Raw genomic sequence first — 57,379 nt, forward strand, 5'->3', positions numbered from 1 at the left:
GTTATTTAGGTGCTTCTTCAGATGTATCAAATGAGAATGCCACAATGCTGGTGTTTATCTTTCCTTCCTCGTCCAGGCGTATGAGGGCTTCAAGTAATTCAATAGAGAAGAATGTTTTCGTCATTCCTATCGGTTTGAATACGTGTCTTTTACTTTCGGGAAGTTTGTTGATTTTTTCAGCCGATAAGAAAAACCGGGTGGTAGTGTTGGTTATTTTGGTGCTGTTTTCGGTATCGACGGCATCCACCAAGTTGTCTACTGCCAGTATATAACGATCGGATAAAACCCCTGTGCCGGCGCAGGTTAACTTGGAGGGATAGACTTCGACCCCGTAAGGGTCAAAGCTCATTATTAATTCGGCTATCTCCTTGGTAACATTAAAAGCACCCCCTCTGATTAAGTCCAACGCTTCAATATCGAGGATGTCAGTGTCCTGCCATACAATCTCATTCAGACAACTTGTTGGGATAAAATCATTGTCATCATAAAGTGACGAGCGAATATCGACCGCACTAAATAATGATTCCCCTTCATTCATGTCTTCGTTTATATAGGCTACTTGCATTCTCAATTCTCTACATTTTTCTCTGGGGCAAAAAAGCCACCTCGTGAGGTGGCTTGGGGAGTATAAACCGGCGTTAGCCCATACGTTTAAGCTTTTCCTTCAACTCTGGGATGGCGCGGGTAAAACCGTCGATATGGTCGGTCAGGCGTGACAGCAGTTTACGCTTACGCTCTTGGTTACGCCGACCATAAAGTAGGGTCCAAACCAGCAGTACTGCACTGACCATGATAAACACCACCAGGGTCAGGTTGTGTCTAAAGAAGGAGGTACTGTAGATGGGATCCAGCAGCGGGAAGTAGAGCATATCGAACAGCGGATACCAGATATGATCCGGGCCCCAGAAGTTGAAGACCAAGGCGGCAATCGCCAACAAGATCCAGGTGCCTGCGCCGTTGAGCTTGCCGTATTGCTGGAAAGATGTGTTGTTATAACGTTTGCTCTTGGTCAGGTTATAGGCGTACTCACGGTTATAGTCATCAACGCCCAATTTGGCCCTTGAGCTGGCGTAAATCATCCAATCGCCCACATCCAGATCCCCCAACAGATCTTCGCCGAAGCGCATCTCCCGCACTTCACCATCGGCCAGTTGCAGCAAGACTTCGCCATCAACGTTGGAGCTGCGGCTGCGATGGCTGCTGGTTTCAGTGTCTGTGGTGCTGTGGGAGAATCTGTTACCCACATAATGGTCTGTGGTGGTGGTTTTAGTGGTGGTGACCGTGAAGTCATCGACACTGGCGCTGGCACTTCTGTCGAGCACTTTGCCCATGATACAGGAGACGCTGACTTCACCCTTTTCATCGCCAGCCAAGACATGCTTGTGCAGATAGGGCTCACGGTAACTCAGGCTGTATTGCCGCATCATGGCCTCTTCCTCATCGCGGACGCTGAGGCTGTTGGCGGCCGTTGCCGGTGCCTGCTGCTGCGAGCTGCCGCACTGAACACAGTAGCCGTGCTCGCCGTCGATGCGACTCTGGCATTTGAAGCAGAAAATATCCGAGTCTTTTCTCGGCCGCTGGGCGATATGGTAGCCCAGCACTTCTTGGGTGACAGACAACAGGCGTTTCATCGCCAGTTGCAGCGCCTCGTAGCGGCGCAGTTCCCTGGTGTGTTTCTTCTGGTTGCGCTGACGCTCCAGAATGAAACATACCACAGACAGAACCACGGCCACCCCGATAGCGATTTCTGTGGGTTGCTTGGCACCAAAGTACAGCAACAAGGCGCTGGCAATCCCCAGCAGCAGCCACCAGAAGGCGCTGGATTGGCTACCCGGCTCATAGTCGGGCACTATGGTGGAGCGTTGACCGTCGGCTTCATGACTGATAGCGGCCGGAGCCATATGGTTATGGCTGACCAGGCGTTTGGCGTCTTTACCTTCGATGCGGTAATTCAGGGTGTAGTCTGTCGGATAAAACAAGGTCAGCACATCGCCGCGGCGAAGCTGGTCGTAGAACTTGTTCTCAGCGTTGACACTGACCCGCTCTATGTTGCCGTCCTTGTCTTCCAGCTCAAGCCACCAGTAGCTGTAGGTGAGGTTATTGCCACTGTCTACCCGGCGCCGCTTGTAGAGGAAACTGGAGTTGACCCGGCCGGTGAAGGTCCTGGCGCCGGAATAGTGGGGTTTGAGATCTTTTAGGATCTCAGGGGCGACATCCTTAATATTCTTCAGTTTGGGCTGCTCAGGCAGGGACTCTCCGCAGTGACCGCAGAAGTTTTCCTTGGCATAAATGGGTTGATTGCAATGGTGCATTCAGTTTCCTTGTCAATTGGGTAAAAGACGGATTGTCAGTGTTTGTTCGCCGCCATTCAGGCTGTGCCATTTGCGGTAGGTCTGATAACCGGGGGCGCTTACCTGCACATCGTAGTTGCCCGGTTTAAGCCGGATCCCCGGGTGATACTTGGGGCCGATGTTCATGATCCTGATATTTGCGTTGTTCACATTGGTTTCGACCTTGAGGCGTGTCTCGGTCGGTGCCAGCTCGCTGGCCTTGAGTGGCGTTGGAGTGCTCTTGTGCAGCAAGTCTATCTTGGCCAGTGAATGCGCCAGTGGCGAGAAGGCCTGATAGATACCCGTGTGTTGCTCAAAGCTCAGCCCCAAAGGATGCAGCAGCGGCTGGGCGTGCAGTGTCCAGCGCAGGGCGTAGGCAAAGCCGATATTGCCGGACTGTTCCACCTTGGTGAGGAAGTAGTTCACCGGGCTGGTATCATCCTGGGTGTAGCGGTTTTGCACCAAAAGCACCGGCAAGGTCAGCAGCAACAGGGGTGGCAACAGCTTAGCGGTCAATGCCAGCCAGCGGCGTTTGCCGGACTTGGCACTTTCATTGGCATTCTCATCTATGCCGATACTGTCTTCGCTGGCATTTGCTTGACTCGTGCCGGGCCGGAACAGCTGCAGCGTCTTCAGCGGCAGTTTGATAAAGGTCATACAGATCAAAAACAGGCTGAGTGACATGGAGATGGGCGGAATAATCACAGATCGCAGCGCCTGCTTGCCTTGCTCGGCATAGCGTCCGCCATCGGCAAATTCACGTTCCGACTCGGCCAGCATCTGCAGGTAACTCTGGGTACGCTTCTGGATGTTGGGATCCAGCACATGGCGTTTGAAGTTGGCCTGGTTCCAGTCGGCGCGGACGTTCGGCACATAGAGATCGCCCATGCGAGCGGCTATCTTGCGTTGGATCTGCGGATGCAACTGGAAGGCGTTCCAACTTAAATTGATGGGCAAGTCCAAACCGCGTTTACGCATCTCGCTCTGCCAGCGGGCATCGGCTTCGGCCTTAACCGTCTTGGCCACGCTTTGACTAAACAGCGGACGATTGCTGATATGCCAGCTGTCCGGCAGTTTCAGCCCCTTGGCCTTGAGGGCCCGGCGCAGTTTCACCTGAGTCACAGGATGCACCCTGAAGTCGGCCAGTGACGCTATGTTGAACGGATAGCCGGTTTCCTTTTCAAACATCGCCTGGAACTTGGGATGGGCCAAGAACAGGCGCTGGTAATGATCCGGATCGTCTGTGTACTTGTAGCGCTTGTCCTTAAGACCGCCATCGCCACCTGTAGCCAGGCTCAGCGCCTGCATGGCGGTGCCGACACCGGCGGTCATCACTCCGAACAGGGCGCTGGACAACAGGTTTTCGCCTGCGCTGATGTCTTCGACTATCAACCAGTAGTTGGGATCTATGTAGCCGAGCCCTGCCTTGGAGATCATTGTCTTGTAGCGGGCGTTTTCCCGTTCTATACATTGATAGCGACGTTCTTTCTGGGACGACTTCTTGTAGCGTTCCTGGCAGCGGTTGGTATCTTCATGGTAGGCGAAGATCTTGGGGCCATATTCCTGGGCCCTGGCACCGGCCTTGGCCACATGGGCCTTTTGCGCCTGTCGATACTTGCCCCATCCCTGATTGACCTCCTGCTCTATGTTCTGCCAGTAACCCATCTCCCGCTCCGGGATCCCGGCCAGGGTCTGGTTGTAGCGGTTGGAGCCTTCGGCATAACTGCGATAGCTGGCCGACAGTTCATCATAGAGTTGACCAAAGTCGTGATAGTGCTGGTCAAAGTCGCGATAGGCCCGCTTTTGCACGAAGTTGTGAATGATCTTCTGCTTGTAATCATCCAGGTTGTCGGTGAGGTTGTGGTCGGCATAGGCCAGGCCGCCGAACAGGGCCAGAAAGGTCAGGTTTTCAGAGCTGTGCAGCTCTTTGGGGTCGTAGTTGAGACCTTCGACTTCGACCGCGTTAACCGCCAGGGCATCACGCAGCGCCGCGCTGTAGGCCGCGTATTGACGCTGCTCCGGGGTAGAGGGTTCAATCAGCCATTGTTCTATCAGGTATTTTTGACCGAAAAACACGCTGGGCCAGACGCACAAGGTGAGCAGCAACAGGGTCAGGCTGCCTCTCAGGCCGGTTTTGAACAGCCGCGCCGGCAAGAGATCGGCCAGCAGCAGGGTCACACCTATCCCGGAAATGGTGCGGCCGTAAATCTCCAGGTGTTCGAGTTGCTCGGGCTTGGGTGTGCCCAAGCCCACCAAAGAAACCAGTTGGGCGTTGAAGATGGCCTCTGGGATCAGATAGGCGGCGCTCAGCAGCAGGAAAAAGACCCGCCAGGACAGTTTTTTCATCCTTGGTTCCTCACTGCTGCTCGCTGCGGCGCAGCTCTATTTTCACTGCGTCATCTGCGGTGAGGTCTACTTGGGTCTGGTTTTCTCTGGGGCCGGCCTGGGTTTTCATGATCACAGGAACAAAGCCGTCGCCAGACTCGGACTGGGACGCCTTGCCTTTATTGGCCACAGCGCCTGTCTTGAAGGACTTCAGTTTGCCATCCACCGCCGGATACAGGCCGTTGGGCCAGTAGGTTTCCAGCAAAGAGAGCTTGGAGAGATCCAGGTCCTTGGGCAGCGTGGCCAGCTTGCGGGTCAGCTCAGTGCTGCCTTGATAAGGCAGCATGGGCGGCAGGGCGAAGCGGCTGCAAAAGCCATAGAGACTGTCGTCGATAATCACAGAGTCGGGCAGTTGACTGCGCTTGAGTCCCAGCAGGCTCTGTTCGTGGTAATCATGACCATTGATGGTATAGCTGGCCACAGGAATGCCGCGGTTATGGGCCACCGATTTGAACCCAGAGGCGTTTTGCCGATAGTGGCGTATGTCCAGGGCGATACCGAAGTTGGACTTGAGCGCCTTTTTCAGCTTATTGAGTCCGGCCGAGGAGTCATAACGCTTTTCCCGGTAGCGGCGGTTGGCGTAACCCTGAATATCCTCGAGCATGGATTGATTACGCAAAAAGATGGGGTCTTGACCTGCGCCGCGTTTCATATCGGCCGCCAGTTTGTTCATCGAGGCCTTGGCCGGGCTCTGGATAAAGGACAGGAATACAGCGTCGTTTATCTGCCTCATTTTTTTGAGGTTTTCCAGCTCCAGACTGCTGTAGAAGTAGCGACCCTGGCCTATGATACTGAAGGCCAGATAGTCGAGCATCTCCAGATCCCGGCTGCCGGCACGACTCTTGATCTCAATATTCAGCTTCTGTCCGCTATGGGCATAGCGACTGAACACCTGCGCCAGTTGGCGAAAGTTGGGCGGTACCGTATCTGTGAGTGCGCCGGTTTGCATGTCCCGCTGGCGCAGATAGCCCCACTCTTTCTCATAGCGAATCGACTCTATCTTGCGGCGCTTATTGTCTATGGTGCCGGTTTCACGTCCGGTACGGCCATCGTGATGAATGACCCAGACATCATCCCGGGTCAGGCGCACATCGATTTCAATCACATCGAACTGGTTATCCAGGGCATCTATGACGGCTTCCAGCGAGTTTTCCGGAAAACGTATCGAGCCTCTGTGGGCCTGAAGCTCCAGGTTGCTGCACTGCCTGGCCCCCAGATAATTGATGTTATCCAGTGGTGACAAAGTAAAGCCTCTGGCGTTGAAGGCTTGTTCCAATGCCAGTTTCTGCGGATCCACGGGTTGAGGTTCTGGGGCGGATGGAGTGCTTTTACAGCCGCCAAGCAGGCCGAAACAGCAAAATATCAGGACGAAAAAGAGACGCACAGGGGTTCCTTGGTGCTCTATAAGTATTTATAAATTAAGGGTATTAAAATTAATTATTTACTCTCGGTCAACCTGTAATGCCAATGTTTAACAAGTTTTACTTGTGCTGTCTCAAAACTGAACATTGGCTGACTTTTAATTGGTCAAATCATCCGCTTTTTTGCGGACGCAGAACCTGGGATGCGCGTTTTACTCACAACTTGCTTGAGGTATGCTTGAAGCACAATTGTGAATAACCAAGGAAACTAGGTGAACCGACTGATACTCTGCCTGCTTTGCAGTTTGGCTCTGAGCCCTGTCGCCCAGGCCAAGTCGCCCGACAAAGCAGTCAACAAGGGGGGCAACAAAAGCGTCAGTGCCAGGCCGGCTATGCGCATAGTGGCGCTTTCTCCCCATGCGGTGGAGATGCTGTTTGCCATAGGCGCGGGTGAACAGATAGTGGCCACCACAGACTATGCTGATTTCCCCGAGGCCGCCAAGGCCATTCCCCGTATAGGCGGTTACTACGGCATACAGATAGAAAGAGTGATAGAGCTGAATCCGGATCTGGTGGTGGTCTGGGACACGGGTAACCGCAGCGAAGATATAGAACAGCTGACCAAGCTTGGGTATCGCATTTACGGCAGTGACCCCAAGACCTTGGAAGGCATTGCCGAAGAGCTGGAACAGCTAGGGCGTCTCACCGGTCACAGACAGCAGGCCGGGGAAGTGGCTGCCGACTACCGGCAGCAATTGGCAAATTTGCGCCGGGACAATGCCACCAAGCCGGAGATCAAGGTGTTCTATCAACTCTGGTCCGAGCCTTTGATGACAGTGGCCCAGGACAGTTGGATCCAGCAGTTGTTGGAAGTCTGCCATGGCAACAACGTCTTCAAGGACAGCAGCTCTCCCTATCCCCAGGTAAGCATGGAAAATGTGCTTCTCAGTCAACCCGAGGTGATCATCAAGACAGATGAAAAGGGCGATGGCAAGCGGTTGGATTGGAGCCAATGGCAGGAGATCCCTGCGGTGAAAATGGAACAAATCTACACACTTAACGCCGATATTCTGCACCGGGCGACCCCAAGGGCGCTGGAAGGTGTTGAGGCTATCTGCAAGGTGCTCGACAAGGCCCGCGAAGGGCAGCGGCTATGACAATCATCATCCCGGCTTCGGCGCCAGTCTGGTAATCCTGCTGCAGGCGTTTTAAGCCCCCCTCTATTTATTCTTCTGTTACTAAGTGTCCGCCAGGCGGACACTTTTGCAAAAAGCGGACAGTATCTGCTTGTCCGCGGACACAAATAAAATCTTCACTGCTTTCCAACCAATTGATAACTATGACTATCTAAACTTGGCACAAGCTTTGTAAACCTAGTTGCAACAAGATGGTCACAAGCTCAATTGAGGAACAAACGGGATGATTAAGGATACCAGCGGACAAGACAAGCAAGTGGCGCCGAGTTTAGCGCGTCGCCTCAAGTGGCCGGCTACCCTGGGCGCAGCAGTATTGTTGCTGTCGGGCCTGGTGTGGGCCAGTGTCAGTGGCAGCGGTGTCAGTGAATCCATAGATCGCAGTGAGCTGCGCTTCGCCACTCTGGAGCGCGGCACTCTAACCCGGGATATCGCCACTACAGGCAAGATAGTCGCCGCCAACGCACCAATCCTCTACAGCCCGGAAGGCGGCACTGTGACTCTGATAGCCAATCCAGGGGACAGGGTCGAGCAGGGCCAGGTGGTCGCGACCATAGAAAGCCACAGCCTGACCAACAGCCTCAAGCAGCAGCAGGCCCTGCTCGACGGGATGAAGAGTGCCCTGGAACGGGCCAAGTTGGACGCCAGACGTAATCAACTCAAGGCGAATCAGACACTGGATATGGCCAAGGTGGATCTGGAGGCCGCAGACAGGGAGAGCCGCCGCGGCGATCAACTGATCGAAACCAGCCTGATCTCCAAGATAGATTACGAGAAGAGCAAGGATGAGTTGCACAAGGCCAAGCTGCAGTATGCCCATGCCCAGCAGGAAGCCGCACTGATGAAAGACACCTTGACCTTTGAGCTGCAAAACAAGGCGGCCGAGGTCAATCGTCAGGCACTGGTGGTAGCCGAGTTGGAACGTCAGGTGGCAGCACTGAACATCACAGCCCCTGTTGGCGGCATCATAGGTAACTGGCTGACGGAACAAAAAGCCCGTATCGCCCAGAGCCAGCCGATCCTGACCGTAGTGGACTTGAGTGCCTTCGAGGCTGAGTTGGCAGTGCCGGAAACCTACGCCGATGAACTGGGGCTGGGGATGGATGTGGAACTCAACTTCGGCGGCGTGATGGTGATGGGCAAGTTGGCCTCCATCTCCCCCGAAGTACGTAACCGCGAAGTCTCTACCCGGGTCCGGTTCCAGCAGGATACCGCTTTGCACCTGAGGCAGAATCAGCGCCTGTCGGCCAGGGTCTTGTTGGAAAACCGTGCCGATGTACTGATGGTCAAGCGCGGCGCCTTCGTGAACAGTGGCGGTGGCCGCCTGGTGTACCGTCTCCAGGGGGATATTGCCGAGCGCACCGAGATCAAACTCGGTGCCCGTAGCATGAGCCATATCGAGGTGCTGGAAGGCGGCGAGGTGGGAGATCAATGGGTGATTTCCAATATCGATCTGTTCAATGACGCCGAGCAAGTGCTGGTTCGCTGAGGAGAGAAGAATGAAAACCGAAAGCTTCAACACCGAACGTCTGGTGGCGGCCCTGGCTCTTATGCTGTTGCTGGTGGCGACTCTGGTCTATACCCGAGATACCTCGGACTGGTTCCTGCTGGGACTCAATCTTATCGAAGCCACCACAGTCAACTCTGTGTCGGCCGAGCCGGGGCAAGTTACCGATGTCAGCCATACCGCGATGGCGCCGGGCCAGTGGCTTGGGCAATGCCTGTCTGCCCTGACGAAACTAAAATAACTCACCGAATAACGCAAAAATAAGGAACTAAAACCATGTTAACCATGAAAAATATCAACAAGGTGTTCAAAACGGATTTAGTGGAAACCCATGCGTTACGGGATTTCAATCTGTCGGTGCAAGAGGGGGAATTTGTTGCCGTGACCGGACCGTCGGGCTCGGGTAAAACCACCTTTCTCAATATCGCCGGTCTGCTCGAAGGCTTTACCCATGGCGAGTATTTTCTCGATGATGTCAATATCTCCAACCTGAGTGACAACAAGGCTGCGGCCATTCGTAATGAGAAAATTGGCTTTATCTTTCAGGGTTTTAATCTTATCCCTGACTTGAATCTGGCGGAGAATGTTGAAGTACCACTGCGTTATCGCGGCTTTGGTGCCAAGGAGCGCCAGAAGCGGGTGAAGCAGGCGCTGGAGCAGGTGGGCCTGGGGGCGAGAATGAAGCATCTGCCCTCACAACTCTCGGGTGGTCAGCAGCAGCGGGTGGCCATCGCCCGCGCCTTGGCCGGGGAGCCGAGATTCCTGCTCGCCGACGAACCTACGGGTAACCTGGACAGCCTGATGGCCCGCCAGGTGATGGAACTGCTGGAAGAGATCAACAAGGCCGGCACGACCATCATCATGGTGACCCATGACCCGGAGCTGGCCCGCCGCGCCCAGCGCAATATCCAGATAGTGGATGGCCAGGTGTGTGACTTCAGCCGCTATCAAACCGAACAGGCGCCGCAGCTGGATGTGGCCGAACAAGTGGCCAGCTAAGGAGCGCGAGCATGTTTATTTACTATGTTGACCTGGCCTGGCGCAGCATCAAAAAGACGCCGATATTGTCGCTGTTGATGGTGTTGGCCATCTCAGTGGGGATAGGGATCACCATCACCACGCTGAACGTGTACAGCATGATGTCATTCAACCCGGCCGGGGATCGCGCCGAGCAACTCAACACAGTGCAGCTGTGGAGCCAGGGACCCGATTCCTGGGATGAGTTTCACTCGCTGATCACTTTTCAGGATGCCATGAATCTGCGTAAGGGGGATCTTCCCAAATCGCAGGCCGCCATGTTCCGCAGTGGTATGGCGGTGCAAACGGATGACCCTGAAGTTCTACCCATGTTGCAGGGCGTCAGGGTGACAGACCGCGGCTTCTTCCCGCTGTTCGAAGTGCCTTTTCTCTATGGCAACGTTTGGGACAAATCAGTGGACGAGCAAGCGGCCTATCAAGTGGTTATCGGCAGAAAGCTGAACCAGAAGCTGTTTGGCGGCGAGAACAGCGTTGGCAAGACGGTCTATCTCAACCGCAAACCCTTTCAGGTGGTGGGCGTGATAGCCGACTGGAATCCTCAGCCCAAGTATTACGATCCTACCAGCGGCGCCTTTGCCAGTGCCGAGCAGGTGTATATTCCGTTTTCGCTGGCCGCCCATGAAGAGTTTCCGATTTGGGGGAATGTCTCAGGTTGGAAGTATGAGCGTCTGGACAACTATCAGGACAGACTGGTTTCAGAGAAAGTTTGGCTCGAGTACTGGGTCGATCTGCCAAGCGCAGAAGACAGAGCCGCCTATAAGAACTTCCTCGCTCAGTATGTCGAGCAGCAAAAAGAACTGGGGCGCTTCACCGATGGCAAGTCTCCCTCTGAGTCGGCGCAGCTGTCCGATGTAGACGCCTGGCTGGAGAAAAATCATGTAGTGCCCGAGGACAATAAGATTCTGGTGGGGCTGAGCATACTGTTTCTCAGTGTTTGCCTGGTCAATATTCTGGGATTGATGCTGACCAAGTTCCTTAAGCGAGCTCCCGAGGTTGGCGTGCGCCGCGCCATTGGGGCCAGCCGCGGGCAGATCTTCTCTCAATACATGGTCGAGGTGGGCGTGATCGGGCTGCTGGGTGGTTTTCTCGGTCTCGCCTGGGCCTGGGGAGCACTCTATAGCTTGTCGGCGCGCTTCGGGGTTGCCGAAGGGCTGACGCACCTGTCTTTGAGTATGTGGTTTATCACCCCCGGGATAGCGGTAGGAACCGCCATGTTGGCGGGTCTTTATCCGGCTTGGGTTGTGTGCCGCACTAAACCAAGCGTTTACCTCAAGAGCCAGTAAGGGATTGACTATGCTAAATATTAAACCGGTTTTCAGCAGCCTGATGCGCAGCAAGAGCGGCCCGATACTACTGCTGATGCAGATCATCTTATCGGTGGCCATAGTCGCCAATGCCAGCTTTATTATCCATGAACGTTTGACCATGATGCAGCGTGATTCCGGGATTGCCGAGCAGGAGATCCTGGCCTTTACCGTCTACAACTTCGACCCCAATATAGATACCAGGCTGCAGAACAAGGTCGACCAGCAGATCCTCCGCCGCCTGCCCAATGTTGTCACGGCGACGTCCACCAATATGTTGCCGCTCAGTGGCAGTGGCTGGTCCACCACGCTGAATCTGGGGCCGGATCCGGAAACGTCCAAGACGACGCCTCAGCTTGCCATGTACCTGGGGACAGAGCACACCCTGGAAGCCTTGGGGGTCAAGTTGGTGGATGGGCGTAACTTCTACGCCAACGAGATCAATGATGATGTTAACGGCAGCAATAAGCTGGTGATCATCAGCAAGGCGCTGGCCGATGAGGTTTGGCCCAGCGAGTCCGCCGTGGGCAAGACCCTCTGGGCCGACAGGGACGAGAATGTCACAGTGATAGGTGTGGTCGACAAACTGCAGGGTGCCTGGGTGGACAGCAAAGATCTCGAGTACAGCCTGATCCAGAACGTCGATTACACCGGGCATTTCTACATGGTGCGGGCGCCGAGCGAGCATCACAAGGCGTTGAAAGAGCAGATCCTCGAGGCCTTGATGAAGGAAAACCCCAATCGGGTGATCGATGATTTCCAATCTATCCAGGAAGTAAAGCAAAGCTCCTATCGTGACCACGAGCTCATGGTCAGCGTGCTGTCCATGATGGTGATTTTGCTGCTGCTGATCACCAGTTTGGGCCTGACCGGTATGGTGATGTTCAACATTCAGCGCCGCACCAAACAGATTGGCACCCGGCGGGCCTTGGGGGCCACCAAGGCCGATATCCTGAGTCTGTTTCTGACGGAAAACTACCTTATCTGTATCGCCGGAGGGCTGTTGGGGGCTTGTCTTGCCGTGGTGTTGGGGCAACAACTGATGCAGCACTATGACCTGCCACAGCTCGACCTGATCTATCCGCTGCTAACAGTGGTGGGCATGTTGCTGGTGACGACAGTGGCTGTGGTCTTGCCTGCCCGCAGGGCGGCGAATATCTCACCGGCAATGGCGACCCGCAGCGTCTGATCTGCCTGCCGCCCATTCGAGTCGACGGCATGGCTCATGCAGTTTGGCTCGCGTTGGCGGCAGCTTTAGGGTAGTTTTACCCATAATTTTTACAACAGATATAACAGGATGTAACAAGCAGGCATGATGGATACTGTACTCGTTGTCGATGACAATCAGGCCGTATGTCAGGCGTTGTCGCTGATGTTGGAAATTGCCGGATACCGGCCGCTCAGTTGTCAGAGCCCTCAGGAGGCACTGTACTTTATCGAGCAAGAAGAGGTCAGCCTGGTGATCCAGGATATGAATTTCAGCCGCGACACCACCTCGGGGGAGGAAGGGCGGGAACTGTTTCACGCCTTGCGCAGTCGTCAGCCGCAACTGCCAATCATCTTGCTCACCGCCTGGACCGAGCTGGAAATGGCAGTGGAATTGATGAAGGCCGGGGCCGCCGATTATCTGGCCAAGCCCTGGGATGACAACAAGTTGCTCAACAGTGTCGCCAACCTGATTTCCCTCTACAAGCTGCAACAGGATAACCAGCAGTTGCAGCAGCGTGAGCAGCAACGTCAGGCGGCATTCGAAGGCGCCGATCTCTGTGGTTTGGTATTTGCCAGCGCTGCCATGGAGCGCTGTGTTGATCTGGCGTTGCAACTGGCACGCTCGGATGTCTCTGTGCTGATCACAGGTCCCAACGGCGCTGGCAAGGATAAGCTGGCGGACATACTGCACGCCAATTCGCCACTGAAACACAAGCCACTCATCAAGGTCAATGTCGGCGCCTTGCCGATGGAGCTGATGGAGGCCGAGTTGTTTGGCGCCGAGGCCGGTGCATTTACCGGCGCCACCAAGGCCCGTATCGGCCGTTTCGAAGCGGCAGATGGAGGTACCCTGTTTCTGGATGAGATAGGCAACCTGCCGCTGTCCGGGCAGATAAAACTGCTGCGGGTATTGCAGACCGGCGAGTTTGAACGCCTGGGCAGCCACCAGACCCGTAAGGTCAAGGTCAGGCTGCTGAGTGCCACCAACGCCGATCTACGCCAGGACATTATCGAAGGCCGTTTTCGCGAGGATCTTTTCTATCGCCTCAATGTGGTGGAACTGGCATTGCCGCCATTGGCGCAGCGCAAAGATGACATCTTGCCGCTGGTGGAGCACTTTTGTGCCGACGCGGCCGCGGCCTTGAACAAGAGCTCGGCGCTGAGCAAGAGCCTTACGTTGGACAAGAGTGCCAAAGAGGCACTGCTGGCCCACGACTGGCCCGGCAATGTACGCGAGCTGGAAAACGCCTGTAAACGCGCTGTTTTGCTGAGTCGCGGCGAGTCTTTGAGCTGCAGTGATTTCGGTTTGGCAGCGGGAACCGCCTCGAAAACTATCTTGGATTCAAGTGTCGGCCAAGCTCCAGAGAACCAAGGCCAACAAGCCGGGGCAGAGGAGCCGGGCAAGGCGGAAATAGAAGCGGCGCTGGCCGAGCACGGCGGCGTTATCGCCAGGGTTGCCAAGTCATTTGGCATCAGCCGTCAGGCGCTCTATCGGCGGATGGAGAAGTTTGGTATCGACGGCAAGAGGCAGGCATGACAGGAGGACTCAGTCTAAGACACAGGCTGCTGCTGGGCATGCTGCTGAGCACCTTGCTGGGTTTGCTGCTCGGGTGGGGTTGTCTGTTGTGGTTGGGGCCTGAATGGTTATGGCTGGCGGTGGTGGCAGGATTGCTGGCAGCTCTGGGCATAGGGCTTAGGTTGACCCGAACCCTGGGTGACAGCCTGGCGGGGCTGGAAATCGGCATGCTTAACCTGATTGATCGAGATTTTAGTGTCTCGTTGCCGGACAGCGGCATCAATGAGCTGGATAGACTGGCTCAACTGTTCAACGAGGCGTCGGCCCGGCTCAGGCAGGAGCGGCAGCATATTTACCAGCGGGAATTGCTGCTGGATAAGGTCATTCAAAACTCGCCCAATATCATGCTGCTGTGCGATAGCGTGGGTCATATCATTTATGCCAACGACGCCGCCAAACATCTGTTCAATGCCAGGAAAGGCCTGGAAGGAAGCAGCCTTTCTGAGCTCAAAGCCAAGGTGAGCGAAGAGATGCGCCAAATGCTGGAGAGTGAGCGCGATGGCCTGTTCAATCTCGGCTTGCCGGAAGGCGAAAACCAGAGCTGGCACCTGAGTCGCGGCCAGTTCAACCTCAATGGTCAGCAGCATCAGTTGTTGCTGCTCAAGCAGATGACCCGTGAGCTCAACCGCCAGGAGGTGGCGGTGTGGAAGAAGGTGATCCGGGTAATCAGTCATGAACTCAATAACTCGCTGGCGCCTATTGCCTCCATGGTCAACTCGGGTCGGCGCTTGACCACAGAGAACCGAGATCCCAAGCTAAGCCTGATCTTCGATACCATAGAAAATCGCACCAATCATCTGGGGCAATTTATCGAGGGTTATGCCCGTTTTGCCAAGCTGCCCAGCCCCAGGAAACACGTTATTCCATGGGCCCGCTTGCTGCCTGAGTTGGCTGAGCATTACGCCTTTGTCTGCCGGGAGACCCCTACGCTGACTTTGCTGGCCGATGAGGTGCAGCTGGAGCAGGTGTTGCTGAATCTGCTCAAAAACGCCCATGAGTCCGGCTCGGCGCCTGAGGAGATTGAGCTGCAGATAGCCAGCCGCTCCGGTTGGCGCAGTGATGCTGCCGACCCGGTTGCCGGCGTCAGTATCTGCGTGATGGATCGCGGCAGTGGCATGTCAGCGGAGGTGTTGTCGCAGGCGCTGTTACCCTTCTATTCCACCAAGCCTCAGGGCAGTGGCCTGGGACTGGCGTTGTGCCGAGAGATTGCCGAGGCTCACGACGGTCGCCTCAGCCTGCAAAACCGTCAGGATGGTGGCTTGTTGGTTCAGCTGTGGTTACCGCAACAGTGAGTCATACTTTCGGGTGATTTTTAACGGATCTCGACTCAGCCGAAATAGCTATTTTTCAGGTAAATATGTCGCTGGCGGGTGACTCGGTTCCGGCGCTGCTGTTAATGTAATGCTCTTGTTAAAGGAATGGCCTTTTCAGGCAACAAAGGGAATTTTCGGGGACAATGCCGCACTCTGTCTTGTTATCCATGCGCTGTATCTTGTGCTTACTGATGCTGACACTTCCGTCTGCTCCGGCGTTGGCCGCAGCCGAGGCGGATGACATAGAGATCAGTGGCCTGGTCATAGACAGAACCCTGACCCGCTTTGGCAAGGATTTTGGTTTTTACTACTCGGGGTATTGGCGGGATTTGCCCTTTACCCAGGGATTCAATGTCACCCTTTACGAAACGGTTTTCCCTCAGGCCGGCACCTTGCTGACACTGGAGGTTAACGGTACCCGTATTTACCAAACCCATTTTGGCCGCAGAGCCAGTCCCATCAAGGAACGGGCCGAACAGGCGATTCTCTTGACCATAGATTATATCGCCTCGGTCAGAGCCCAATCCATGACAGGGGAATTGGGATCCAATTGGGATGGAATTTAGGAAGCAAGCACAATGACACTCAGGATGTTAATCGCGGCCGGCGCCTTGCTGGCTTTTGCGGGGCAGGCCACCGAACTGGTCTATACCCCAATCAACCCCAGTTTTGGCGGTAACCCTCTCAACGGTTCGTTTCTGCTGAGCAAGGCCCAGGCTCAAAATGACAATCAGGCCGCCGGCAATGAAAAGGACTTTGTTACCCGCTTCAAGGAGTCGCTGGAGCGTAACATTATCAACTCAATCACCCGCGGTGTGGCCGACGGCGAGATAACCGACGGTGTGTATGACACTGGGGACTACCGGGTCGAAGTCGCCTCCACAGGTAACGGCGTGATGTTGACCATTACCAACCTGCTTTCCGGAGAAGTCACTGTGATAGAGATGCCTATCTATGGAGGTAATCCATGAGGTGGCTGGCACTGGTTCCACTGTTACTGCTGGGGGGCTGCAGCCTGGTTCCCAAGCCTGATTTGAATATCAATGAGGCCCAGGTAAATCCCTTGAGTGAAACCATGAAGGCGCTGCAGTCGCGTCCCGGGCCGCGTTTTCCTATCCCGGTTGCGGTTTACTCTTTCCGGGATCAGACCGGGCAATATAAGCCCCAGGCCAATGTCAGTTCCTTCTCGACCGCAGTGACCCAAGGGGCCACTTCCATGCTGGTGCAGACTCTGCTGGATTCCAGGTGGTTTACCCCTGTGGAGCGGGAAGGGTTGCAGAACCTGCTGACCGAGCGCAAGATCTCAGGTAAGCAGCAGGGACGCAATAATGAAGTGCCGACCCTGACCAATGCCAGGCTGCTTCTGGAAGGCGGGATCATCAGCTATGAAACCAACGTGGAAACCGGCGGCAGCGGCGTGGAATACTACGGCATAGGCGCCTCCGAGCTGTACCGGGAAGATCAGGTGACCATTTATCTCAGGGCAGTGGATGTACACACAGGTAAGGTGCTGATGTCGGTCAATACCACCAAGCGGGTGTTCTCTCAGGAGATGCGTGCCGGTCTGTTTCGATACACCAGTTTGAACCGCCTGGCCGAGGCCGAAGTGGGCTTTACCACCAATGAGCCGGTACAGTTTTGTGTGTTGCAGGCGATAGAACTGGCGGTCTCCGAGCTTATCGATAAGGGGAGCCGCATGGGTTACTGGAGCGCCGAGGCCTCGGGCGACGACAACAGCCTGAGTCAGGGATAAACAGCTTGAGCGAGAGAGCAACAGCTTGAGCGATAGGTAAACCGTAGTTTGTTGATTTTCAAAAAGAAGGGCCCGCAATTGCGGGCCCTTTGTTTGACTAACTCCAGGGCGTTCATTTCAGCTGGTTCATTTCAGAAGGCCGATTTCAAGCGGCAGGTTTCCGGCTGCCATTAGGTTTTGACTCCAAATGGCTAGGCTGCCACACCGCGCCAGAACAGGCGAAAGCTGGCGTCTCTGGCCTCCCGGGTGGCCTTCTGAGGCTGGTTGCAGAAGAAGCGCGCCGCCGCCAGGAACTGGCTGTGGCAAGTCTCCAGCAACAGCTCTCTGGGTAGGTCAGCCAATACCCCTTGGTTGATGCCCTGCTCCAACAGTTCAGCGATAAAGCCGAGAATGCCATGCATTGCCTGCTGCCTGACCGCTTCACTGACACTGGGTGACATGGCGTATTGCACGAAGAAGCTCAGCTTCAGAGGCTGTGCCAGCGCCCAATCTAGCCCGGCCTGCCACAGCATTTCTGCCTGCCGCGGCAATTCAGTGGTGGTAGCCGGCGCCTTTGGCAAGCTTGCTGAAATGGCGTCGGCAAACTCTGTCTTTATGGCCAGAAACAGCTGGTCCATCAGGATTTCTTTACTGCTAAAGTGATGGAACAAGGTGCCTGTGGCCACGCCGGCGTGGCGGGCTATGCTGGCGGTCGAGGTGGCATAGAAACCTTGCTCGACAAACAGTTGCAATGCGCTGCCCAAGATCTGCTGCTTCTTGTCCTGTTTGCCGCTCAATGCCCGGGTTGCTTCGTTGCTGCGCTTCATCTGAAAAACACCTTCAGCAGCAGCTTCTGGATCCCCTTGCCGTAGGGCGGATGCACCAGTTTGCCGGTATTGAGTCGCCCCCGGGACAGCACAGTGCGGGCGTGGCTGAAGGTGCGAAACCCTTCCTGGCCGTGGTAGTGCCCCATGCCGGACGGACCTATGCCACCGAAGGGGGCATCGTCGGCGGCCACATGAAACACGGTTTCATTGATACAGACACCGCCAGAGTGGGTTTGGGACAATACCTTTTGCTGCACCTCTTTATCGAAACTCATCAGATACAGGGCCAAAGGTCTGGGGCGCGCCTTGATATAGTCGAGCGCCTGCCCCAGCTCTTGATAACTGACCAAGGGCAGCAAAGGGCCGAAGATCTCTTCCTGCATTAGTTTCATATCGTCGCTGACCTTGGTCAGCAGCAAGGTGGGCCATTTGCGCTGTTCGGCGCTGGGCAGTTTGCTGAGTGGTTGCTCGCGGTCGGCGGCAAATACCTGTGCCCCTTTGGCGGTGGCATCTTCCAGGAGGGCGACCAGCCTGGCAGCCTGACGCTCATTGAGTATCTGGCCATAGTCCGGGGTGTTGGCAAAGTCGGGGTAGAACTGCTGGAAGCGGCGCCGATAGGCGCTAATAAACTCGGCCTCTTTACCACTGGGGCAGAGAATATAGTCGGGGGCGACACAAATTTGCCCGGCGTTGAGGCACTTGCCGTAGATGAGGCGTTCTACCGCTGTCTCCATGGGCATGTCCCGGGCGATTAACACAGGGGACTTGCCTCCCAGCTCCAGGGTGACAGGGGTGAGATTATCGGCCGCCGCGCGCATTACATGGCGTCCTACCTGAGTCGAGCCGGTAAACAGCAGATGATCGAAGGGCAGGGCGGAGAAACTGGCGGCAATCTCGGCTTCCCCTTCAATCACACAGACCTCGGAGCCATCGAAGACTTCGGCCAGCAGGGTACGCAGGGCGGCATTGGTGTGGGGAGTAAATTCAGACAGCTTCAACATGGCGCGGTTACCGGCGGCAATGACTGTGGCCAGCGGACTCAAGGACAACATGATAGGGAAGTTCCACGGCACTATGATGCCCACCACGCCTTTGGGCTGATACTCCACCCTGACGCTGGCCGGGGCCAGCAATAATCCGGCATGGCGGCGACTGGGTTTCATCCAGCGTTTGAGATGCCTGAGGCTGTAGTTGATCTGGGTAACGACCGGCAGTATGTCGGAGATCAGGCTATCGTCGGTAGACCTGTGGCCATAGTCGCGACTGAGTGCATCCGTGAGGGCCTGTTGGTGTTTCAGCAAGGCTTGTTTCAACGCCTTGAGCTTGGCCTTGCGCTCGCCAAGACTTGGCATGGGGGCGGCACTGAAAGCCTGGCGCTGCACGGTGAATTTTTGCAGCAGCTGCTGATTCTCCACTGTGAGCGGCTCTGGGTTAACAAGCGACATTTTGCCTCCTTCGGCAGTCATTAAGCTGCTTTTAAAGTAACCGACTGATTAGTCGGTCTGATGTTAGTTCAGTCTGCGCCGGTTGGCAATAGCAGAGCTATATTTGATATGGATCACAGAATGCATCACGGCCGCCAACTAGACTGAAATCGAATAGATGGGGCCTTGTTTTTGAAATCGTTGACATAAGGAATTGATGATGAGCTTGAACATGCATGGTATTTCAATCGGAATTGAGCGTTATGGTGATGACGATTTCTTTGTCACCATGAAAGCCGTGGGAAAACTGACCCACGAAGACTATGAATACATGGTGCCTATGCTGGAGTCGGCGATAGCCGGTGTGAAGGATCCGGATATTTACGCTCTGCTGGATGTCACCGAAATGGATGGTTGGGAAGCCAGAGCCATGTGGGACGATCTCAAGTTGGGGATCAAGCATGGGCGCCATTTCGAGAAGATTGCCATCATAGGCAATACCAGTTTGCAGGAATGGATGACCAAGATGGCCGACTGGTTTACGCCAGGGGACATGAAGTTCTTTGTTGATCGCCTCGATGCCATCGACTGGCTGAAAGACTAAATCGCCTTGCCATGAAACGCCCGCGACCTGTGAGGAGGTGCGGGCGTTTTTTTATTGCCATTCCAACAGGGTTTTGAGCTGCTCGCTACGCTCCTGAGTCAAGAGTGCCTGCCACTCCTGCTCAGTGGTGGACTCCTGGAGCGCGGCAAATAGGCGTGCATTGCTGTCGCGGTATTTAAGCCACAACCTCTGCACCGCGCGAAGGTCTTCTTTGGTGACTTCAAACATATAAAGCTCGGGGTCATCCGCAGGGCGCAGTTTCTTCATCAAGGCGCGGTACAGCTGGTTGAGCTCTTTGTCGGCGCCGGCAAAGTCAGGGAAAGTGCTCACCACTTGCTCTCCCTTACTGAGCATTTCCAAACGTGCCAGATAGTCTTGCCGCTGCTCGCTCTGGGAGCCGATAATAAAGGCGCTGCGCCCACTGCCGCCATGGCCTTCCTCCCTTGAGGTTTTCGCTTGCAGCCATAGCTCGAATGCGCTGTTGGCCGGCTCGAGTAATTTAAGCGGCGCTTGCCCCAGGCGTTGCTTGATGCTTTGGTTGATCCCTTCTTGTTTGGCGAGGCGCTGTTGCTCCAGTCGCTTTTCTTCCCGGGAGGCGCAAAAGCCCATTCCCATACCACTGGTAATAGCGTTGCAGAGATCAAATTCAGTGGTCTGTTTGGCACCAGGGTCGAGTTTGAGCCTGTCTTTGACGGCGATATCCAGCTCGGCCGGTACCTCGGCGCCATAACAGATGAGCTGCAGCACCTGGCGATCATAATTGTTGCCATCTTGCAGTTTGGAGAGATTCTCGGCCTGTTGCCACAAACGATAGCTGTAGCCTTCCTCTAAGGGCGCGCTCAGAGCATTGAGCCGGTTGAAATCGGGCTTGCCGGCATAGATGCAGGCATCCAGCGTGGTTTGATAGTCGAAGCTAAAGTCCGGATGGTGACTTTGATACTGTTTTAACACCTCGCCCAGCCTGAGCGGGTCGGCACTATTTGCTGAGCCGCCGCGAGTCAACAGGCGATCTGTCAGGTAATAGAATGCCTTGGGGTGACCTGCCCTTGCAGCCTGGCTTAAATGCGCTATGTCTTCAGCCAAAGGTAAGGAATAACTGTAGCTCAGCATGAAGTGGGCTTCGCTGCTGCCAAGGGCCGCAGCCTGCTCATAGAGCGGCTTGGCCTGCTGGCTCTGTCCGGCTTGTTGCAGCGCCTTGGCACGCTCTACCAGGCTGGCGGCATCCTCGGCGTAAACCGGGGTAAAAATAATCACCAATAGGCTTACTGCTGCGGGTAAATGGAGTAAAGTATTCATAGGGTGCTTCAAAATATTGCAATATAACTTGTTGATATTATTCGACAGGTATCTCATCAGTCGATGCCTGTCGTGTCAAGGAGGTCACTATGCGTAACAAAGATATTCTCTGGCCCACAGATTTCAGTGATACAGCTGCCAATGCATTGAGATATGCTATTGAAATGGCCAACCTTTATCATGTTGGGCTGCGTATTTTGCACGTAGTGGATCAGCCCATAGGTGATGAAAACTATCAGTTGTTGATCATCACTCCGGAAGAGTTGGCGCAAACCATGGAAAAGGCCGCCGCCGAGAAGATGCATGAGTTGCTGGCCAAGCTGAACAGTCCACTGAAAATTGAAACTGTCATTCGCCGCGGTGACGCAGTTGAGGAGATCCTGGCCGAAGCCGAGTCTGCCGATGTCGGTATGATAGTGATTGCCAGCCACGGTCGCAGTGGCCTGGCCCATTTTCTCAGTACCAATGTGGCCGAGGCCGTGGCCAACAAGGCTCGCTGCCCCGTGTTGGTGGTGAAGTAACAAGTCGATGCGGCTTGAATGAGTACTAGAACGAGGAGCCGGGCTGCTCGAGAAAGGCCAGCTCCTCGGCGGTCGACTGCCGTCCCAATATGGCATTGCGATGGGGATAACGGCCAAACTTGTCAATAATCGCCTTGTGCCTCAACTCAAAGTCATAGTTGTCCCTGGTTTGTTCCGAGGCGAACAGTTTCTCTGCCTGCTGATGAATAACCGCCGACTCGCTGTGCATAAAGGGCATATAAAGAAATGCCAGCATAGGGGCTTGCAGCTGTTTGTCGGCGCCTATGCTGATAGCCTCCTGCGCCAGAGCCAATGCCATGGGATCGGCACTGAAGGCATCGGGAGTATCACGGTGAATGTTGCGCGAGAACTGATCCAGCAGCAAAATTTCCGCCAGGCGCCCTTGTGGCGTTTGTCGCCAATGCCATAACTCGCCCTGACGGGCCGCATGTAGCAAGGCCCCGAAACGACGCTCAATTGTGTTGTCAAACTCAGGATCCTTGACCCACCAAGCCTTGGGGCTTATCTCTTCAAACCAAAAATGGATTATCTGTTGTGGCCTGTACTCGGAAGCGATTTGAACTGACATGGCAATTCCTTCTATTTGAATGGGATTAAATCCAGTTGCTGTGATCATGGGCGATAAGCCCAAGGGTTTGCGCCGCGATATCCTGCGCCTTGGCCAGCGGGATGGCTGGCAGTGTCAGTTCGCCGCTGGCCAGCCCCAGCTTGAGACTCGCGAGGCCTCGGCGTTTTTGCCCCCGGCTTTGGATTAGCTGCAGATGTTGCACCTTACTCAGCGACACCAACTGCCAACTGTGGCCTACGAGCCCCTTGTGGATCCAGAGATCGTTTTCAACCCGCCAAAAACCCCATTGACGATAGCGCAGATAAAGCGCCAGGACAGCCAACACTCCGGCCAGCAACAGCAACCAGGTCTCTGCTGCAGGGCCGGTAAATGCCCATGTCAGCGGCGCCGGCGTTAAGCACCACAGCGCCCTATGGTAAAACCAGCTCGGGTGAATGGGGTGCCAACGATTTGGAATACGGTCGGCCTTGCTGTTTCTTTGGTTGAGCCTTTTTAGCAGGCGGTGCACTTCGCCTCTACCGAGCGATGGCACCAACATGTGATTGTTGCTGCCGCCTTCCACCTCATTGCCTTTTACCTGCTTGAAGCTCAGAGTCCAGCGTTTCAGCCAGCGGGCCAGTAGCGGCTGCTGCAAACTGATGAGTTGAATTCTGTGCTGCTTGAGTATGTCTTGCTGGTGGGACAGCAGGCCGCCGCTACGCTGTAATGTTTCCAGTTCCTGGGTCAGGCGGTAGGGGGCATATTTCAGCAGCGCCGCGACTATTGAGATCAAGGAAAACAGCAGATAGCCAAGGAGCAGAAGGCCGACAAGGAACCCCAGCTCCAGCAGCAGGTTGCCACTGAGCTGCTGCTGATGCCAGTCGAAGACTTGTGTCAGCCCCAGCTCCATCAGTTGACTGCCTTCGAGCTGGCTGAGTACCGGACCTGCAATGACGGCAAACCAAACAAAATTATTCTGATACAGGCCAAAGAGTGCCAGCTCTGCCAGGGACTTCTTCACCAGTAAGCGGGAGTTTGGCGGTGCTGAGGTGGGGGCGCTTTCGTCTGTGTCGGCCCGTTTCATCAATTGCTGCCTCAGTGACTCGGCCTGAGCTTGGGTGACTGCACTTAAGCAGGCTTCATCCTTGGCCGAACCCGCAGTTTCCACTATCAAGTTACCCAGTCGCAACGGCTTGAAGTAAAAAGGCTGTTCCAGACGCACATTCTGAATTCTGTCTATCGGCAGCTCGACTTTGCGCTTGAACAGGGCACCGCTGTGGACCTCGAGTTGTCCTCGAGTCAAGCGATAACGGAATTTGCGCCAGCTCAACAGCCCATGGGCAAAAATCACTATCAGGGTCAATGCCAGTGCCAGTGGCAGCCAGACGGAGTCAAATCCCTGCTGCCAGCCGGTATAGAGGATAGGCACCAGGGCATAGCCGTTGCTGAGGAAGTGTTTCAGGCTGGTGAGGCTGAAACTGATGATTGCCCAGGGTGAGAGCGAGTGCCAGTTGGCTTGCTGCACCTGGCTCAATTCGGCGTCTCCGTCGAGGTTTCACCACCATCCTTCCCCGCCAGAGACAACAGATGTTGGCGCAGCGCTTCGGCTACTTCAATATCCAGCCCGGGCAGGCTGACCTCGGCCGCCGAACTGCCGGCACTGTAGCAGCGCAAACTTGTCAGCCCGAAATGGCGCTGCAATGGCCCCTGAGACAGGCTCACATGTTGCAGCCTGCTGGCCGGCATGGCGGTATGGCTCTGCCACCAAAGCCCTTCACGCAGCAAAATGCCATATTCACAAACGCCATAAGCCATGGCTTCGGCTTGTTTTTGATTGAGCCAGGTCTTGAATCCCAAAAGCAGCAGTGCCAGCGTGACCGAGATGATGACTCCAAGACCACTCAGCTTGGCGCTGAGCAGTAACGCAGGCACTAGCAGCAGTATGACCAGCGCCATCAGCAGCAGATTTTGCCACAGTAATTGTTGGCGGTAGCGGGGAGACAAAGGGGTCAAGGGTTGGCTGTCAAAGCCCAACCACTGCTGCTGAGGCAGGGGCGAGTGGGGCGAGCGGGTATCCATGTGCTTTGAGTCCTTGAGGCATTGACCTGACTATAGCAATAGAGAGTTTGTCGCTTCAAGCAGCTAGCTTGGATGGCAGAGACTTGATGCAGTTCCGGATCCTAAGCGATTGCACTTGTGTTAACAACTGGATATCAAGTAGTTTGGTAGCAAGACTTTGTTGCCCGTGTGGCGCTTGCCTCCCAAACGCGCCGTTACTGGCTGTAAACCATCAGGACGATGAGTATGTTCCAAGCCGATAAGGTATCCAAACAGCAAACCGCCTTTCTGCGTAAGCTCTATCTGGCCCATCTGATAGACGATACCCAACATAACCTGTTGTCCTTACAGAAGGAAACCGGTATGCCGCGCCGCACCTTACAGGACGCCATTGCCGCCTTCGGCGATATAGGTATTCAGGTGGACTTTATCCAGGATGGCCGCCGGAATAACTCAGGGCACTACCACATCCGCACCTGGGGCCCGATTAACAGCGCCTGGGTCGGCACTCACCTGGAGCAGATCCGCGCCTTGCTGTTCGCCGACAGTTGAATCCGCCTGTTGTAACAGCAGCATACCGGCCAGAACCGCCTGGATATGGCGCTGCTGGATAAATTCATAGTAACGCTGATCCTGCAGTTGATTGCCTTTAGCCTTAAACTCGCACTGCGTCTGCATTCCCACTACTAGATCACCATTGCTGCCAAATGGCGGTAACTCCAGGTTATAGCCTTTGAAATAGTTGTGGGGTAGTTCTTTGTTCCAAAACAGTTGCCAATGATTGTTCCCGCAGTTGGGAATGGGCTCGGCCATGGCCGCCAGGGTTTGCCGTGCCAGTAGCTCACGAATGGCATCATAATTCAGCTTTGAGTCGGTTGTCGGGCATGGTAAATCCTCCAGCTCTATAGTAACCGGCGATGAATCTATCGGATCCTTGATGCCATAGAACTTGGCTCTGCGCTCCCCCTTGAGATAGTGGGTAAGCTTGGTTGTGAACAGCGGAAACAGGCCAACAAGGGACGGCCCGTGATAGACGGGGGTAACATGGGCGGGCACGCTGACATCCTGCAACAGATGCAGCAGGGCACCGACAAAGTAATCCCGCTGGGCCGAGTCATTGGCCATGGTTAACCCAAGTTGGGCCCTGGCCCACAGGCGTTGCTGTGACATATTGACAAGTCCGGGCTGCACTGTCTCTTTGTCGATTTTATCCGGATGATAAAAGTGCCAGTTGCCAACGCGGCGATAGGCCGGAAACAGTTGATCACTCCAGGGATTATCATACAGGGAAGAGGGCAGTTTGGCGGCGCCTTCATCCATGGCCAGGTTGCCGTCCTGCAGTCGCTGTAATCTGGCAGGGTTGACTACTTCACCGCGGCATTGCGCCAGTTTCTGATAGCTGAGTTCGGTGAGGCGCAGGTGTCCGGGTTTGGGATCATAGGCCATTGCTGAGTTGCAAAGCAGTAAGCTACACAACAAAGCTACGCCGGCCGAGAGAGTAGTGGTTTTCATCGAGTCTTCCTGACAGGCTTCCTAAAGGGTGAGTCGCAAAATCGCGGGTGTTGCGAAGGCTTATTTAATAGCTTTCGCCACTCATTTTCACTAAATAAATCCGCTTCTATGCGCAGCAACAGAGTAGCCCTGTCGCGAGTTGGCACTGTTTACATTTTTGCGGCCAAGCCCGGCTTTTTCAAGTCTGGTTTTTAAGACCAGGTTTTTCAAGCTAGGTAGAGAGCAAACCCAAGCCAGCTAAGGCCAAGCAGTATCCTGGGAAACCACTGCAGCCACTTAGGGGCATGTAGGGGCATGGGATGGCTTTATTTCTGCCGCATCCGCGCTGTCATCCGAGTCGTGCTGGAGCCTGTTTTTCTGTCTCAGCTCTTGCTTGCGCGCCTTGTCTCTTGCTCTGGCCTTGGCCTTTTGTTGCTTCTTGTATTCGGCAATGCCTTTCTCTATGCCCTGGGCAATGAGGCGGGTTTGCTCCTTGGTTTGCCCCGCCTTTTGAGTGGCTTTGGCCATGCGCATGGCTTCGGTTTGGGTTTCGTTGGAAATCGCTGGCTTCTTATTCATCTCTGATGGGGTTGATGACTGACCCTAGGATTATACCTGCCGGCTTGGAGTTCTGACCACAGACGGCTTCACATCAAAGGCGCTTGTCGGTGCTGAACTTGTTCGGGGTCAAATGCTCTTATGGCAGGGCCATATTGCAAGGGCCTTTATTGGCAAGATTTTGATTGCCTCAAAAATAGAGTCTCTGCCCCTGCGCGTCGGCGAAGGTGCCCGGTTCATAGTGCCAGACCCTGGAAATCAGTTCAGGCGTCAAAGCCTGTTGGGGCTCGCCCTGAACCAGGAGTTTTCCTTTGTCCATAACCAGTAACTGATCGGCATAGTGACTGGCCTGGTTGAGGTCGTGCAGCACGGCCAATACAGTGTAGTCCTGCTCATGAGCCAGCTCTCTGGCGAGCCGCAGTACTCTGTGTTGCTGGGCCAAATCCAGCGCCGAAGTGGGTTCATCCAGCAAGAGTACAGGCGAGTGCTCGGCCTGGGCCAATTGAGTCAAAACCCTGGCCAACTGAACCCGCTGGCGTTCACCGCCGGACAGTGCCGGATAGCTGCGCTCACTCAGGTGAGCCAGATCCAGACGCCACAGTTGCTGCTCAACCAGTTGGGCGGCATCCCAGGCACTGAGACTGAGAGGATACAGGCCCATGGCTACCACTTCACGAACGCTGAAGGGAAAGCTGAGACTCGAGTGTTGCGGCAACATGGCCAGATGCCTGGCCAAGGCTTGCTTCGGCCACTGCCCAAGAGGCGAGCCGTGAAGGCTTATCCGCCCGGCGTCGGCCTTGAGCTCCTGAGTCAACAGCCTTAGCAGACTGGACTTGCCGGCGCCATTGGGCCCCAGTAGAGCGTAAAATTGGCCGCTTTGCAGTCGGCAACTGACATCGGTCAGCAAGGGCTTGTTGTCGACTCTGGCATGGAGATGTTTGAGCTCCAGTACTTGCTCAGTAACTGCGGTGGACTCAAATGGCATGGCTGTCTGTGCGGCAGTTGTCGTGGTCACGGATTCGAGTGAAGGCATGGAGTACCTCAATAAAGCTTACGTCGCTGACTCAGCAGCAGATAGAGGAAGAAGGGAGCGCCGAGCAGAGCCGTCATCAGGCCGACAGGGATCTCGGCTGGTGACATCAAGGTACGGGCCCCTGAGTCGGCCAAGGCCAGCAGCACAGCGCCGAGAATGGCACTCAGCGGCAGCAGTTGCCGATGATCCGGCCCCTTGAGCAGCCGCACCAGATGCGGTACCACCAGTCCGATAAAACCTATGATGCCGGTGGCCGCCACGGCAACACCAACACCCAAAGAGCAGAGCAAGATCAACTTCAGCTTGAGCCTGTCTACCTCTATGCCCAGATGACGCGCCTCGGATTCGCCCAGCAACAGGGCGTTGAGCGCCAATGCCTGTTTGTTGAACTGCCAACTCACCAAGGCCAGTACCGGCAGACAGATAAATACGGATTGCCAACTGGCACCGGCGATGGCCCCCAACTGCCACAGGCTGAGATCCCGCAGTGCCATGTCGTTGGCAAGGAAAGTCAGCATGCCGATCCCGGCACCGGCCAGGGCGGTAATAGCCACCCCGGCCAGCAAGAGTAACACCACTGAGGTGCTGCCACCTGAAGTGGCGAGCCGGTAAACCAGTAAACTGGTTGCCAGACCGCAGAGAAAAGCACCAAGGGGGACGGCATAGCTGCCGAGGTGCGGCAGTAGCACTATGCAGATGGCGGCTCCCAGCGCCGCGCCCGAGGACACACCTATGATGCCTGGGTCAGCCAGAGGGTTACGAAACAGGCCTTGCATTACTGCGCCGCACTGTGCCAACAGGGCGCCGACAATCAGTGCCAGCAAGGTTCTCGGCAGACGGACATTTTGCACTATCAGGGCATTGGCTTCCTGCCCGGCGGCGACTGAGCCAAACAGGGAGTCGATTATATCGCTCAAGCCTATGGTCACAGGTCCGGTTGCTATCGAGAGCAATGCGGAAAACACCAGCAGGCTGGCGAGTCCAGGCCAGAGCCAGGGATGGCGGTGGATGGGCAGCACGGCAGCCATGATTATTGCTCCAGCAGTTCCTGATTCAGGGACTCGGCCGCTTCAATGGCGGAGATACCCAATCCCCCGAGTAATGCCTGAGGTTGAAGATCCCGGATCAAACCGGCTTTTCCGGCCGGAGTATGGGCCAGTAGCGGCATACTCTTCAGTAGCTTATCGGCTTGAGGCTCGGGTTGCTCGCTGGCGTTGGAGAGTAAAATCAGCTCAGGCTTGAGCGCCAGAATGCCTTCCTGAGACAGGCTTCGGTAGCCGCTGAAGTCGGCGGCGTTGGTGGCACCGGCCAGCTGGATAATGATATCGGCGGCCGTATCGGCGCCGCCGACTCTGGCGGGACGCTCTGACTGCAGCAACATAAACATGACTCTGGGCGGATGTTCGAATTTGGCCGCAGATTGCGCCAGCTGCTGTAACCTGCCAACCAGGGTATCGGCCAGTTCGGTGGCGGCTTTCTCCTTATTCAGGGCCTTTCCCAGAGTAAGGATATTTTGCTGTAGTTGCTCGGCGGTATCGGCCGCCTTCAGGGTGATAACCGGCACACCGGCCTGTTTTACCAGGTCTATGCTGCTGGCCGGTCCCATCACAGAAGTGCCAATCAGGAGATCCGGTTTTTGCGCCAATATGCCCTCGGCTGACAGCATTCTGTGGTAGCCGAGTCTTGGCAGTTTCAGCGTCTTTGGCAGGGCGCTGCTGGCGTCGACAGCCACCAGTTGTGGGGCGGCATCCAATGCCAGCACCAATTCAGTGACACCGGCACCGGCACTGATCACTCGCTTGGGAGGCTCTTCAGCGGCAAAAAGCGGCATGGCGAGCAGGCCACAGAGGAAGATAAGAGAGTTTTTCATTCTAGCTCCAAAATAATTCAGGGACTCATCGCCACAGACTTGTGTCTGAGGTTTCATCAGTTGTTTAGGGTTCCATCAGGACCCTGGTCTGGCTGATCTCCAGCCGCTGCAGCAGACTCAGCAGTTGCATCAGCGGCTGGACTCTTGCCTCCTTGTCAGCGGCTACCACCAAAGTCAGTTCGGGATTGTCGGCCAGCGCCTGAGTCAGTGCCTGCTCGAACGCGTCGAACCGGGCAAATTTTTGTTCATTGAGTGCCCAGAAGGGTGCTTGGGGTAACACGCTTACCGTCAATTGAGTCTGCGCTTGTGGGCTCAAAGTTGTGGCGCTTTTATCCGGCACTTCAATTGGCAGGCTCAATAACTTGGGATTGGCTGTGAGCAGCAAAAACACCAGCACAATGAAGATGATGTCTATCAAAGGGGTTAGATCCAGGCCGCTATCCAGGCCATGCTCTTCCTTAATTTCAATCATGACAGCGGCTCCTGATGGCGACGCTTGCCATTGATTTGACTGAGTTTGGTCAGGTTAAAAGCAGCGTAATCATTGTCTTCGCCCTGCAGTGGGACCCCTTCCAGCCAAAGGTTGAGTTGATTCAGTACATGGGCGCAGGAGGCCACAGAGCGCTCGGCCCAGAGTCCGAACAGCTGCGCTCCCAACAGCGCGGGTACGGCGATCAACAGGCCGGCGGCTGTGGTGTACATGGCCAATCCCAAGCCTGAAGCCAACAAGGCCGGAGTGATACTGTCACTCTGATTGGCGCCAATGTCATTGAACATCTCCAGTAACCCCAGCACAGTGCCGAGTAAACCCAGAAGCGGGCTGATGGCACCTATGTATTGCAGCAACTTGAGCCCGGCGTGGAGTTTGCGTTTCTCCTTTGCCAGCCAAAGTGACAACAACTCTTCCCGCAGCGTCTTGGGTTGTGCGGCCTGCCTCAGCAAATGGCGGGCACCGCAGGAAATCAGTCCCCGGTTATCTTTCAGGCGTTCAAGCAGGCTGTCACAACTTTCATCCAGTGTGCCGCTGCGCAATTCGCCGAGCCAGGATTGGCGCCTGAACAGGCTCGGCAACAAGATGGCAAAGCGCTCCAGCAATATCATCAGGGTCAGAAAGGCGCAGATGAGCAAAGGCCAGGTGAGATCGCCAAGTTGCTGGTGCAGGCTTTGGTACAAACTTAATTCCATCGTGTCTCCAACTGTTAATTAAGGGCGAAGCGAACCGGCACCCTGACTTTGAAACGGGCGGCTGAGGCTTGGGAAGGAATGCTGAACTGCCAGTGGCGTACGGCGGCCAATGCCGCTTCATCCAGAATGGAATAGCCTGAGCTGCTGACGAGCAGGGCGTTTTGGGTTTTGCCTTGATGATCAAAGAAGATGTCCACCAGAGCCGTGCCCTCAAAGCCCCGCTTGCGGGCGAGTCTGGGGTAGCTCGGCGGCGTCGGCGGGCTGGCAAATACAGGCTCAGCCAGCTCTATGGTGTGATTCAGCCCTGGGGTGCTGGCTGTTTGAACCGGCGACGAAGGAGTGCCCGGCTTCTCCTCACGGGGCACAGGTTCTGCTCGCGGAGTCGTTGAGGCGTGTTTCGGTTCAGATTTCTCTGCTCTCTCTCGCGGCTTTTCCTGAGTCGGTTGTGGCTTGCTCATCTTTGAAGTTTGTTTCTGACTCGTTTTGACCGGCTTGGTTTTGAGCAGCTCAGACTTTGGCGGCTCAGGTTTCGCCACATTCTGTTTCAGCGGTTCTTGATGTTGAGGGGCTTTATGTTGAGGGGCTTTATGTTCAGCTTCTTTATGCTTAGCGGATGGGGCTTTTGTCGCAGGGTGGCTTTCGGCGGTAGCAGTCTGGTTTTGAGTCTGGGCTGAGGCAGTTTGGGACGCTGCAGCAGGGGCTGCGCTGAAACTCAACTGCAAACCGCCCTTGGTGGGCATTACCAAAGGATCTGGGGTGGCAGTCTGAGAGGCCAATACGGCACTCTGAAGTGACAATGCCATGAGCGCAAAACCACAATAACGCTTGGGGGTCACGCCGTTACTCCTGTTTACAACCGCTTGTTGCTGCGGGTGAATGTTTAAATTCAACTAAGCAATGACCCGTAAGGCTCAATGCTGTTCTGTCTTGGGTCGGCTCTGTCCCTGAGCCGCCACCATTCCATGGTTCCTGCCTTTACTGTCCGGCCAGCCTTTACCGTTTGGATAGCGCCGCTATTCTGCTGCTACAGACGGCACCACTCCCGGAACTTACCCTTTCTTTGGGTTAAGATATACGAGTAGAAATAAGATCGCAAATGATAATAATTATTATTTGATCCTTTTCTAAAGCTAAGCTAGAGTGCCAGCTTAAGTGGTGTTATCCCGGGCCTGCGGCCCTCTGTCTCAACTTGTTTTTCAGAAACACCACTCCCATGAGAAAGGCTGGAGATACAGCCTGATAATCTGTTTGAGGATCAAGATGATGAATAGAAAGCCGCTGGTTATGGCTATTACTCTGGCATTGGGAACCCCCTTCCTGAGTCTGGCCGCTGTTGCCGAGCAGGTGAAAACAGCAGAATTTGATGAGGTGCTGGTAAGTGCTACCCGCATTCAGGAGAAAGTCTCTGAGTCCAGCCGCAGTGCTGCGGTTGTCGGCGAAGAGCAGTTGGCCGAGAAGCAGGGCGACTCGGTGGCCGAAGTGCTCAAGACTGAAGCCAACATCAATATCGCCAATGGCCCCAGGGCGTCTGCCCAGCAGGTGGAAATTCGTGGTCTCAGTGGTCAGAGGGTATTGCAGACCATAGATGGCGCCAGGCAAAACACCAGCGCCGGCCACAGAGGTACCTTCTTTATGGACCCTGAGCTGCTCAGTTCTGTTGAGGTGGTACGCGGCCCGGCTTCCAGCCTTTGGGGCAGTGGCGCCATAGGCGGTGTGGTATCACAAAACACCAAGTCGGCCAGGGAGATGCTCGACGAAGGCCAGAGCTTTGGTGGCTATCTAAAGCAGGGCTATGAAACCAATGGCCAGCGCAGCAAGAGCAGTGGTGCCATTTATGGTGCCAAGGGCAGTATCGACTGGTTGTTGAACGGCAGCTACAGCGATGGCGACAACATCAAGGCAGGTAATGACAATACCCTGGAAAACAGTGCCAGCCGCAGTCGCAGTGGCTTGGCCAAGTTCGGTTGGCAGTTGGATGAGGCGCAAAGGCTGCAACTTTCCGGCAGGATCAATGAGATCTCCGAAGCCGTGCCCAGCAACCCGGCCACAGATGTCAGCAACAGTGTGCCTCTGGTGCGCCGCGACAGTAAAGATTCCAACCTGACCCTGGACTACAGTCTGGCACCAAGTAGCAACGCCCTGCTGGATCTGGATGCCAAGTTCTACTGGAATAAGACAGATTATGATGAGAATCGCCTGACCAAGGGCCAGTTCGACACCACAGAATATGAGACCCTGGGGTTTAGTATTGCCAATCGCAGTCAATGGCAGGGGCTCAAATTAACCTATGGTCTGGACGGCTACCGCGACCAGATAGAAACCTTCCGTGATGACAGCGGCCAGAGCGGTCAGCGTCCCGGCAACATAGATGGAGAGTCTCGGGTGTGGGGCGCTTTCGTGGCCGCCAATATCGCTCTGGGGGAAAACTGGTCATTGGATCCGGCGCTGCGTTACGACAGCTTTGAAAACGAAAGCAATAACCTGGGCCATTCCAGTGATGACGATGCCTTGTCTCCCTCGTTGGCACTGGTGTGGAAGACAGCGCCATGGCTGACACTCAGCGCCCGTTACGATGAAGCCTTCCGCGCGCCATCAGTGGAGGAGATGTACTCCAGTGGCACTCACTACTGTATTCCTCCCATCCCCAATTTCTTGCCCAACGGCCTGTGCAATACCTTTGAGGTCAATGAAAACCTCAAGGCTGAAAAGGCCAAGAACAAGGAACTGAAGGCCGATATGCGCTTTGCCGAGCTGGCGGGCAACGATGAACTGGCGCTGAGCCTGAGTGTATTCAGAAACGATGTCGACGACTTTATCGAGCAGCGGGTGACCAATCCACTGCACGGCATCCCCGGGCTCGAGCAGAACACCCGCTGGGATAACGTCGACAAGGCCAGACTGACCGGCTTCGAGCTGACAGGAAAATATCGCATCAACCAGACCCGCTTATCGCTCAGCTACGGCCAGACTGAAGGCAAAGACAGACATGATGGGGGCTATCTGGCCAATATCCCGGCCAACAAGCTGGTGCTCGACTTGTCGCAGGGGATCATGGCGGGCGATATGAAGCTGGGAACCCGGGTCAGCTATAACGCCAGTCAAGACAGGGTGCCCGAAGATAACCCGGTTAACCGCTACCAGGACTACACCCTATGGGATGTGTATCTGGCTTGGGAGCCTGCCATGGGAACCTTCGAAGGGCTGCGGGTCGACTTTGCCATTGAAAACATTGGCGATGAAGAATACATCCAAGCCTGGCAAACCCTGATGGATCAAGGGCGCAACTTCAAGCTCTCGGCCCGTTACCGTTTCTGATGGAGCAACAGATGCAGATAAGCGATACAACAAGGGCGGCCGCTGGCCGCCTGCAGATAGCCGCCGCCATGCTGGAACACCCCGAGTGGTTGCCGGCCGATGCCGCCGCCAACCTGGGGATTTCTGAACTTGAGGTGGTGCAGGCATTACCGGCCGAGCAGCAGCAATTCTTGCCGCTGGAATGGCTGGAAGCCCTGCTGCAGGCACTGCCTGAGTGGGGCAAGTTGACCACCATAGTCACAGTTGCCGGGCAGATATTTGAATTCAAAGGCGACTTCCCCAAAGGAAAGACGGCTCATGGCTACTTTAACCTCTACAGCAAGGGAGATGGCTTGCATGGCCATCTGAAATTGGAGAATTTCAGTGCCATCGCCTTGATAAGTCGTCCATTTCGGGGCACTGAAAGCCATTCGATTAACTTCTTTGGCCCTGATGGCGCCATCGTTTTTAAGGTCTATCTGGGCCGGGATCAACAACGCAAGCTGCTGCCGCCACAGTTGGCACTGTTTGCCGACTGGCGTCACCGTGGTGAAGTGGCTGCCAAAAAGGGGGAAATATGACCAGTGAAAACCAACGCCTGCAGGAAAAACTGCTGCCGGAAATCGAAGACTTCAAACAGGGGCGTACCACCTTGCAGTTGGCGACCCAGGATGCCAACGGGATCCCCAACGCCAGTTATGCACCGTTCGCGCTGGCCGATGATGGCTTCTATATTCTGGTAAGCGATCTGGCGCGTCACGGTATTAACCTCAAACAGTCACCGCGGGTATCTGTGATGCTGGTGGAAGACGAAGCCGAGGCGCGCAGCGTATTTGCCCGCCGCCGCCTGACCTTTGATGCCGCCGCCGAACTGATAGCAAGAGACAGCCAGGGCTTTGCCAAAGGGGTACAGGTGCTGTCCGGACGCTTCGGTGAGATGATAGATAACCTGGCGGCATTGACCGATTTCAACCTGTTTAAGCTGGTGCCCGAGCGCGGTCTCTATGTCAAAGGCTTTGGCCAGGCGTTCAGTCTCAGTGGTGCCGAGTTGTTGGATGTCAACTGGATGCGTGATGGCCACCATGGAACGCCCAAGGCCGTGCCTGCCTGAGCTGGACTCATCGGCGCTTTGGCGCCACAATCCTGATTAATAGTCACTGTCTGGATTTTCGCTTGTCTGCTCCTCAAACCTCTTCGGCTCGGATCCTGCCCTGGATCCTGAGCTTTCTTAAGCCTTATCGTCTACGAGTCGCCCTGGCGCTGCTGTTTCTGCTGCTGGGGTCTCTGGCCTGGCTGGCCCTGGGGCAAGGGGTTCGCTTGATAGTGGATGAGGGCTTTATGGCCGACAACTCGGGCCGCCTCAACGAAATTGTGTTGTTTATTCTGGGGATCACCCTGGTCAGTGCCGTGGCCGTGTTCTGCCGCTTTTATCTGATGACCTGGCTCGGTGAGAAAGTCAGCAACGATATTCGCCGCTTGGTGTATCACAGGTTACTGGAACAAAGCCCGGTGTTTTTCGCCCGCTTGCGCACCGGGGAAATCATCTCCCGTTTTACCGCCGACAGCACTCTGTTGCAGACAGTTATCGGTTCTAGCCTGTCGATGGCACTGAGATCTTCAGTGACCACTATAGGTGGCTTGGTGATGATGGCTTTTACCAGCATCAAGCTCACGGCCTTGGTGCTGCTGGCCGTACCGCTGGTGTTGGTGCCTGTAGGTTTGCTCGGGCGGCGGGTACGCAAGCTTGCGCGCACCAGTCAGGACAGTGTCGCCGATCTCGGTGCCTATGTGGATGAAACCTTGCATGAGATCCACACGGTACAATCCTATGGTCACGAGGCTCGCGATCGCGACAATTTTGACGGCTACCTGGCGGCGGTGATGCGTGCTGCCAGTGGCCGCATCCGCTATCGCTCGGCGTTGATCTCCTCTGTCATGTTGCTGACTATCGGTGCCATAGTGGCTGTGACCTGGGTGGGGGCCAGAGACGTAATGGCCGGTGTAGTCAGCGCCGGTGAGCTGTCGGCATTCATGTTTTACGCCATGATGGTGGCCGGCGCCGTGGCCACCATAAGCGAAGTGATAGGGGATATTCAGCGGGCTGCCGGTGCCAGCGAACGCTTGATGGAGCTGGCCGAGTCCAAGGCAAATATTGCCGAGCCGGCCAAGCCGCTGGCGCTGCCCAGTCCGCTCAAGGGAGAACTCAAGATAGAGCAGCTGAGTTTTGCCTATGATGAGGGCGCAGCTGTGCTTGAGGATCTTAATATCCATATTCAACCCGGTGAACGGGTGGCTCTGGTTGGGCCCAGCGGCGCCGGCAAGAGTACGTTGTTTCAGCTGCTGCAGCGTTTCTATCAGCCGAGTTGCGGCCGCATTCTGCTCGATGGTGTCGATATCGCTTCTGTATCATTGGCGAGCCTGAGGGCACAGTTTGCCCTGGTGCCCCAGGAGTCGGTGATCTTCGCCACCAGTGTGCTGGAAAATGTGCGTTATGGCCGCCCGGAGGCCAGCCTGGAAGAGGTGGTTGCCGCCTGCAAGGGCGCCAGAGCTCATGAATTTATCAGTGAGTTTGCCCAGGGGTATGATACCTATTTGGGTGAGCGTGGCGTGCGCCTTTCCGGTGGTCAAAAGCAGCGAATTGCCATTGCCCGCGCCATCTTGGCCCGCAGGCCTTTACTGCTGCTCGATGAAGCCACCAGTGCCCTGGATGCGGTCAGTGAAGTCAAGGTCAAGCAGGCTTTGGATGAGTTGATGTCGGGACGAACCACGCTCATCATAGCTCACAGGTTGGCGACAGTGCTCAATGCTGACCGTATTCTGGTGCTGGAGCGGGGGCGATTATTGGCCAGTGGCAGCCACAACGAGTTGATGCAAACCAGCCCGCTGTACCGTGAGTTTGCCAGTCTGCAGTTGCTCGCGCCCGATAGTTTGGCCGGGAGCTCAAACGAGCCCGGGCAGGCATCATCGCTGGCTTGATCTCAGCGCTTCTGTTTTAAATAAATAATCAGGCCAGTCACCGCCAGTAACAATAAGGCGATCGCCGCCAGATCCATCAGATAACTGCCAGCAGCGCCGAAGATTCGGCCGCTGTGCAGATCCTGAAGAACCCTGTGCCAAGACAGGCGACTGGCGCGAATATCTCCGAGCAACTGCTGCGTTTGTATCTTTGCCCCTTCGAGTGGTTTTATCCAGGGGAGGGCCACCAGGCTGCTGGCCGCTTGCCAATCCAACAGTTCGCTGTCGCTGCGATATTGGCCCCGGGGTGTTTTCAGCCAGACACTGCCGGGCTCGACCGCCATGGCGTTTATCTGCGGCGGCAAACCTGTCAGCTCGGTTTGGGTTTCCAGCACAGCAAGATCCTGGCTCAAAATCGTTAAACTGTTTCGGGTCAGCAGCAGCCACTTGTCTTCAAAGGGAGCTATGGCCAGTATCTCATCGGTTTGCTCGGCTAGCGGCGTGCCGGCTATCCAGGCCTGACCCTCACTGCTGCCCACCAGCGGCTGGGCTTGCCAGACATTGACATCTTCCGGGGCGCCAATGCCGTAATAGTCTTGCAGCCATTGCCAGTGCACGCCTTGGGATAGGTTCAGCTCACGGCTGTGATTCAAGGCCAGGCCGGTCAGAGTCAGCAGCAACACAAGCACACTGCTGATGATGCCAATACGTCTGTGCCAAGGGCGCAGGGTACGCAGGAGACGGACTCGAAAGTCCGGATGTTTACGTGTCATCTGGGCTCGCTGTGTTGTTGCTGACCGTGTTGCAGGCTGAGTTGCCGGTCAAGATAGAGGGCGATGCGGGCCAGTTTGGTCAGGGCCCTGACGGAAAGCGTTGCTCCGGTAATGCCATCTATATGTTTGTCCAGCTGTTTATCTTTTGTGAGTGTCGCCGATTTAAATTGGTCGGTAAAGAAGTCGTGCCTGACCTCATCGCCGCGGCTCTCGCGGTAGATAAGCACCTTGGTGCGATAAATCTGTCCATGGCGCACCTGAATGCCCACAGTGATTGGCGCTTCTTTGCCTATCTCCTCCAGGATCCAGACAGTGTCGTCTCCCTGCTGCCAATAGCGGGTACGCAGCGGCCGAAAATCGTGGGCCAGTATCTCTTCTATGACCTGGCGTTGCTCGGCGCTGAACCAAAAGACTCGGGCTTTCGCTTGGTCTTGACCTTTACCTTTACTTTGGTTTCCCAAGGCCAAGGTGACAAAGTCTGCAGGACTTTGATAAACGCTTTGCGCCGCCTGGGTTTGAGTGAATGGCAGCAAAAACAGTGAGAGTAGTGCAATAAGGGTCTTCATAAGTGCCTCAATGAGGGCGCCCCAGAGGGCACCCAAAGATCATCAGAACTGATAACCTACACCCAGATTGAAACCGTCTGAGTCAGACTTGCCGCCACGTTTTTCGTAGTCGGCCTTGAACACCACATTCTCGTGCAACCAGTAGTTGATACCCACATTGGTTTGAGTTTCTTTGGTGTCTTGATTGTCACCGGCATTGTTGTCCCATTCGTTGTAGCGGGCGAAGATACCGAACTGCTCGTTAAAGCGGTAGGACGGCTCTATATACCAGCCATTTTGCTTGTCGCGGCCCAGGGCTTCGGCTTCAAATCCATCTATGTCCCACTCGGCATAGAGGGCTCTGATGCTGAAGTTTTCTATGTGGTAGATGGCGTGCGCCGACCACATCAGAGCTGAGGCTGTGTCTACAGTGGCTTCGCCTTGAGTCAGATCCGATTGGTACTGCACCGTGGCTGCCAGCTCCAGACCGGGAACGGCTGTGTATTTCACCCGGCCGGTATAGGCCAGATCGTCAGCCTTGGCCTCGGAAACCTTTTGGCGACCGCTTCTTGGCTTATAGGCATTTTTTCCTGTGGTAGGGACATTCAGGCCCGAGGTTACGGCCGCATCGAAGGCCAGTCCGGGAGCCGCCTGGATATTCATTGCCAGACCCGCTTCCCACCAGGTAGCCGGGAGTATGTCTTTCTCAACCGGGTTGCGCTCGACACCATAAAATGCCGGTGGCTCGTGGGTTTCATTGATGATGCCAACCGGCATCAGGAACAGACCCGCCTTGGCAGTCAGTGCTTCGTTGAAGTCGTGCTCTATGTAGGCCTGCTCCAGCTCGACTTCGCCATTTTGACCATCGCCTGAGATGGAGTGCTCCACTTCCAGCTCGGAGAAGAAACGGGTGTTTTCGGTAAACTCATGGCCGAAGAAGAGCACGAAACGGTGGAAGTCGAACTCTTTCTTATCCTCGCCCAGCTTGTTGTCTATGTTGTTGTAGTGCAGCTCGCCATAGCCGCCAATAGTGGTGGCGGTTTTTTGCGGCGTAGCATCTACCACCTCGGCGGTCTGTTCAACCCGCTCAGCAGTTTGCTCGACACGCTCGGCAGTTTGTTGCTGACGCTTTTCGGTTTCTGCCAGACGGCGCTCCAGATCCTTGAGGACTTTTTGTTGCTGTTCGATGATTTTGCGCAGCTCCTGAGTCTCGTCCGAGGCGAACGCCTGCGGGCCGCACAGGGCTGTCAGTAGCGCACTGGCAATGAGAGTTTTCTTGATCATCTTGCTTCCCGTTGTGATGTTACTGTTGTTGAAATCGGGCGAATTCTAGCAATTGATTTAATAAATGCAAACGATTTGCATTTATTAATGTGATAAAAATTAACAAATGTCAGTATCTGTAAACTTACTTGTTATTGTTAATGTTTTGTCTGAAAACGGATGCTTACAATGTAAGTTTTTGATCTTTTTATTAAAGTATTAAGACTATGTTTTAGTCGCAAGAGGAGAGCCTGACGTCATTCCCGGATAAACCCGCTGAAGTGCGATTGCTGAATTTTTGAACTTTCAACCTTGGCCGGAAGACTGGGGCAACAGATCGGGTGAGTTATTTGTCAAAAGGCGGTTAAACTGATCGGCCTTTTTATTCCGGTTAGCCTTGGCTTTGTGAGTGTTCGAACAAGATGTTTCTAGTTGATTATTTTAAAAGAGAAAATAACCAAATAACCATAGGCCGCAAACAGGCCAGTGATTTTGCCAAGGGTGTAGCAGGGGATTTCAATCCCATCCATGATGAGGATGCCAAACGTTTTTGTGTTCCCGGCGATCTCCTTTTTGCCCTGGTGTTGAACGATTATGGCCTCAGCCGCCGGATGCAGTTCAAGTTTGAAGGCATGGTAGGAGACGGCGTATGTCTGCATTTTCCCAGTGACCAGGGGGCCGAGCTGGCGATAGAAGATGAGCGCGGCAAACGCTACCTGAATGTCCATCGCGATGGTGAAATGCGCCACTGTGAACGACAGTTGGAGTCCTTTATCCGTAGTTATGTGGCTTTTTCCGGCCTCAACTTTATCCATGTTTTGGTGCCTTTGATGCGTGAGCATCAGGTAACCATCAATCCGGCGCGGCCATTGGTTATCTATGAAAGCATGGGCTTTGAGCTGGACACCCTGGAGTTTGAGCAGGTTAAACTGGAACTGGTTAACAGCAGTCTCAAAGTCGATGGCAAGCGCGGTGATGTGACGCTGGATTTCGCGCTTATCAGCGATGACAAGCAGGTGGGCACCGGGCGCAAGACCTTGGTACTCAGCGGCTTGCGCCCCTTCGATGAGGCGGCTGTCGAGGCTATGGTCAGCGAGTATCAGGCGCGCCGCGATGGCAGCTGGAATGGCTGCTCACAGACAAACGCCTAAATTCAAACTGCGGCGGCTTCTGAGCCCGGCGCCAGCCTGCTTTCGACCCGGTTACGCCCCAGCTGCTTAGCCTGATACAGGAGTTTATCTGCAGTATCAGTGAGTTGGCTGAAGCTCTGGCTGCCGTCGGCATCCAAAGCCACCCCCTGACTGACGGTGAGCCTAAGCGGCTCACCACTTTCCAGGGTGAATATGTGTTCGGCCACACTCTGCCTCAGGGTTTCGGCGACAGCCACAGCGTCATTCAAGCCGGTATTGGGCAGCAATAACATAAACTCTTCACCGCCAACCCGAGCCAGCAGATCATCTTCCCGCAGCGAGGTTTTCATGACCTTGGCCAGTTCGGTCAGCACTCTGTCGCCGTTATTGTGACCATGGGTGTCATTGACCTTTTTAAAATGGTCAATGTCGAGAGTAATCAGTGCCAACGGGCCATGGCTGCTCTGGGCCTTGGTCGGCAGTAACACTTCTTTCAGGCGGTCAAGCCACATGCGCCACTTGGGCTGCGCTTCCTGGTTTTGCTCCTCTGTAGCTTGATGGTACAGCAACCAGCCGGCCAGATAGCGACGGTTATAGAGGCCGGTGAGGCTGTCAGTCTTGGCCAGCAGGCCCCACTTCAAGCGTGAGCGATTGAGCCAGAGAATAACAGCGGTGGCCAGCAACAGCAGCAACAGGATTATGCTGCTGATGATATTGAGCTGATTCAGGGTAGTGCGGTTGGTTTCCAGCTCCAGCTTTTGCAGTACGTTGTTCCAGTTGAGATCCTGGTTCTCAAACTCGAGGCGCTCTAAGTTAAACAGCAACTGTTGGCGATCCAGGTTACTGACCAACTCTTTGGAGCTGTATGCGGCGAAGCGCTGCTGATACTGCTCCAGCACCTCGTAGGCGCGCTTGAAATTGCCCAACCCGGCAAAGCCTTCGGCGCTGACCTTTAACAGCTCTATCTGAGAGCGCAACAAGGTTTTTTCCTTGGCTAAGCCGATAAGCAGAGGGTCGACATAGACAGCCATCTCGGCATACTGATGCTTATTGAGCAAGTCCTGAGCCTTGAGCAGTTGAAAGCGACTGGTGTAGAGGGTTGAAGTCTCACGATATTGCAGGTTGTCGGCCAGTTGCAGGTGCCTGGACATGGATGACACATCTTCCAGCTCCCGGTACTTCAGCGCCAATTCCACATTGATGCGAAAGCGATACAGGCCGTAACCCAGCACTCTGGCCAACTCCAGCGCTGCTTGATACCTGTCAATGGCGACTTCAGCCTTGCCTTGACGTTCAGCCAACTGCGCCAGATCCAATTGCACCAGCATCTGGTTGTAGGACATCCTTCTGTCCTTGAAGAAATTAAACGCCTTCTTGAGCAGTTTTTCCGAGCGTTCAAAGCCGTTGAGGCGCACCAAGAGGTGGCCCATGCCAAAGGAGATCCGTTCAAGCAACTCCTTGTCCTGACTCTGATCGGCAGCGTCCAATGACAGCATCAGGCTGGCGTAGGATGCATCCAGCTTGCCTTGCTGTTCAAATGCTTTGCTCTTCAGTAGCAGGGCTTCGGCCTGAACTGCTTTATCGGCAGAGTTCTGGTTGCGATCTATTATTTTTTGCAGTTCGCTGATGGCCTGTTTGACCTTGCCGGTTTGCAGCATTACCTGTACCAGTCTCAGCTCCAGCAGGGTATGTTCGCTGGTTCCGGCATCCGCCAGCTTAAGGCCCTCTTTGGCGGCTTGCTCGGCGGTGGGGACCTCATGCAGCAGCAGAGACACTGTCGCCTTGGTCAGATAAAAACGGGTCACTAAGGGCTTTGGCAGGTCCTTGAGCTGATCGCCTTCCATCTCGTAGAGCTGCGCCTGTGCCCGTTGTGGCAGGGAATAGAGTTGGCTTTCGGCCCCTTTAAGCAAGCGGGAGAATTGCTCTGCATTGGCCGCCAACAAGGTCGGGCTCGCCAGAACCATAAAGATTGCGATCAAGGGGTGGCAGAAGCGTTTCTTCATACTCTTAGTGCTCTTTGAACCGAAAATGTCTGATAAAAGTCATATTTTGGAGAGATTATCGCGTTCGCTGCCGGGGTTTGTCTAATTATTCGCTACTTACTACCCGGATTTGGGAATTGTCTGATAGAGGTGGAGTGGTCAAAAAAGCTACATCATGGCCGAGCCTGAAGCTAACCCTGGTTGAAATCCAAGGTGAGGAGTTCACCGTGAGTTGCCTTGAAAGTGCTTCGAAAAAGAAGTGAGTAAAGAAAGATATTAATCAAGAGAAAGAAGCTGAAACTTCAGTAGGATGATGGTTGAAATGAAATCCGGGTAGAGCAAAAGCTGCGCCGATTGCCAAGCAATACTGGCTGCTATCGGCGCTTGTTGATCAGTTTTCTGCCAGCGTTTGATAGGGGCCGTCGCTGGCTGGGCTGTTGTCAGTTTGCTGATCAAGACGGCTAATTCTGACTTCGGCTATCTGATGCTGATTCATCGCCGTTACCTCAAAGCACCAGGGCATCAGAGTCAGTACGCTACCTGCTTCCGGGATCCGGCCAAAGCGTGCCAGCAGCATGCCCGCCAGGGTGACGTACTCGTGATTATGGCTCTCGAGTTCGTCGCAGCCCAGTAGCTTCTCCAACTGATGCAGATTTATGCTGCCGCGAGCGCGCCAACCATCGCCATCGATGCGGATCTCTTCGACCTCGTCTTCCTGGGGCAGTTCGCCGACTATGGCTTCGAGAATGTCGTGGCCGGTGACCAGTCCCAATAGGGCACCGAATTCGTCTGTCACCAATGCCATGTCGGCCTTGGCGCGTTTCAGCTCTTCCAACAAACGGAATACGCTAATGCTTTTCGGCACTATCACCGGCTTGTGGCCGGGGCGCAGACTCTGCAGCGGCTGTTGTTGTTCTATGGCTGCCAGCAACTCCTTGGCACTGACCAGTGCCACGACCTTGTCTATGTCGCCGTCACACAGGGGATACTGGCTGAAACTGTCGCCATGCAATTGCTGTTTTATCTGCTCGGGGCTGTGGCTGAGGTTAATCCAGCTTATTTCGGCCCGCGGCGTCATAATGCTCTTGATGCTGCGCTCGGCCAGAGTCAGCACCTCGCCGACCATGTTGCGTTCATCTTCGGCAAAGCACTTGCTCAAGGCGCGCTCAGTTTCGGGCACCTCTTCATCTTCTTCAATTTCCTCAAACTGTTTCTTGCCGCCCATCAGCTTGAAGATGGCGTTGGCCGTCCTGTCCCTCAAGGGTTTACGGGCCTCACGTTGTTCGAACCTGCGTTGCCCCAACTGGTTGAAGAACTCGATCATGATGGAGAAACCTATGGCGGCATATAGATAACCTTTGGGAATATGGAAACCAAAGCCTTCGGCTACCAGGCTGAAACCTATCATCAGCAGGAAACTGAGACAGAGCACCACCACGGTTGGGTGCGCGTTGACAAAGCGGGTCAGCGGTTTGGAGGCCAGTAACATCACTGTCATGGCCACCACTACGGCTGTCATCATCACCCAGAGTTCATCCACCATGCCGACCGCGGTAATAATGGAGTCGATGGAGAATACCGCATCCAGCACCAGTATTTGGGTAACAACTATGCCAAAACTTGCGTAGGCGACTTTCTGGCCAATTTCCGGCTCTTTGGACTCCAGCCGTTCATGCAGTTCACTGGTGGCCTTGAACAGCAGGAACAGACCACCGGATATCAGGATCAGATCCCGACCGGAAAAACTGAAGTCGGCAAGGCTGAACAGAGGTTGGTTGAGGGTGACCAGCCAGGACACCACGGCCAACAGGCCAAGGCGCATCAACAGGGCCAGCGACAGGCCTATGACCCGGGCTTTGTCTCTTTGATGTTGAGGGAGTTTTTTAACCAGAATGGCAATAAATACCAGGTTGTCTATGCCGAGAACTATCTCGAGGATGATAAGAGTAAAGAGTCCGATCCATATGTGTGGGTCGAGCAAAAGTTCCATAGTGGTGAACCAAGGGCCTCAAAGTGGGTTTAACTTGGGCCTATTGCAGCATAACTTGGGCGGAATGCTGAATTAATTATGGTTAATCCTTTGCTGGCGCAGCAGTGCTTGAACGAGTGTCAAAAAACTGCCTTGGAGTCATAAAATTTACGTATTGTGTATTATTTAAAAACTTGATTATAAAGGTTTTATCTTTCCGTGTCAGACTTTAGAATTAACCCAAAATAACAAATGGGAAACATCTGTGATGGCAAGAAAAAAGCCCCTGTTGCTGCACTCGATATTACTGGGTAGTTTACTGCTTGGCGCTTGCGGCGGTGGTGATGATGAAAGTGGCGCCGGGTCAAGCGACGATAATCTGCAGCCGCCTGCCGGCGTCAATCAAGCGCCCAAGGGTGACGATATTCAGCTGGCTTATGACAGCTCGCTGCAGAGTATTGCGGTCAACTGGCAAGGTTATGTGTCAGATCCCGATGGCGATCCCTTGCAGGCCAGCATTGCCGAGCAGGGCAAGCTGGGGCAGTTCAGTCTCGATGGCGATATGCTGAGCTACAAAGCAGATAAAGATGCCAAGGGCAGCGATCAAGGGCTATTGCAGGTTAGTGATGGCCGTGGTGGCAGCGTCAGCCTCAAGTTGGCAGTTTTTGGCGTGGACGGCCAAAGCCCTCTGGAGCGGGCGCTGGCAAGTGGTGATGCAAGCGGGCTGGACCCGGATACTCTGCTTGAGGCGATTGTCGCACAGATAACGCAGCTGCGCTCGAATGAGCAAGCCCTGCGGCAAAGGGTATTTGCCGATACGGCGCTGGCCTATGCACTAGGCAACCGAACTCAATTGTTCAATATCATCGAGCCGGAAATGGCCACACCTCTGCTGCGTGCCAACACGGGTCAGGTCTTGGCCGTCGCCGGCGAGCAGCATACCGGGCGCTTTGCGGCCTTTGGTACCCATCTGTTTGCCCGTTTCCATGCCGGTGAACTCACCGCCATGGAGCCAGCCAATGACAATCTGCTGGCTTGGTTGCTGAACAGAGCGCAAGCGGCAGAACTGCAGCAACCATTGACCGTGTCCTTGAGCTTTCTTGGTGGTCAGGAGAATGCCAGTCGCAGTTGGTTGCAAGGGCGGTTTCCCAATTGGACCATCAAAAGTTGTAATCAGGTCGCTACTTTGGAAGCCTGTATCGCCGATGCCCAGTTGTTAATCAGTGGCTGGCGCGCGGCCGATATCGATGCCGGGCAGATAGCCGGCGTCTATTCCCGGGCGCTGGCATCGGGCAAGGCACTCTATTATCAGCACAACTGGTATGAAGCGACCAATGCGGTGGCCGACGCCATTGCCGGAACCATGGGGGTCAGTTTGCCCTATGGCGGTAACTTCTGGGCCAGCGCCGCTGCCGATTGGTCTTCGGCCACGGCCATGGCGGCCGCTTTCCCACTGCTTGGCGGTGAGCAGCGCCTGACACAGCACCTTATTGATGATGACTTCAACTTTGACTGGTCCGGCTGTGAAACCTATGTGGGTAAAGTGAGCTGTGACAAGGTCAACGGCTTTGAATCTGAGTTCCTTGCCGGTGCCAGAGCGCTTAAAAACTCACTCAATCAACTGGATAGCCGTGGTCAGGTGTTGTTCGGCAACGAGGGGCGCAGGCTGCTGAAACTCTTTGTGTTGCTGGGCGATCTTTACCGTGCCGACATAGCTTATCCCATGGATAAGGAAACCACGCCGCAAGGGCGTTTTCTGGCGGCCTACCTGGCCGACCACTTGGTGCTGTATTTGAGGGGGAATAATCCAGCGCAGCCGGATTTGGGCAATTTCAGCGATCCTTTGCCGCAAACGCTAACTCTTGAAAACGTCAGCCTGGAAATGGCACTGGGCAAAGAGAGTGGTTATCGCGGCAGCGGTTTTTACTTGTTGCCCGGCCAGAGCGTGCGTCTCGAGCGTAAAGACACACTGCCGCTGACGGTCAAGGCCTTTATCAATACCCAGAGAACCGGCTCAACCCGGGAATTCAATAACCAGGGATACCAGCGCCCCAAATTTTTGCGCTCGGTCGAGTTGACCCTGAAACCCGGGCAACCTCTGACCCTGAGCAGCCCTTATGGCGGGACTTTGATGCTGCAACTGCCGGCCGGTGAGGGCGTGGTGAGTGTTGAAGCACAAAATGTACTGGCCTATCCCTACCTCAAGGATTTCAACCAAGCGAGTGGCTATTTGACGGCGCTTGAAACCAGCCCGCTGAGCTGGGCCGGGCTGCGTACCGACTTTGTCGAAATTAACTCCCGCAAGCATATGATGAAACAGTTCATCTATGCCGAGCCTTACCGCGGCGATGTGGAGCAGGCCCTGAATGATGTTTGGCGCTATATGATCAAGGGGACCTATGATCTGGCTGGCTTCAGTGGCGAAGGGCTGGCGCTGGCACCCAGCGTGGCTGCCCGCTGCGCCCTGCTGGGGTGGGATTGCCAAAATGAACAGATCCATGCCAAACCCAAGGTGCAGCACATCAATGTCGATGAGGCGGCTCACTGCGGTGGCGGCTGCTCGGGTAACCCCTATGATCAAGCCTGGGTATTGAGCCCCTTCGGCTGGGGCGAGAGTCACGAGATAGGCCACAATCTGCAGCGTAACCGGCTGAAAATCTATGGTGGCCGCTCCGGTGAAGTCTCCAATAATATTTTCCCTCTGTACAAGGGCTGGCAACGCTTTAAAGATAGTGGTGAGCGGATCGCCAGCTGCGATCGCCAGTCACCTCAAACCACGTTCGAGTGGCTGAAACAGGCTCAAAACAGCAGCGATCCTGTGACCTCTATCTACGACAAGCTCTGGAGTCAGACCGGCACCTATGACAACGCCGGGCCCAGACTGGATTTCTATCTGCAGCTGGCGGCATTGGCCGAAGAGCATGCAGGTTTGGACAACGGCTGGCAGATTTTCACCTTGCTCTATCTGCATGAGCGTCTGTTCAGCCATGCGATTGCCGACGCCGCTCGCTGGGGCGAGATGAGGGATGCATTGGGCATGAGCAGTTATATCGATGCCCCGAACCTGGATGGCAACGACTTCATGCTGCTCAGCCTGTCGAAGTTGCTGCAACTGGATATGCGTCCCTGGTTCGATCTCTGGGGTGTGCGCTATCAGGCCCAGGCCGCCAACCAGGTAGCAGCCTATGGTTACTCGGCCGCCGAAGCCGTGTTCTATCGCCTTTCGAGCCAATGTGCTGAGCTGGCGGTGCCCAAGCTCACTCTGGATGCCAACTGGTAACTGAGAGGAAAGGGCGCTTCGGCGCTCTTTCCCTATTGCCGACAGCATTGCAACCGAGGCGTGATTCAGCCGCGGCTTTTTCCCTCAAGCACTTTGAAGCACACTAAAAATCAGGCATAGTGCACTCTGGTCATTTGCTCGATACTCAAGGATGACTGTGAGAACTTTCCTTTCTCGATTAGGATGTTGTAGCCAATGAGTTTGTCTGTTTATCAGTTGAAATCCCGCTTTCAGGGCCTACTGAGGCCACTGGTTACCCGTCTGTATCGGCGCGGCGTCAGCGCCAATCAAGTCACGGTATTGGCGGCGCTGGGTTCTATACTGCTGGGAACCCTGTTGCTTATCTGGCCTCATCCTTGGCTCTTTGCCCTCATCCCGATTTGGATGCTGAAAAGAATGGCGCTCAATGCCATAGATGGCATGTTAGCCCGCGAGTTTGGGCAGCAATCCCGTCTCGGCGCCTATCTCAATGAGCTCGCCGATATTGTTTCGGATGCGATACTCTATCTGCCTTTTGCCTTGCTCGGTGGTGTGGAACCTGCACTGGTGATCGCCCTGACCTTACTGGCCATTGCCAGTGAATACGCCGGAGTGCTAGGCCTGATGGTGGGGGCAGAGCGCCGCTATGATGGCCCCATGGGCAAGAGCGATCGCGCGTTTGTCTTCGGTATTCTGGGGCTGGCCGTCGCCTTGGGTTGGTTGACGCCATTCTGGCTCAATTTGATCCTGTCATTGGTTCTCCTGTTACTCTGCCTGACCATATTCAACCGGGTAAAATCCGGTTTGAAGCAGGGCGAGAGCGCAAGTTAAGTTGTTTATCAAAGGAATGAAATATATGGATAATGCCGCAAGGGTACCCGAGGAACACTTTTTTACTACCCATGATGGATTCCAGCTGTTTTATCGTTTCTGGCCGGCGCTGGAAACCAATGAACAAGAGGATCCCGGGGCCGTGTTGCTGTTTCACCGTGGCCATGAACACGGTGGCCGAATGGCGCACCTGGTGGATGAACTGGCGCTGCCTGAGCAGGCTTTTTTCGCCTGGGATGCCCGTGGTCATGGGCAATCACCGGGCGCCAGAGGCGACAGTCCCTCCTTCGGTACCAGTGTCCGCGACATTCAGACCTTTGTGGAACACATAGAGGGCAAACATGGTTTCAGCCAAGAGCAGCTGTGTGTGGTGGCCCAAAGTGTCGGCGCCGTGCTGGCCAGCACCTGGGTGCATGACTATGCGCCTTCTATTCGTGCGCTGGTGCTGGCGTCGCCGGCCTTCAGCGTCAAACTCTATGTGCCTTTTGCTATCCCTGGGCTCAAGCTGCTGAGGAGCCTCAAGGGCAACTTTTTCGTCAACAGCTATGTTAAGGCCAAGCTGTTGACCCATGACCCAGCCAGACAATACAGCTTTGAGACAGATCCACTGATCGCCAGACCGATCTCGGTCAATGTGTTGTTGGGACTTTATGATGCCGCTGAAAGGGTGGTGGCCAATGCCCAGGCGATTACTGTACCGACTCAGGTACTGATCTCGGGCGCCGACTATGTGGTTCGGCGCAAGCCGCAGCAGCAGTTTTTTGAGCGTTTGGGTTCCCAGCGTAAAGAATTGCACCTGCTGCCCGGTTTTTACCATGACACCCTGGGAGAGCTGGACCGGGCCGACCCGATAGCCAGGATCAGACGCTTCCTGCGGGCCAATATCGCCTCGCCGCAGGCGGAAGTGAATTTGTTGCAGCAAGATAAATTTGGCCCGAGCTGCGCCGAGAGCGAATCGCTCGCCGCCCCTCTGCCCGAGGCTTCCTGGCAGGCCAAATACTGGCAAGCCACCCGCGCAGTGATGAAGCTGGGGGAGAAATACTCAGAGGGCATTGCCCTGGGTTTCGAGCGCGGCTTCGATTCGGGCAGTACCTTGGACTATGTCTATCGCAACACACCCTCCGGCAAGGGGGAGTTTGGCCGCTTTGTCGACAAACAATATCTCAATGCCATTGGCTGGCGCGGCATACGCCAGCGTAAACGCCATATCGAAGAGTTGCTGGCGCAGGCGCTGTCGACGCTGAGAAAGGAAGAAAAGCCGCTGCATTTGATGGATGTGGCCGCCGGACATGGCCGCTATCTGCTGGAGAGCCTGGCAAATAGCGATATCAAGCCCGATTCTGTGCTGCTGCGTGATTACAGTGATATCAATATCCGCGACGGCCGCGCCCTCATCGATGAGCTTGGCCTCAGTGACATAGTGCGCTTTGAAAAGGGCGATGCCTTCGACTTTGATTCGCTGGCGGCGGTCGAGCCCAAGCCAACCCTGGCGGTAGTCTCCGGCCTTTACGAGCTGTTTGGTGACAATGAGATGGTGTCCCGCTCCCTGGCGGGTATCGCCGCGGCGCTGGCGCCCGGAGGCCTGCTTATCTACACGGGCCAGCCCTGGCATCCGCAGCTGGAATTCATCGGCCGGGCCCTGACCAGCCACAGAGATGGTCAGCCTTGGGTGATGCGTCGCCGCAGTCAGCAGGAGATGGATCAACTGACCAAAGCCAACGGCTTTCACAAGTTGACTCAAAGAGTGGATGAGTGGGGCATATTTACCGTGTCCATGGCGCGTAAGGCCGACTGATGCCTGAGTTGCCCGCCCGTCGACGCGAGGTCGGCACCATTCGCCGGGGCCTGCTTTGGCTGGCCTTGTTGGCACCGTTTTTCTTTGCCAGCTATGGTTTTGCCAATTGGTATGCCTCGCAGCAAAGTGAGGTTCCCAGTCTGGTGTTTTCCTGGGAGCACGCCATTCCGCTTTGGCCCTGGACCATAGTGCCTTACTGGTCGATAGATCTTCTCTACGGCCTGGCGTTTCTGCTCCCCCTCAGCCGCAAGGGGATAGACAGACTGGGGCTCAGGCTGCTGAGCGTACAGCTTCTGTGTATCGGCTGTTTTCTCATCTGGCCCCTTAAATTCAGTTTTGAGCGCCCGCCGCTCGACGGCGTTTTTGGTGGTTTGTTTGATCTCCTGATGGGGTTTGATAAGCCTTTTAATCAGGCGCCCTCTTTGCACATCGCCCTCTTGGTGGTGCTCTGGAGTGAATACAGTCAGCGGGCCAAGGGCGCCTGGCGTTATCTGCTCCACGGCTGGTTTGCCTTGATTGGCCTGTCTGTGCTGACTACCTGGCAACATCATTTTATCGACCTACCCACAGGGCTGGCGGCCGGTCTGTTCTGCCTCTGGCTGTGGCCGCGACATTCGTTCAGCCGCTTGAGTTTGGCGAAGGAACCCCGCAGGCTCAAGCTGGCAGCGGCTTATGGCGTGGGCGCCGTCTTGCTGCTGCTCGCGGCCTTGCTCTGGCCCATGAGTCTCCTTGGCATGCTGCTGTTTTGGCTGGCCTTGGCGCTGGTCATGGTGGCGCTCAATTATCTCCTGTTTGCCGCCGCGGGTTTTCAAAAGAGTGAGCTGGGCCATCCCAGCTTCGCCAGTCGCTGGCTGTTGTTACCTTATCGTTTGTTTGCCTGGCTCAATATTCGTTTCTGGACCGGTGGCCAGGTGGCGGCGCAAGAGGTGCTGCCCGGGGTTTGGCTCGGGCGCATGCCCACCATGAGTGAAGCGCAGCAATATGATGCGATATTGGATCTCTGCGCCGAGTTGCCCTTTCCCTATTCGGGCAAGGCCTTGCTGACACCCGCTCGGGGGATGACCGAAGGCAAGCTCAAATGGTATCAGCCCATGCCCATGCTGGATTTATGCTTGCCGGATGAACAGGACTGCCTGGAAGCGGTCAGGCGGCTCGAGTGTTTGCGCACCTCAGGTACTCTACTGGTATGTTGCGCCTTGGGTTATGGCCGTAGCGCCTTGGTATTGGCAGCCTGGTTGCTGCTGAGCGGTCGGGCCGGCAGTGCCCTGGATGCCGCAAAGATGATTGCCGCCGTTAGGCCCAAGGTGGTTTTCAAGCCAGAAACTCTGGCTTACCTAGAGCGGCTCAAGTCCGGTTTTTGCCCACCCGAGGTGCAACATGCCTGAGTCGCAGCAGCGGGATCTGGCAAAATTGGTGGCCACTTTATTGGGCAATGCCGCGCCGCTGCGCTGGTTCAGTGCGGTTTTGATGTTGGCACCTTTGCTGCTTCTCTGGGGCGGCAAGCTTCAGGGATGGCCGGAACTGCTCAGCGCCCTGTTGATGGTGCTTTTCGGACTGGCCGGACAGTATTTTGGCCTCAGAGTGGCGCTGGATGCCAAGCTGTTTGCCGCCCTGGCAGGGGAGCATTCCTGCGAACGTCTGGATCACAGCATGCAGCAGCTCGGCTGGCTTAAAGAAGAACAGGCCGGTCGCAGTATGCTGCAGCGCGCCCAAGGGGCGCAGGCGCTGCTAAAGCGTCTGTTCCTCTGCTTTGCCGGGCAGGCCGCGGCGCTGGTGTTGTTACTCGTCTGGCGCTTTTTCCTGTAAGAGGAGTTTACCCTTATCTATGGATACCCTAATCGGCTGGCTCGCGGGATTGACTGCCTTTGGGATCACCTCGGCGGCCAGGTTGGTCACCGGTGCCCGCGCCCTGTGGCTTGGTTGCCGCGCCAATCACAATCAGCGGCTCTACTTTGCCAATCACAGCAGTCACGGTGACTTTGTGTTGCTGTGGGCATCACTGCCTGCCTTGCTGAGACGCAAGACACGTCCGGTTGCCGGCGCCGAGTATTGGCAGAAGACGGCGCTGAGGCGCTTTATTATTCAGCGGGTATTCAATGCCGTGCTTATTCCAAGAGAGAGCCATGGTGAGGGCAATCCCTTGGCGCCGGTGGAAAAGGCGCTGGCCGAGGGCGACTCGCTGATCTTCTTCCCGGAAGGAACCCGTAATCTGAGCGAGGCGCCATTGTTGCCGTTCAAGAGTGGAATCTATCATCTGGCACACTCGCGCCCGGATCTGGAGCTGATCCCCGTGTGGATTGCCAACCTCAATCGCGCCATGCCCAAGGGGCGTTATCTGCCGTTGCCGCTGCTCTGCACTTTGAGTTTTGGTACGCCTATCAAGCTGCAGCCGCAGGAAACCAAGGTGGCCTTTCTCGAGCGTTTGCGTTTGGCACTATTGGCAATGTCACGGGAGGAAGTATGAACCAGACACTGTGGTTGTTTGCCGGTATTGGCCTACTGCTGGTGGTAGCGACCCTGATAGGTCGTTTGCTGGCCTGGCGTAAGGGCAACAACGCCGTTATTGCCAATCTCAATGCCAGAATCGATGCCTGGTGGATGATGGTGTTGGCCATAGGCATAGCTTTCCTGTTCGGGCTCTATGGGGTGATATTGCTGTTTGCCCTGGTATCTTTCTATGCGCTCAGGGAGTTTTTAACCCTGACACCGACCCGGGCCAGCGATTATCCGGCCCTGGTCGCCGCCTTCTATTTTGCCTTGCCGGTGCAGTATCTGCTTATTGCCATCCATTGGTACGGCATGTTCAGTATCTTTATTCCCGTGTATCTGTTCCTGCTGATGCCGATTCTGGCAGCACTTGGCGGCGATACTACACGTTACCTTGAGCGTACCGCCAAGGTGCAGTGGGGGCTGATGATAGCCGTTTATTGTGTCTCGTCGGTGCCGGCGCTGATGACCTTGAAGATAGAGGGCTATGAAGGGCGTAACTTGCTGCTGATTGCCTGGCTCATTCTGGTAGTGCAACTCTCCGACGTGCTGCAGTATTGCTGTGGCAAGCTGTTTGGCAAACGCAAGGTGGCACCCAAGCTGTCGCCCTCCAAGACCCTGGAAGGCCTGGTCGGTGGGGTATTGCTGGCGACGCTGGTGGGTACCTCGCTGTTCTGGATCACCCCATTCACCCCCTGGCAGGCGGCAATCATAGCTTTACTGGTGAACCTGCTCGGCTTTGCCGGGGGACTGGTGATGTCGGCCATCAAGCGTGACCGCGGCGTCAAGGATTGGGGCCATATGATAGAGGGCCACGGCGGCATGCTGGATCGCATGGATTCTGTCTGTTTTGCTGCGCCGGTTTTCTTCCATGTGGTGCGCTATTGGTGGGTGTGACCTTTCTATAAAGTCGAAGACTCATAGCGGATAAATGCGCTTTTTGTTGTTATTTGTCGGCAGTAAGCTGGGGTTATTCCAAAGTGAAGGAGCCCAATGATGAAAATATTGCAAATACTGCCGGCGCAACCCACCTCTGACGGCGATGGGGTCAATATCAGCCGGGTCGCCGATTTTCAGGCTCTGGCGTTGGATCCCTATCTGATGCTGGATGAGATCCGCTCCGACGATGAACGCGATTATCTCGGCGGTTTTCCGCCGCATCCCCACCGCGGTATGGAAACTTTTACTTATATCCGCAAGGGCGGCTTTGAGCACAGGGATCAACTGGGCAATGTCCGCGCCATCCGCGAAGGCAAGGTGCAGTGGATGAGTACCGGCCGCGGTGTGGTCCACTCCGAAATGCCGCTGGCCGATGCCAAAGAGGGGCTGCATGGCTTTCAGATCTGGCTCAATATGCCGGCCAAGGACAAGATGCGGCCGCCCAGGTATCAGGACAGCGCAGCCGATGAACACCAACAGCTTGAAACTGACGGCGCCAGCCTGAGACTGCTGGCCGGTGACTGGCGTTTCGCCGGTACTGAAGCCAGTGCTCCCTTGACCGGGTTGGCCGGCGATGCGGCGATTGCCGATTTGACGCTGGCGCCTGATGCCCAAGCCGAGTTGGATCTCAGTCATCTGGGGCGACTGGCGCTCTATCTGCACAGTGGTGAATTGCAACTGCCGGATGGCAAACAACTGGCCGCCGGTAATATGTTGCTGCTCGACAGTCGTTATCCTCTCGAGCTGCAAGCCGGTTTCAAGGGCGCGGGGCTGCTCATTCTGGCCGGTAACCCCATTGGTGAGGCCGTGGTGCAGATGGGGCCTTTTGTGATGAATACCCAGGCGGAGATCCTGCAGGCCATTCGTGACTACCAAAACGGTGATTTCGGTGAGATCCCATCCGGTTCCGTTTAACTGACATAGGCAACAGACGGCTGCTTTGCTGTGGCCGCCTCTTGCCTTTTATTTGCCCAAACAACACATCAGCGCTGACACAAATGTAAATTTTCAAGATTTTTTCGTTAAAAAGTCATTTGGAATACGGTGCGGTTAACCTGTAATGGGTTTTGTCCAACTCCATCTTTGATTGGTTTTAAAGGTTAGCCTGGGCCTTATTGTTTGCTCCTTTCTCAAAAAGTTACCAAAAGTTAAACTTGTGGCGCTTTTTACAAAACATTCTTATTACCTTGGCTGAATTTTGGCTATCTTGTCGGGAAATATTTTGCCTGTAATAATTATGAGAATCATTCTCATTGGTCAGGTTTTATATGCAATACCCCGCACCTTCTGCTGTGGCAGCCGTACTCTTTTGCGCCGCATCCGGCGCCGAAACGCTAAATAAGCAAGCGCCCTCTTCGAATGAGTCGCCCGAAACCAGCGCGGTTGTGACAGTCAAAGACAGAGCCGATAACGGTTTGGATGGCAAAAGCACTCTGGATGAGCAGATGATCCGCCGTACCCCTTCGGCCGATGGCAACTTGAGCGACTTGGTCAAATCCAACCCTGCGGTGCGCCTGGAGGGGCTGGATGAAGGGTTTAGTGGCGGTGAAATCAAACCGTCGAAGATCTCCATCTATGGCGCCGAGTCTGAACAGACGGCGTTTCTTATTGATGGCATCAATATCAACAACGATCTGGATCCCAGCTCAGGCCTGTTTGACGGCAGTGTCGGGGTCTTGCCGGGGATGAGCTCAGAGCAGGCCTATTTTTTCGATGCCGCCATGCTGGCCGGGATCACCGTTTATGACAACAATGTGCCGGCCAGCCTGGGGGGCTTTACCGGCGGGGCCGTAGTGGCCGATACCCTGAGCTATAACGGCGTCAACGGCGGCCAGCTGCTTTACCGTACCAGCCGCAGCAGTTGGACCAGCCAGAAGGTTGATCCCAACATTAATGAGTTTTTGCAGCAGGCCAGGCCCGAAGGGGGTAAGGCCATCTATCAGCCCGATTTTGTTAAACACAGTTATTCGGGGCAATGGCAGCAGGGGATTAACGACGAGCTGGGCATGGTGCTGGCCTTTGGTCAACGCCGCTCCAGCATTCGCCAGAGCCGGATCATGGATGCAGAAGGTACGGTTGATTCTCAGGATCAGAGCCGCAGATCGGACAACCTGTTGTTGAATCTGGCCTGGACGCCGGATCCCCTGACCCGAATCGACTGGGACTGGCGTTATTCGGCCTACCGTGAAGGCCTGTTTATGGGCGAGAACATAGACAATGACTTTGAAGACAGCCACTCGGCACTGGGGTCGACCCTGAGTCTGGAGCGGGAGTTCAGCCTGGGAAGTCTGTCCCTCAAGGCGGCCTACGACAGCTTTGAGGATGAGCGTCACTCCCAGAGTGATACCGTGCTGGTGATCAGTGATGCCGATAGCGGGCTGGATTACCAGAAGGGGGGCTATGGCGACAGTCGTCTCAAGCAGCGAAATCTGCAACTGCTGGCCGATGTCAGCTTCAAACGCCTCTATTGGGGCGATGTCAGTCACAGCCTGGAAACCGGCTTGAGTTTCCAGCAGACCGACTATGATTTTTACCGCCCAAGGGAGGTCAATCAGGAGATCCGCTTGATAATGTCGGGCATGGAGATGCCGCTCGATGAACAAACCGTATTGGCCGGCAGCATAGACACCCGCCACCGCAACTCGGCGGCTTATCTGCAGGACACCATCAAATTCGGCGCCTGGCAATTCCGCCCCGGGTTGAGGCTTGAGCATGATGACTACCTGAATAATCTCAACCTGGCGCCGCGGCTGGCACTCAACTGGGATGTCGTCGAGGGCACCCGGGTGGATATCGGGCTTAACCGTTACTATGGCCGCTCTTTCGCTTCGATGAAGCTGGCGGATGAAATACTTAAACTCAGCCAGGATCACACCCGCAGATACGAAAGCATCAAGGATCTGAAAACCCCCTTCTCCGATGAGTTGACCCTGGCGCTGCACCAGAATCTGGGCAATTTAAGCCTGAGTGGTCGCTATACCCTGAGGGACTATCGCGATCGGCTGGTGACCCATAGAAGCCAGGTAGGCAGCGTCAAGGTGGACGACTATCGCAATGGCGAAGACTACAAGGTTCATGTCTACACCCTGCAACTGAATAACATAGCGCCGCTGACCTTAGGTGCCAGTCAATGGGAGTGGTCGCTGGCGGCCGATTGGCTGGAGACAGATCGCAACGATCTGGATAAGGCGATGAACCCGGATGAGGCCGTGATGCTCGATGGCGCCATGATGAGCCGTCGCCAGATGGAGCAGAAGGTCAACTCATCCCAGGAAGAGTGGATGGTGCGTCTTGGGTTGGATATGGAGTTACCGGCCTGGAATATCACCTGGGGCAACAAGCTTTATGTCAAGGCGCCGGTACGGGGATATGAGTCGGTAAACAGCCAGGCGGCGCTGGAGATGTACCGCAGCTATGACTTCGGCAGTCACACCCAGTGGGATAGCCGTATTCGCTGGGAGCCGCAGGCGCTGGGCGGTGAGGTCTATCTGCAGCTGGATATCAACAATGTGCTCAACCAGGTACGCCAGTATAGCCTCAAGGCCAACCAGAACGGCGAATACGGCCTCTATACCCCAGGGCGTCAGTTCTGGCTGGAAGTGGGTTATCGCTTCTAAACCCTGAGTCGTAGTGATGGGCAGCTTCACCGGAAGCTGCTTTTTTGTTGAGTTCTGGAAATCCTGAGATGATTGTTAAAACACGATTCGGCCGCCTGATGATGGCGGCGATGGCTTGCCTGCTGGCGGCCTGTCAAACCAGCGAGATGCTGCCTCT

51 protein-coding genes and 1 pseudogene (1 of these 52 cut by a window edge) are annotated in these 57,379 nt (G+C 55.2%); 29 read left to right on the plus strand and 23 right to left on the minus strand.

The genetic code is table 11. The annotated features are described in order from the left end of the window. Window position 1 precedes the first annotated feature (1 nt). The 4 genes from HCX89_RS13915 to HCX89_RS13930 form a co-directional block, all read right to left on the minus strand. Window positions 2-565: a DUF1629 domain-containing protein gene (locus HCX89_RS13915; RefSeq protein WP_208224392.1), complete on the minus strand. Its 564-nt coding sequence runs from the start codon at window positions 563-565 to the stop codon at window positions 2-4. Between the two features lie 73 nt (window positions 566-638). Continuing rightward, window positions 639-2,312 (minus strand): hypothetical protein, encoded by a 1,674-nt coding sequence (locus HCX89_RS13920; RefSeq protein WP_071237371.1) that lies wholly within the window; start codon window positions 2,310-2,312, stop codon window positions 639-641. Window positions 2,313-2,324: 12 nt separating this feature from the next. Then, window positions 2,325-4,676 carry a PEGA domain-containing protein gene (locus HCX89_RS13925; RefSeq protein ID WP_071237370.1) on the minus strand — a complete coding sequence of 784 codons (2,352 nt, stop codon included), beginning with the start codon at window positions 4,674-4,676 and terminating at the stop codon, window positions 2,325-2,327. 10 nt (window positions 4,677-4,686) lie between these two features. Next, window positions 4,687-6,012 (minus strand): glycerophosphodiester phosphodiesterase, encoded by a 1,326-nt coding sequence (locus HCX89_RS13930; RefSeq protein WP_254774470.1) that lies wholly within the window; start codon window positions 6,010-6,012, stop codon window positions 4,687-4,689. A gap of 456 nt (window positions 6,013-6,468) precedes the next feature. On the opposite strand from HCX89_RS13930, the gene HCX89_RS13935 reads away from it, so the two are divergent. The 11 genes from HCX89_RS13935 to HCX89_RS13985 all read left to right on the plus strand — a co-directional run bounded on the left by HCX89_RS13935 (window position 6,469) and on the right by HCX89_RS13985 (window position 16,969). Further along, window positions 6,469-7,233 carry a cobalamin-binding protein gene (locus HCX89_RS13935; RefSeq protein ID WP_082813104.1) on the plus strand — a complete coding sequence of 255 codons (765 nt, stop codon included), beginning with the start codon at window positions 6,469-6,471 and terminating at the stop codon, window positions 7,231-7,233. A 262-nt stretch (window positions 7,234-7,495) separates the two neighbouring features. Further along, window positions 7,496-8,758, plus strand: a complete 1,263-nt coding sequence (locus tag HCX89_RS13940; RefSeq protein ID WP_025008866.1) for an efflux RND transporter periplasmic adaptor subunit — start codon at window positions 7,496-7,498, stop codon at window positions 8,756-8,758. A gap of 10 nt (window positions 8,759-8,768) precedes the next feature. Beyond that, window positions 8,769-9,017 (plus strand): hypothetical protein, encoded by a 249-nt coding sequence (locus HCX89_RS13945; RefSeq protein WP_025008867.1) that lies wholly within the window; start codon window positions 8,769-8,771, stop codon window positions 9,015-9,017. A 35-nt stretch (window positions 9,018-9,052) separates the two neighbouring features. Then, the gene (locus tag HCX89_RS13950; protein ID WP_028779504.1) at window positions 9,053-9,775 is read left to right on the plus strand and encodes an ABC transporter ATP-binding protein; all 723 of its coding nucleotides are present in this window, start codon (window positions 9,053-9,055) and stop codon (window positions 9,773-9,775) included. A gap of 11 nt (window positions 9,776-9,786) precedes the next feature. Next, window positions 9,787-11,097, plus strand: coding sequence for an ABC transporter permease (locus HCX89_RS13955; protein ID WP_025888626.1), 1,311 nt, complete (start codon window positions 9,787-9,789; stop codon window positions 11,095-11,097). A gap of 10 nt (window positions 11,098-11,107) precedes the next feature. Next, on the plus strand, window positions 11,108-12,307 hold the full coding sequence (locus HCX89_RS13960) for an ABC transporter permease (protein WP_167716448.1): 1,200 nt from the start codon (window positions 11,108-11,110) through the stop codon (window positions 12,305-12,307). A 126-nt stretch (window positions 12,308-12,433) separates the two neighbouring features. Next, window positions 12,434-13,864 (plus strand): sigma-54 dependent transcriptional regulator, encoded by a 1,431-nt coding sequence (locus HCX89_RS13965; RefSeq protein ID WP_145839201.1) that lies wholly within the window; start codon window positions 12,434-12,436, stop codon window positions 13,862-13,864. Then, a complete protein-coding gene (locus HCX89_RS13970; RefSeq protein ID WP_167716450.1) occupies window positions 13,861-15,195 on the plus strand; it encodes a PAS domain-containing sensor histidine kinase in 1,335 nt (444 codons plus the stop codon). The genes HCX89_RS13965 and HCX89_RS13970 overlap by 4 nt, the downstream gene beginning before the upstream one ends. Window positions 15,196-15,407: 212 nt before the next feature. Further along, window positions 15,408-15,782 (plus strand): curli production assembly/transport protein CsgE, encoded by a 375-nt coding sequence (locus HCX89_RS13975; protein WP_223829002.1) that lies wholly within the window; start codon window positions 15,408-15,410, stop codon window positions 15,780-15,782. A gap of 12 nt (window positions 15,783-15,794) precedes the next feature. Then, window positions 15,795-16,187: a curli assembly protein CsgF gene (locus HCX89_RS13980; RefSeq protein ID WP_025888631.1), complete on the plus strand. Its 393-nt coding sequence runs from the start codon at window positions 15,795-15,797 to the stop codon at window positions 16,185-16,187. Continuing rightward, a complete protein-coding gene (locus tag HCX89_RS13985) occupies window positions 16,184-16,969 on the plus strand; it encodes a CsgG/HfaB family protein (RefSeq protein WP_025008874.1) in 786 nt (261 codons plus the stop codon). Before HCX89_RS13980 ends, HCX89_RS13985 begins: the two co-directional genes overlap by 4 nt. Before the next feature lie 191 nt (window positions 16,970-17,160). On the opposite strand, the gene HCX89_RS13990 is transcribed toward HCX89_RS13985, so the two are convergent. Beyond that, the gene (locus tag HCX89_RS13990) at window positions 17,161-17,775 is read right to left on the minus strand and encodes a TetR/AcrR family transcriptional regulator (protein ID WP_159352829.1); all 615 of its coding nucleotides are present in this window, start codon (window positions 17,773-17,775) and stop codon (window positions 17,161-17,163) included. After that, window positions 17,772-19,220, minus strand: a complete 1,449-nt coding sequence (locus HCX89_RS13995) for a coniferyl aldehyde dehydrogenase (RefSeq protein ID WP_167716452.1) — start codon at window positions 19,218-19,220, stop codon at window positions 17,772-17,774. The genes HCX89_RS13990 and HCX89_RS13995 overlap by 4 nt, the downstream gene beginning before the upstream one ends. Window positions 19,221-19,419: 199 nt before the next feature. On the opposite strand from HCX89_RS13995, the gene HCX89_RS14000 reads away from it, so the two are divergent. Continuing rightward, window positions 19,420-19,803, plus strand: coding sequence for an STAS/SEC14 domain-containing protein (locus tag HCX89_RS14000; RefSeq protein ID WP_028779496.1), 384 nt, complete (start codon window positions 19,420-19,422; stop codon window positions 19,801-19,803). A gap of 51 nt (window positions 19,804-19,854) precedes the next feature. Here HCX89_RS14000 and HCX89_RS14005 read toward each other — a convergent pair whose 3' ends face one another. Then, complete coding sequence (locus HCX89_RS14005; protein WP_167716454.1) at window positions 19,855-21,099, minus strand: lysozyme inhibitor LprI family protein; 1,245 nt, start codon at window positions 21,097-21,099, stop codon at window positions 19,855-19,857. A gap of 89 nt (window positions 21,100-21,188) precedes the next feature. Between HCX89_RS14005 and HCX89_RS14010 the strand changes: the two genes are divergently transcribed. Further along, window positions 21,189-21,620 (plus strand): universal stress protein, encoded by a 432-nt coding sequence (locus HCX89_RS14010; RefSeq protein ID WP_025008878.1) that lies wholly within the window; start codon window positions 21,189-21,191, stop codon window positions 21,618-21,620. A 25-nt stretch (window positions 21,621-21,645) separates the two neighbouring features. Here HCX89_RS14010 and HCX89_RS14015 read toward each other — a convergent pair whose 3' ends face one another. Genes HCX89_RS14015 through HCX89_RS14025 form a run of 3 tightly spaced genes read right to left on the minus strand, consistent with a single transcriptional unit; the run spans window position 21,646 to window position 24,267 of the window. After that, on the minus strand, window positions 21,646-22,209 hold the full coding sequence (locus HCX89_RS14015; RefSeq protein WP_167716456.1) for a DUF924 family protein: 564 nt from the start codon (window positions 22,207-22,209) through the stop codon (window positions 21,646-21,648). A 25-nt stretch (window positions 22,210-22,234) separates the two neighbouring features. After that, a complete protein-coding gene (locus HCX89_RS14020) occupies window positions 22,235-23,713 on the minus strand; it encodes a PH domain-containing protein (RefSeq protein WP_368039300.1) in 1,479 nt (492 codons plus the stop codon). Between the two features lie 5 nt (window positions 23,714-23,718). Next, window positions 23,719-24,267 (minus strand): PH domain-containing protein, encoded by a 549-nt coding sequence (locus HCX89_RS14025; protein ID WP_109248354.1) that lies wholly within the window; start codon window positions 24,265-24,267, stop codon window positions 23,719-23,721. 225 nt (window positions 24,268-24,492) lie between these two features. On the opposite strand from HCX89_RS14025, the gene HCX89_RS14030 reads away from it, so the two are divergent. After that, window positions 24,493-24,798 carry a winged helix-turn-helix domain-containing protein gene (locus HCX89_RS14030; protein ID WP_025008880.1) on the plus strand — a complete coding sequence of 102 codons (306 nt, stop codon included), beginning with the start codon at window positions 24,493-24,495 and terminating at the stop codon, window positions 24,796-24,798. Here the strand turns inward: HCX89_RS14030 and HCX89_RS14035 are convergent. From HCX89_RS14035 to HCX89_RS23095, 8 genes and pseudogenes are all read right to left on the minus strand, one after another. Beyond that, complete coding sequence (locus HCX89_RS14035) at window positions 24,700-25,758, minus strand: hypothetical protein (RefSeq protein ID WP_167716461.1); 1,059 nt, start codon at window positions 25,756-25,758, stop codon at window positions 24,700-24,702. The two genes, HCX89_RS14030 and HCX89_RS14035, sit on opposite strands and share 99 nt — an antisense overlap. A gap of 309 nt (window positions 25,759-26,067) precedes the next feature. Beyond that, a pseudogene (locus HCX89_RS14040) lies at window positions 26,068-26,316 on the minus strand (DUF2956 family protein); the annotation flags it as partial. A 169-nt stretch (window positions 26,317-26,485) separates the two neighbouring features. Continuing rightward, window positions 26,486-27,328 carry a heme ABC transporter ATP-binding protein gene (locus tag HCX89_RS14045; RefSeq protein ID WP_254428394.1) on the minus strand — a complete coding sequence of 281 codons (843 nt, stop codon included), beginning with the start codon at window positions 27,326-27,328 and terminating at the stop codon, window positions 26,486-26,488. Window positions 27,329-27,336: 8 nt separating this feature from the next. Continuing rightward, window positions 27,337-28,338: an iron ABC transporter permease gene (locus tag HCX89_RS14050; RefSeq protein WP_025888645.1), complete on the minus strand. Its 1,002-nt coding sequence runs from the start codon at window positions 28,336-28,338 to the stop codon at window positions 27,337-27,339. 20 nt (window positions 28,339-28,358) lie between these two features. After that, the gene (locus HCX89_RS14055) at window positions 28,359-29,198 is read right to left on the minus strand and encodes a hemin ABC transporter substrate-binding protein (RefSeq protein ID WP_167716465.1); all 840 of its coding nucleotides are present in this window, start codon (window positions 29,196-29,198) and stop codon (window positions 28,359-28,361) included. A 64-nt stretch (window positions 29,199-29,262) separates the two neighbouring features. Then, window positions 29,263-29,670: a biopolymer transporter ExbD gene (locus tag HCX89_RS14060; RefSeq protein ID WP_167716467.1), complete on the minus strand. Its 408-nt coding sequence runs from the start codon at window positions 29,668-29,670 to the stop codon at window positions 29,263-29,265. Next, a complete protein-coding gene (locus tag HCX89_RS14065) occupies window positions 29,667-30,383 on the minus strand; it encodes a MotA/TolQ/ExbB proton channel family protein (RefSeq protein WP_167716469.1) in 717 nt (238 codons plus the stop codon). The genes HCX89_RS14060 and HCX89_RS14065 overlap by 4 nt, the downstream gene beginning before the upstream one ends. A gap of 14 nt (window positions 30,384-30,397) precedes the next feature. Next, the gene (locus HCX89_RS23095) at window positions 30,398-31,219 is read right to left on the minus strand and encodes an energy transducer TonB (RefSeq protein WP_167716471.1); all 822 of its coding nucleotides are present in this window, start codon (window positions 31,217-31,219) and stop codon (window positions 30,398-30,400) included. 427 nt (window positions 31,220-31,646) lie between these two features. On the opposite strand from HCX89_RS23095, the gene HCX89_RS14075 reads away from it, so the two are divergent. The 4 genes from HCX89_RS14075 to HCX89_RS14090 all read left to right on the plus strand — a co-directional run bounded on the left by HCX89_RS14075 (window position 31,647) and on the right by HCX89_RS14090 (window position 36,653). Next, entirely contained in the window at window positions 31,647-33,698 is a 2,052-nt protein-coding gene (locus HCX89_RS14075) for a TonB-dependent hemoglobin/transferrin/lactoferrin family receptor (protein ID WP_025008890.1), read from the plus strand. A gap of 68 nt (window positions 33,699-33,766) precedes the next feature. Further along, complete coding sequence (hutX, locus tag HCX89_RS14080) at window positions 33,767-34,258, plus strand: heme utilization cystosolic carrier protein HutX (protein ID WP_240647900.1); 492 nt, start codon at window positions 33,767-33,769, stop codon at window positions 34,256-34,258. After that, entirely contained in the window at window positions 34,255-34,788 is a 534-nt protein-coding gene (hutZ, locus tag HCX89_RS14085; RefSeq protein WP_025008892.1) for a heme utilization protein HutZ, read from the plus strand. Before hutX ends, hutZ begins: the two co-directional genes overlap by 4 nt. Window positions 34,789-34,820: 32 nt before the next feature. Further along, window positions 34,821-36,653, plus strand: coding sequence for an ABC transporter transmembrane domain-containing protein (locus HCX89_RS14090; RefSeq protein WP_254428397.1), 1,833 nt, complete (start codon window positions 34,821-34,823; stop codon window positions 36,651-36,653). 2 nt (window positions 36,654-36,655) lie between these two features. Here the strand turns inward: HCX89_RS14090 and HCX89_RS14095 are convergent, their stop codons facing one another. The 3 genes from HCX89_RS14095 to HCX89_RS14105 are packed head-to-tail and all read right to left on the minus strand — an operon-like array spanning window position 36,656 to window position 39,234. Next, window positions 36,656-37,405, minus strand: coding sequence for a PepSY-associated TM helix domain-containing protein (locus tag HCX89_RS14095; protein ID WP_167716473.1), 750 nt, complete (start codon window positions 37,403-37,405; stop codon window positions 36,656-36,658). Next, on the minus strand, window positions 37,402-37,971 hold the full coding sequence (locus HCX89_RS14100) for an FMN-binding protein (protein ID WP_096141000.1): 570 nt from the start codon (window positions 37,969-37,971) through the stop codon (window positions 37,402-37,404). Before HCX89_RS14100 ends, HCX89_RS14095 begins: the two co-directional genes overlap by 4 nt. Window positions 37,972-38,013: 42 nt before the next feature. Further along, window positions 38,014-39,234, minus strand: coding sequence for a porin (locus HCX89_RS14105; protein WP_096140999.1), 1,221 nt, complete (start codon window positions 39,232-39,234; stop codon window positions 38,014-38,016). A 401-nt stretch (window positions 39,235-39,635) separates the two neighbouring features. Here HCX89_RS14105 and HCX89_RS14110 point away from each other — a divergent pair, with 401 nt between their 5' ends. Next, the gene (locus HCX89_RS14110; protein WP_028779485.1) at window positions 39,636-40,364 is read left to right on the plus strand and encodes a DUF3581 domain-containing protein; all 729 of its coding nucleotides are present in this window, start codon (window positions 39,636-39,638) and stop codon (window positions 40,362-40,364) included. Between the two features lie 2 nt (window positions 40,365-40,366). On the opposite strand, the gene HCX89_RS14115 is transcribed toward HCX89_RS14110, so the two are convergent. Next, entirely contained in the window at window positions 40,367-42,346 is a 1,980-nt protein-coding gene (locus tag HCX89_RS14115; RefSeq protein WP_167716475.1) for a GGDEF domain-containing protein, read from the minus strand. Between the two features lie 370 nt (window positions 42,347-42,716). Beyond that, the gene (locus HCX89_RS14120) at window positions 42,717-44,315 is read right to left on the minus strand and encodes a TerC family protein (protein ID WP_145839213.1); all 1,599 of its coding nucleotides are present in this window, start codon (window positions 44,313-44,315) and stop codon (window positions 42,717-42,719) included. A 247-nt stretch (window positions 44,316-44,562) separates the two neighbouring features. On the opposite strand from HCX89_RS14120, the gene HCX89_RS14125 reads away from it, so the two are divergent. From HCX89_RS14125 to HCX89_RS14170, 10 genes are all read left to right on the plus strand, one after another. Continuing rightward, entirely contained in the window at window positions 44,563-47,574 is a 3,012-nt protein-coding gene (locus HCX89_RS14125; RefSeq protein WP_254428398.1) for an ImpA family metalloprotease, read from the plus strand. Window positions 47,575-47,769: 195 nt separating this feature from the next. Continuing rightward, window positions 47,770-48,384 (plus strand): CDP-alcohol phosphatidyltransferase family protein, encoded by a 615-nt coding sequence (locus HCX89_RS14130; protein WP_071238429.1) that lies wholly within the window; start codon window positions 47,770-47,772, stop codon window positions 48,382-48,384. A gap of 25 nt (window positions 48,385-48,409) precedes the next feature. Further along, the gene (locus HCX89_RS14135; protein WP_096140995.1) at window positions 48,410-50,179 is read left to right on the plus strand and encodes a bifunctional alpha/beta hydrolase/class I SAM-dependent methyltransferase; all 1,770 of its coding nucleotides are present in this window, start codon (window positions 48,410-48,412) and stop codon (window positions 50,177-50,179) included. Continuing rightward, on the plus strand, window positions 50,179-51,564 hold the full coding sequence (locus HCX89_RS14140) for a phosphatase PAP2/dual specificity phosphatase family protein (RefSeq protein WP_167716479.1): 1,386 nt from the start codon (window positions 50,179-50,181) through the stop codon (window positions 51,562-51,564). The genes HCX89_RS14135 and HCX89_RS14140 overlap by 1 nt, the downstream gene beginning before the upstream one ends. Then, on the plus strand, window positions 51,557-51,985 hold the full coding sequence (locus HCX89_RS14145) for a hypothetical protein (RefSeq protein ID WP_025008902.1): 429 nt from the start codon (window positions 51,557-51,559) through the stop codon (window positions 51,983-51,985). Before HCX89_RS14140 ends, HCX89_RS14145 begins: the two co-directional genes overlap by 8 nt. Before the next feature lie 19 nt (window positions 51,986-52,004). Next, the gene (locus HCX89_RS14150; protein WP_025889733.1) at window positions 52,005-52,643 is read left to right on the plus strand and encodes a lysophospholipid acyltransferase family protein; all 639 of its coding nucleotides are present in this window, start codon (window positions 52,005-52,007) and stop codon (window positions 52,641-52,643) included. Beyond that, on the plus strand, window positions 52,640-53,563 hold the full coding sequence (locus HCX89_RS14155) for a phosphatidate cytidylyltransferase (protein ID WP_025008904.1): 924 nt from the start codon (window positions 52,640-52,642) through the stop codon (window positions 53,561-53,563). Before HCX89_RS14150 ends, HCX89_RS14155 begins: the two co-directional genes overlap by 4 nt. Before the next feature lie 99 nt (window positions 53,564-53,662). Further along, entirely contained in the window at window positions 53,663-54,520 is an 858-nt protein-coding gene (locus tag HCX89_RS14160; protein ID WP_045283031.1) for a pirin family protein, read from the plus strand. A 353-nt stretch (window positions 54,521-54,873) separates the two neighbouring features. Then, window positions 54,874-57,222: a TonB-dependent siderophore receptor gene (locus tag HCX89_RS14165; protein WP_167716481.1), complete on the plus strand. Its 2,349-nt coding sequence runs from the start codon at window positions 54,874-54,876 to the stop codon at window positions 57,220-57,222. A gap of 68 nt (window positions 57,223-57,290) precedes the next feature. Next, on the plus strand, window positions 57,291-57,379 hold the beginning of the coding sequence (locus HCX89_RS14170; RefSeq protein ID WP_167716483.1) for a pitrilysin family protein. It continues 2,701 nt past the right edge of the window; the window shows 89 of its 2,790 coding nt (coding positions 1-89); its start codon is at window positions 57,291-57,293; its stop codon lies beyond the right edge, outside the window.

This window comes from Shewanella sp. Iso12, from assembly GCF_012030025.1.
GTDB lineage: Bacteria > Pseudomonadota > Gammaproteobacteria > Enterobacterales > Shewanellaceae > Shewanella > Shewanella algae.

Coding starts and splice junctions, on each gene's coding strand:
- HCX89_RS14150 (WP_025889733.1), top strand. CDS start 52,005: ATGGATACCCTAATCGGCTGGCTCGCGGGATTGACTGCCTTTGGGATC.
- HCX89_RS14110 (WP_028779485.1), top strand. CDS start 39,636: ATGTTTCTAGTTGATTATTTTAAAAGAGAAAATAACCAAATAACCATA.
- HCX89_RS14095 (WP_167716473.1), bottom strand. CDS start 37,405: ATGACACGTAAACATCCGGACTTTCGAGTCCGTCTCCTGCGTACCCTG.
- HCX89_RS14130 (WP_071238429.1), top strand. CDS start 47,770: ATGAGTTTGTCTGTTTATCAGTTGAAATCCCGCTTTCAGGGCCTACTG.
- HCX89_RS14000 (WP_028779496.1), top strand. CDS start 19,420: ATGAGCTTGAACATGCATGGTATTTCAATCGGAATTGAGCGTTATGGT.
- HCX89_RS14005 (WP_167716454.1), bottom strand. CDS start 21,099: ATGAATACTTTACTCCATTTACCCGCAGCAGTAAGCCTATTGGTGATT.
- HCX89_RS14115 (WP_167716475.1), bottom strand. CDS start 42,346: ATGAAGAAACGCTTCTGCCACCCCTTGATCGCAATCTTTATGGTTCTG.
- HCX89_RS14140 (WP_167716479.1), top strand. CDS start 50,179: ATGCCTGAGTTGCCCGCCCGTCGACGCGAGGTCGGCACCATTCGCCGG.
- HCX89_RS14145 (WP_025008902.1), top strand. CDS start 51,557: ATGCCTGAGTCGCAGCAGCGGGATCTGGCAAAATTGGTGGCCACTTTA.
- HCX89_RS14055 (WP_167716465.1), bottom strand. CDS start 29,198: ATGAAAAACTCTCTTATCTTCCTCTGTGGCCTGCTCGCCATGCCGCTT.
- HCX89_RS14105 (WP_096140999.1), bottom strand. CDS start 39,234: ATGATCAAGAAAACTCTCATTGCCAGTGCGCTACTGACAGCCCTGTGC.
- HCX89_RS13950 (WP_028779504.1), top strand. CDS start 9,053: ATGTTAACCATGAAAAATATCAACAAGGTGTTCAAAACGGATTTAGTG.
- HCX89_RS13965 (WP_145839201.1), top strand. CDS start 12,434: ATGGATACTGTACTCGTTGTCGATGACAATCAGGCCGTATGTCAGGCG.
- HCX89_RS14125 (WP_254428398.1), top strand. CDS start 44,563: ATGGCAAGAAAAAAGCCCCTGTTGCTGCACTCGATATTACTGGGTAGT.
- HCX89_RS13995 (WP_167716452.1), bottom strand. CDS start 19,220: ATGTCGCTTGTTAACCCAGAGCCGCTCACAGTGGAGAATCAGCAGCTG.
- hutX (WP_240647900.1), top strand. CDS start 33,767: ATGCTGGAACACCCCGAGTGGTTGCCGGCCGATGCCGCCGCCAACCTG.
- HCX89_RS13945 (WP_025008867.1), top strand. CDS start 8,769: ATGAAAACCGAAAGCTTCAACACCGAACGTCTGGTGGCGGCCCTGGCT.
- HCX89_RS13975 (WP_223829002.1), top strand. CDS start 15,408: ATGCTGACACTTCCGTCTGCTCCGGCGTTGGCCGCAGCCGAGGCGGAT.
- hutZ (WP_025008892.1), top strand. CDS start 34,255: ATGACCAGTGAAAACCAACGCCTGCAGGAAAAACTGCTGCCGGAAATC.
- HCX89_RS13980 (WP_025888631.1), top strand. CDS start 15,795: ATGACACTCAGGATGTTAATCGCGGCCGGCGCCTTGCTGGCTTTTGCG.
- HCX89_RS13915 (WP_208224392.1), bottom strand. CDS start 565: ATGCAAGTAGCCTATATAAACGAAGACATGAATGAAGGGGAATCATTA.
- HCX89_RS13960 (WP_167716448.1), top strand. CDS start 11,108: ATGCTAAATATTAAACCGGTTTTCAGCAGCCTGATGCGCAGCAAGAGC.
- HCX89_RS14065 (WP_167716469.1), bottom strand. CDS start 30,383: ATGGAATTAAGTTTGTACCAAAGCCTGCACCAGCAACTTGGCGATCTC.
- HCX89_RS14160 (WP_045283031.1), top strand. CDS start 53,663: ATGAAAATATTGCAAATACTGCCGGCGCAACCCACCTCTGACGGCGAT.
- HCX89_RS14165 (WP_167716481.1), top strand. CDS start 54,874: ATGCAATACCCCGCACCTTCTGCTGTGGCAGCCGTACTCTTTTGCGCC.
- HCX89_RS13925 (WP_071237370.1), bottom strand. CDS start 4,676: ATGAAAAAACTGTCCTGGCGGGTCTTTTTCCTGCTGCTGAGCGCCGCC.
- HCX89_RS14025 (WP_109248354.1), bottom strand. CDS start 24,267: ATGGATACCCGCTCGCCCCACTCGCCCCTGCCTCAGCAGCAGTGGTTG.
- HCX89_RS13985 (WP_025008874.1), top strand. CDS start 16,184: ATGAGGTGGCTGGCACTGGTTCCACTGTTACTGCTGGGGGGCTGCAGC.
- HCX89_RS14015 (WP_167716456.1), bottom strand. CDS start 22,209: ATGTCAGTTCAAATCGCTTCCGAGTACAGGCCACAACAGATAATCCAT.
- HCX89_RS14075 (WP_025008890.1), top strand. CDS start 31,647: ATGAATAGAAAGCCGCTGGTTATGGCTATTACTCTGGCATTGGGAACC.
- HCX89_RS13920 (WP_071237371.1), bottom strand. CDS start 2,312: ATGCACCATTGCAATCAACCCATTTATGCCAAGGAAAACTTCTGCGGT.
- HCX89_RS14155 (WP_025008904.1), top strand. CDS start 52,640: ATGAACCAGACACTGTGGTTGTTTGCCGGTATTGGCCTACTGCTGGTG.
- HCX89_RS14100 (WP_096141000.1), bottom strand. CDS start 37,971: ATGAAGACCCTTATTGCACTACTCTCACTGTTTTTGCTGCCATTCACT.
- HCX89_RS14060 (WP_167716467.1), bottom strand. CDS start 29,670: ATGATTGAAATTAAGGAAGAGCATGGCCTGGATAGCGGCCTGGATCTA.
- HCX89_RS14010 (WP_025008878.1), top strand. CDS start 21,189: ATGCGTAACAAAGATATTCTCTGGCCCACAGATTTCAGTGATACAGCT.
- HCX89_RS14045 (WP_254428394.1), bottom strand. CDS start 27,328: ATGCCTTCACTCGAATCCGTGACCACGACAACTGCCGCACAGACAGCC.
- HCX89_RS14120 (WP_145839213.1), bottom strand. CDS start 44,315: ATGGAACTTTTGCTCGACCCACACATATGGATCGGACTCTTTACTCTT.
- HCX89_RS14035 (WP_167716461.1), bottom strand. CDS start 25,758: ATGAAAACCACTACTCTCTCGGCCGGCGTAGCTTTGTTGTGTAGCTTA.
- HCX89_RS14135 (WP_096140995.1), top strand. CDS start 48,410: ATGGATAATGCCGCAAGGGTACCCGAGGAACACTTTTTTACTACCCAT.
- HCX89_RS13935 (WP_082813104.1), top strand. CDS start 6,469: ATGCGCATAGTGGCGCTTTCTCCCCATGCGGTGGAGATGCTGTTTGCC.
- HCX89_RS13970 (WP_167716450.1), top strand. CDS start 13,861: ATGACAGGAGGACTCAGTCTAAGACACAGGCTGCTGCTGGGCATGCTG.
- HCX89_RS13940 (WP_025008866.1), top strand. CDS start 7,496: ATGATTAAGGATACCAGCGGACAAGACAAGCAAGTGGCGCCGAGTTTA.
- HCX89_RS13955 (WP_025888626.1), top strand. CDS start 9,787: ATGTTTATTTACTATGTTGACCTGGCCTGGCGCAGCATCAAAAAGACG.
- HCX89_RS14030 (WP_025008880.1), top strand. CDS start 24,493: ATGTTCCAAGCCGATAAGGTATCCAAACAGCAAACCGCCTTTCTGCGT.
- HCX89_RS13990 (WP_159352829.1), bottom strand. CDS start 17,775: ATGAAGCGCAGCAACGAAGCAACCCGGGCATTGAGCGGCAAACAGGAC.